Below are 47,070 nucleotides of genomic sequence, written 5' to 3' on the forward strand. Positions count from 1 at the left end.
ATCCATGCCACCCTTGAGCTCGAACGCGATCATCGCGCCGGGCTGGGCCATCTGCCGGTTTGCCAGCGCGTGCTGATCAAAAGACGCCAGACCGGGGAAATAGACCTCGCCCACCGCCGGATGCGCGGCCAGCCATTCGGCCACCACCTGGGCCGAGGCGCAATGCCGGTCCATCCGCAGCGCCAGCGTTTTCAGCCCGCGCAGGATCAGCATCGCGTTGAACGGGGCCATCACGGCGCCGGTCATGTCCTTCATGCCGTAAAGGCGAATCTCCGCGATCTGCTCGGCACCGCCCACCACAAGGCCCGCCACCACATCGCCATGGCCGCCCAGATATTTGGTGGCCGAATGCAGCACGATATCGGCGCCCATCTCGATGGGCCGGGTCAGGTAAGGGGTGGCATAGGTGTTGTCGACCACGACCGAGGCACTGGCGCCATGGGCAATCTCGTTTACCGCCGCGATATCGACCAGCCGCATGTTCGGGTTGGCGGGCGTCTCGAAGTAGACCACGCGGGTCTTGTCGCTGATCGCGGTTTTCAGGTTCTCGGGGTCGGTCAGGTCCACATGGGTGATGGTCACCCCCCATTTCGCCAACCCGTGCCGCATGTAAGAGAAGGTGCAGCCATAGAGCGTCTTGTCCACGATCACCTCATCCCCCGGCGACAACAGCGTCCACAGAACGGCGGTGATCGCGCCCATGCCTGAGGACAGCGCCAGCCCGGCCTCGGCCCCTTCGAGCGTGGCGATACGCTGTTCCAGCAGGTCGAGCGTCGGGTTCGAGATGCGCGAATAGATATGCCCCTGACGCTCGCCCGCGAACATCTCGCCCCCGGCCTCGGCGGTCTCGAAGGCAAAGGTCGAGGTCAGATGCAAGGGCGGCGTCAGCGCGCCCTCGTGGTCCAGCGGGTCATAGGCGTGGTGGATGGCGCGGCTGGCAAAGCCCTTGGCATGGGTCATGGCGGGATCTCCTGATCTGGTTTTGCGGTCAGGATAGCCAAGCCAAACAGCGATGAGATTGCTATTTCTGCCAATCTGATATTCAATATTGGCAGTTTCTGCCAAGAAAGACGAAAATGGATAGCAAAGATCGCCAGATCATCCGCGCCCTGCAACAGGACGGACGCATGACCAACCAGGACCTGGCCGAAAAGGTGAGTCTCTCGCCCTCGCCCTGCCTGCGCCGCCTGCGCAATCTTGAAAAGAGCGGCGCCATCCGGGGTTTTGCCGTCGATGTGGACCCGGCCGCCTATGGACTGCCGATCACCGTCTTTGTCCGCATCCGGCTGGAACGCCACAATCAGGAGGACGTGCAGCGGTTCGAAACCCGCGTGCGCCAGATCGACGAAGTGCTGGAATGCCACATCATGACCGGCGCGATGGATTACCAGCTGCGGGTGGTGGTGTCGGGGCTGGATGCTTACGAACAGTTCATCCGCACCCGCATCCACCCCATCGGCGGCATCGCCTCGATCGACACCAGCTTTGTCTACAGCACGGTGAAGAAAACCGCCGTGTTCCCGCGTCTAGGTTAGACCCGGGATATCGTACATGATACGGCGCCGAAAAGGGGCCTCCTCACTTTCGTTTCCTGCCCCTCAGCACCCTTTCCAGACCGGATCGCGCTTCTCGGCAAAGGCGCGGGCGCCCTCCAGCTGGTCCTCGGACGAATAGAGCACATCCACCGTGCGCAACTGCCGTTTGGTGATCTTGTTCATCGTGTCCTGGAACTTGGCATCCTCGGCCTCGCGCACGATCTCCTTGATCGCGGCATAGACCAGCGGCGGGCCACTGGCCAGCAGGCGCGCCAGTTCCCAGGCGCGGTCCATCAGCTGCGCGCAGGGCACGATCTCGTTCACCAGGCCCCAGCGATGCGCCTCCTCGGCGTCGAACCAGCGCCCGGTCAGCAACAGCTCCATCGCGATGTGATAGGGGATGCGCTTGGGCAGCTTCACGCTGGCCGCATCGGCCACCGTGCCCGAGCGAATCTCGGGCAGCGCGAACGTGGCGTGATCGGCGGCGATGATCATATCCGCCGACAGCGCCAGTTCCAGCCCGCCGCCGCAGGCGATGCCGTTGACGGCGGCAATCACCGGCTTGTTCATGTCGCGCAGCTCCTGCAAGCCGCCGAAACCGCCGACGCCATAATCTCCATCCACCGCATCGCCATCGGCCGCCGCCTTCAGGTCCCAGCCGGGGCAAAAGAACTTCTCGCCGCCGCCGGTCAGAATCGCCACCCGCAATTCGGGGTCGTCGCGGAACTCGCGGAACACCTCGCCCATGATCCGGCTGGTGGCCAGGTCGATCGCATTGGCCTTCGGCCGGTCCAGCGTCACCTCGAAAATGGCGCCGTCACGGCGCGTCTTGATGGGGGTCATCGGTCAGCCCTTTCTGATCAGTGCATCTACCGCCACCGCCCGGTCCGGCGTGGCAAGGAGCGGGTTGATCTCAACCTCGCCCAGTGTTTCGGCATGGGCAAGCACATAGTCCTGCACCGCCGCGGCAGCCTCCAGGATCGCATCCATATTGGCCCCCGGCTTGCCGCGATAGCCCGCCAGCAGGGGCGCGATGCGCAGCTGCTCCAGCCCGGCGCGGATAGCCTCGGGCGCGGCAGGCACCAGCAGCGACACGGTATCCCGCATCAACTCGGTCAGCACCCCGCCCGCGCCCAGCGTCAGCACGAAGCCATGCGCCGGGTCGCGGACGACGCCCACCAGCAACTCGGCCACAGTGTCGCTCACCATCTCCTCGACCAGCACCTCGGGTGTGCCGATCTCGGATGCAACACGCGCGACATCCGCCGCCGCCACGCCCAGCCGTACCGCGCCATGGTCCGATTTATGCGCCAACCCGACGCCTTTGACCGCAAAGGGCCCGCGCATCCCCTCCACTGCCTGCGCTATCCCGTCAGCGCGCGCGGTCCGGTTGCGCGGCACCGCCAGCCCATGCGCCGCCAGCGCCGCCTTGGCCGCACCCTCGTCCAGCAACCGCTCCGCCGCGCCCAGCCCCGGCAGGCACAGCGGCACCGGATCGGGCGCGCGCAGGCTGGCCGCCGCCTCGGCCGCCGCCAGCGCCTCGCGCAGGCCCATCAGGGGCACCACGCCGCCCGCCATCAGCTCGGCCGCCACATCAGGCGGCATCAGTTCCGGCAGCGTTGCCACCACGGCAAAGGGCGCCCCGGTCTCGGCCCGCACCCGCAGCGCCGCCTGGGTGGCGCAGGCCCAGTCGCTGGCATCGGTCACCGGATAATCGACAATCGAAACGGTCAAGGCGATGCCCTCACCGGTCATCCCGGACCAGGCCGCCGCCATCGCATCGGTGTCGCGCCAGATATAGGTGTGGTAATCCAGCGGATTGCTCAGCGCCACCATCGGCCCCAGCGCCGCGCGCAAGCGCACCCGCTGGTCCCCGCTCAGCGGTGGAAAGCGCAGCCCGCCGCCCTCGGCCATATCGGCGATCAGGCTCGCCTCGCCCCCCGAACAGCTGATCGAGGCAATGCCCCGCCCGGCAAGCGGCCCGCAGCAATGCAACAGTTTCAGCGTCTCCAGCAGGTCGGGCAGCGCCCGCAGGCGCGGGATGCCCAGACGGTCCAGCAGCGCCTGCGCCCCCGCATCGCTGCCCGCCAGGGACGCCGTATGCGACACCGTCGCCTGCCGCGCCTGTTCCGAGGCCCCGACCTTCAGCGCCACCAGCGGCACGCCCCGCGCATCGGCCTTGGCCGCCAGCGCCTCCCAGTCGCGCAGATCGCCGAACCCCTCGATATGCAGGCCGATGGCGGTCACCCGGGGGTCGTCCAGCAACCCCATGGCAATCCGCGCCTGACCGGTCTGCGCCATGTTCCCGCAGGTCACCACATAGGCGATGGGCAGGCCGCGCTGCTGCATGGTCAGGTTGATCGCGATGTTCGAACTTTGAGTCAGGATGGCCACGCCGCGTTCGACCCGGCTGCACCCGTGCTGATCGGGCCAGAGCAGCGCCCCGTCCAGCGCATTGACGAAGCCATAGCAATTGGGGCCCAGGATCGGCATGTCACCCGCCGCCGCCACCAGCGCGGCCTGCAGGTCGCTCCCGGTCTCGTCCTCGGCCAAAGCCTCGGAAAACCCGCTGGCGAAACAGACCGCCCCGCCCGCCCCCATGGCCGATAGCAGCGCCACCGCCTCGACGGTGGCATGCCGGTTGATGCCGATAAAGGCCGCATCGGGCGCGCCCGGCAGATCCTCCAGCCGGGCAAAGGCCGGATATCCCTCGACCTCCGCCGCCTTGGGATGCACCGGCCAGATGGCACCGCCGTAACCCATGCGCCGGCATTGCACGATCACCTGACGACACCAGGCGCCGCCCCCGATCACCGCGATCGAGCGCGGCTGGAACATGCGCGACAAGCCCTTGCTCATGACAGGCCCCCTGCCCTTTCACTTCGCCGAAAATACTCCCGCCGGAGGCGTCGCGCTTCAGCGCGAACCCGACCGCGCGCCATCACGCACCCAGCGGACGCAGCAGGTCGCGGCTGATGATATGGCGCTGGATCTCGCTGGTGCCGTCCCAGATCCGCTCGACCCGCGCATCGCGCCAGAACCGCTCGATCGGGAAATCGTCCATCAGCCCCATGCCACCAAAAATCTGCAGCGTGGCGTCGGTGACCCGCGCCAGCATCTCGCTGGCATAGACCTTGGCGCTGGCAATCTCGCGATTGGCCGGCAGGCCCTGGTCCAGACGCCAGGCGGCGGCCAGGGTCAGCCAGTCGGCGGCGTCGATCTCGGTGATCATGTCGGCGATCTGAAAGCTGACGCCCTGGAACTTGCCGATAGCCTGCCCGAACTGTTCCCGCTCTGCCGCATAGTTCAGCGCATAGTCGAACACCCGCCGCGCGCGACCCACGCTCATGGTGGCCACGGTGATCCGGGTGGCATAGAGCCATTCGTTCATCACCGCGAACCCGCCATCGACCTCGCCCAGAACCTGCGCATCCGGCAGGCGGCAATCGTCGAATTCCAGCACCATGTTCTTGTAGCCCCGGTGGCTGACCGAGCGGTATCCATCGCGGATGGTGAAACCGGGCGTGCCCCGGTCGACCAGAAACGCCGTGATACGCTTCTTTGGTCCCTTGGGTGTCATGTCCTCGCCGGTCGCGATGAAGACGATGATGAAATCGGCATGATCGGCGCCCGAGATGAAATGCTTGGTCCCGTTCACGACCCAATCGCCGCCATCGCGCACGGCCGAACATTTCATCCCCCGCACATCCGACCCGGCGCCGGGTTCGGTCATCGCCAGCGCATCCATCCGCTCGCCGCGGACTGCGGGCAACAGATAGCGCTCGCGCTGCTCGCCCTCGCAGGCCATCAGGATGTTCTGCGGCCGCCCGAAGAAATGGTTGAGCGCCATCGAACCCCGCCCCAATTCCCGCTCGACCAGCGCGAATTCCAGATGCGACAGGCCCGCGCCACCCACCTCCTCGGGAAAGTTGCAGGCATAAAAGCCCAGCTCGATCGTCTTGCGCTTGATCTCGTCGGCGATCTCCTTGGGCACCTCGCCCGTGCGCTCCACCAAATCCTCGTGCGGATAGATCTCCTTCTCCACAAAGCTGCGAACGGTAGAGACGATCATCTCCTGCTCTTCGCTCAATCCGAAATGCATGGCACGGGCTCCTGTTGCGGTTTGAAACAGGAAATCCCGGCTTGCGCGCCGCTATCGTGCAGGGTTAGTCATTCATCATGCAAGATCGGACAAATACTTCGGTACAGACTCAGGTTTACGATGTGCTGTTGTTCGACAATTTCTCGAACCACTGCCTGGCCAACACGGTCGAACCGATGCGCGCCGCCAACATGCTGTCGCGCCAGCCGCTCTATGCCTGGCGGTTCCTGACCCCGGACGGGGCAGCGGTGCACAGCTCCTCGGGCCTGCAGGTGGCGCCGCATGACCGGCTGGATGCGGGCCGGGGCGCGATGCTGCTGGTGATGCCCTCCTATGGGTTTCGCGACCTCGAGGGCTGGGCCACCCAGCGCGCGCTGCGGGCGGCGGCGCGGCGCTATCCGGTGCTGGCCGGGCTCGATACCGGCAGCTGGCTGCTGGCGCGGGCCGGGCTGCTGGACGGGCACCGGGCCACCATCCACTGGGAGGAGCTGACCCGCTTTGCCGAGACCTTTCCCCAGGTCGAGACCCTGCGCGAACGCTTCGTTCTGGACGGGCCGCGCATCACCTGTTCCGGGGCGATGGCGGCCTTTGACCTGATCCTGCACCTGATCGGGCGCGACCACGGCCAGTTGCTGGCGCTGGAGGTGGCGCAGCTGTTCATGACGCGGGATTCGGCGCGTTCCCATGCCGCCCCCGCCGGGGGCGGCACCCGGCAGGTGAACCGGGCGGTGATGGTGATGCAGGACACGCTGGAACAGCCCCTGCCCATCGCCGAGATCGCCCGGCGCGCGGGCTGTACGCAAAAGACGCTGGAAACCCGGATGCGCGCGGCCTTCGACGCGACGCCGCAGACCGTCTATCGCCGGCTGCGCCTGAACCTGGCGCACAAGCTGGTGACCGAGACCGACCTGCCGGTCTCCGAGATCGCGACCCGCTGCGGCTATGACAATGCCAGCGCCCTGACCCGCGCCTTTCGCGCCCGCTTCGGTCAGGCTCCCAGAGGTTTGCGCGCAAACGGCTGAGGGGGGGCCGGAAAACGACACGTTTTCCGGGCCGTTTTCCGGATCGGAAAACGGCTCACACCGCGGCCGTCCAGACCCGGTAACGGCCTTGTCCCGTGACCTCGCGCACCAATCCCCGGCGCGCGAACAGGTCGAGGTTGCGTTGAACCGCCGCGCGCGAGGCGCCGGTCTGGGCCTCGGCCAGCGGCGCGGTCACCATCGGCCAGGCGGTCAGCACCTCGATCAGCGCGGGCGGCGTCCGCCCGCTCAGATCGCCTGTCTTCTCGATTGCCCGCACGCTCCAGGCCGCCACCCGATCCAGATGCAACAGCGCCGCCGTCACCGCCTGCGCCGCCCCGCGCAACCAGACGGTCAGCTTCTGCTCCGCCGGACCTGCACCGCGCAACGCGCCCGGCCCCGACAGCGCCAGCGGCAGGAACAGCGCCCCACCGCGCCCCATCGCGGCGCCATGGCGCGCCGCCATCACCGCCGCTTCGAGCCCGACCGACGGCCCCTGTCCCAGCATGATCCAGCAATGAAACAGCATTGCCGCCCGCGTCGCCGGATGCAGCGCCGCCGCCTGCGCCATCACGTCGCCCAGATCGGCCACGGCCTCGGGCACCGTGTCGCCCTCGGCGCCAGCGCGGTCCAGAAACCCGGCCAGCCCCTCGGCCCAGCCGCCCGCGTCTGGCGCGGGGCCTCCGCTCAACCTGCGCACCGCCCAGCCGGCGCGGGCCAGCGCCTGCGCATCCTCACCCGTCGCACCCAGCCGCAACCCGGTCCACAGCGCCAGCCGCTCGGCCCCGATGCGGTCGCCTGCCCACCATCCCAGATCGGCCACTTCGAGCAACGCCAGCCGATGCACCCACTGGCGCGGCCCGGCGCGCAGCCGCTCGTCCAGCGCCCCGAATCCCAGCGCAAGATCGGCCAGATCACCCGACAGCGCATCCTGCGCCGCACGCCACTCGACCGGATCGAACAGGGGTCTGGGCGCGGCACGCGGCGTGGGAAACAGCGGCTCGGTCTCCGCTTCACCCGGCTCCTGCGCAGGCAGGAACCACAGGTCGTCCTCCTCGACCGGGTCGCCGTCATAGGGGCCGGGGATCCCCTCGGCCGCGTCATATGGGTCGGGCTTGCGTGTCATGCCCAGATCATAGCGCCGCGCGATACGCCCGCAAAGCGGTGCTCATCCGCGCCGGGCCTTCTGCCCGGCGACGTTCTGCGCCACCATCGCCTTGTAAAGCGCCCGGATCCGCCGGGTCACCGGCCCCGCGCCATCGCCCGCGCCGATCACCCGCCCGTCGATTTCGGCCACCGGGGTCTGGGCGCCAAAGGTACCGGTCAAAAACGCCTCGTCCGCGCCATAGGCCTCGTAAAGCGAGAAGTTCTTTTCGAACACCGGGATGCCCGCCTCGCGGCACAGCGTGATCACATTGGCCCGCGTTACCCCGTTCATGCAGTAATCCCCGGTCGAGGTCCAAACCTCGCCCCGCCGCACGATGAAGAAGTTGCAGGCATTGGTGGTGTTCACGAACCCATGCGGGTCCAGCATCAGCGCCTCGTCCGCGCCCGCCTGCTCGGCCTGCAAACAGGCGATCACGCAGTTCAGCTTGGAATGGCTGTTGAACTTGGGGTCCTGGCTGTGCGGCAGCCCGCGCACCTGCGGCACCGAGGCAAGCCGGATCCCCGCCCCCTGCACCCGCTCGGAGGGCACCGAATGTTCGACGATCGCCACGATGGTCGGCCCCCATTTCGACAGGCCCGGATGCTGGAACGGTTTCGCCTTGCGCCCGCGCGTGATCATCAGCCGGCAATGGGCATCGCCAGTCATGCCATTGGCCGCCGCCGTGCGGTCCAGGATGGCGCGGATCTCCTCAGGCGTCTTGCCGATCTCCAGTGCCACCGCCTTGCACGAGTTGAAGAGGCGATCCATATGCGCGTCGAAAAACGCCCATTCCCCGTCATAGAGCCGCATCCCCTCCCACATGCCGTCGCCCAGCATGAAGCCGCTGTCATAGACCGAGACCTTGGCCTGGTCCCGGTGCACCAGTTCGCCATCCACATAGATCAGGATATCGCTGTTGCGTGCGTCGGCCTCGGCATCATGGGTGGTGCGGGCGGCCGTGTCTGGTTGGGGGGTCGTCATCTGATGGTCCTGACTGCTGTATCCGGCCCCGACCCTAGGCGCAGCACGCATCGTTGGAAAGCGTCAGTTGCCCGCAGGCCGATGATGCACCGGTACAAAACACCCGACGTGATCAGGGCCGCGCGGTCACGGCATCCGAAGGTGGAGATGCACCGGATCATCTGACGCGGGCCTCAGAACGACAAACAGGTTGGCGAAGGCGCTCTGATCAATGCTCACGTCGTCAGACAGACCAAGCTTCGCCAGAATGCGCGGAATGGTCTCGGCATGGCCGACGATCAAGACGGTATCCGCCTCGTGATCGAATTCCAGAACGTCCAGCAGGCCGGCAATATCCTCTCTGGGCAATGCGGTCGCCTCAAGACCGAGCGCATCCGCAATGATCCCGCCGGTCTGTCGGGTCCGAAGCGCGTCCGAGGTGATGATCGCATCCAGCCCCGCATGGCGCAGCATCTCAGCCCAATCCGAGGCGCGCTGCCGTCCCTCTGGTGTCAGCGCGGGATCGGCCCCGGACAATTCCTTTTCCGCATGTCTGATCAGATAGACGGCTTCCTGAGCAGCGGCGGGCAGTCCCGTCAGGGCAAGCAGCAGAGCAACCAGGAACATGCGCATGGATCGGTCCCCCTCGGTTTTCCATCGTCGAGCCTATGCCCAAGCATAGGCCCCAGGGGTCATGCGACGCCACCCCTCGCCCGACGCCGGGGGACATGATCACAGGGACGCCGCCGAGCGCGACGCCTGATCATAAAGCCCCGAGACGCTGCGCAGCACCCGTGCGACATGGCTGATCTCGTCATAGTCGCGGTCGGTCGCCTCGGCCGCGTCCAGCAAACAGGCCTTGCGCACGTCGCGATAAGCCTCGCAGACCTGCCGCCCCTGATCGGTGGTGGAATAGAACATCTCTTTGCCCACCTTGCGGCCGGTCACCAGATCCGCCTTGGCCAGTTTCTTGAGCGCGTAATTGACGGTGTGATTGTCCTCGACATTCAGCATGAAGGCGATGTCGGACAGCCGCTTCTCCTTGCCGCGGTGGTTGACATTGTGCAGCACAAGAATGTCGAGCGGGTTGAAATCCTTGTACCCCACCGCCTTCATGCAATGGGTCATCCAGCGCGAGAACGCGTTATAGGTCATCGTCATCGCGTATTCGAGTTCGCTGAACTGCCAGCCCTGGTCGGTCCCCGCCAGGTGATCGGACGAGACGATGGGGGTCGAGGGCGGCTTTGCGGGGCCGGAGGGCTGGGATTTCTGGCTCAAGGTCAGGGTCCAATCGGCTTGAAAACATCCGTCTCAGCCTACGAAACCCTGACAATATCCACAAGAAACGGCGTCAAGATTACAGCAAATCGGCGCCATTCTCGGCGGCGGCACCGGATTGGCAAAACCTGCCGTATCCCCGACCGCATCGCCATACCGTTGGTTATGACGCAACCCGGTTTCTTCTTTCGATACATGACACCTCTGCTTCTTGCGCTCAAAATTATTACTTTTTGCACACTACTTGGAGAGGCGTGGATCTGATCCATTATACTTGATAACTTTCTATTATCATGTCTCTTGGCAGACAGGCCGGAATCTGCCACCCTCGCCCCCATGAAACCCGCGATACCGCAGCCTTTGACGCCCCCTTCCCTCGCCGACAGCGACCGAAAGGCACTCAACGATCTCTACGTGCGCGGCACGCCGGAAAACACGCTGCGCGCTTACGAGCGGGACCTGCTCTATCTCACCGCCTGGAAACAGCTCAGCTTTGGCGCGCCTCTTGTCTGGCCCGAACAGCATGAATGCGCGCTGCGCTTCATCCTCGATCACAGCCGCGACCTGAGCGACGCGACCGGCCCCACCCGAGAAGTGGCGGAGGCGCTGATCGCGCGCGGCCTGCGCCGCTCGCTGACCTGTCCGGCCCCCGCGACGCTGAACCGGCGCATCGCCTCGTGGCAGGCCTTTCACCGGATGAAGAACCTCGACAGCCCGTTTGACAGCCCGCTGCTGAAACAGGCCCGCGCCAAGGCCCGGCGCGCGGCGGCACGGCCCGCTGCGCCCAAGTCGCGCAACCCGATCACCCGGCCGGTTCTGGAACAGTTGCTCGCCACCTGCCGGGGCTCGCGTCGTGACTGCCGGGACCGCGCGCTGTTGATGCTGGGCTGGGCCAGTGGCGGCCGCCGCCGCTCCGAGATCACCGCCATCCGGGTCGAGGATGTCTCGCTCAAGGATTTCGCCAGCGAGGGTATCGTCTGGTTGTCGCTGGTCGAAACCAAAACCACCCGGCGTGGCGCAACGCCCCGGCTGGTGCTCAAGGGCCGCGCCGCGCAGGCGCTGGTGCACTGGCTCGAGGTTTCGGGCATCACCGACGGCCCGCTGTTCCGCCCGGTGTCGAAATCCGACCGCGTGCTGCCCCGTCGCCTGACCCCCGACGCCGTCTATCAAATCCTGCGCCACCGGTTACAGCTCGCCGGGCTGCCACCGGACTTTGCCACGCCACACGGCTTGCGCTCGGGTTTTCTGACCCAGGCGGCGCTGGACGGTGCGCCGATCCAGGCGGCGATGCGGCTCAGCCTGCACCGCTCGGTAGCACAGGCGCAGCGCTATTACGACGATGTGGAGATTGTCGAAAACCCCGCAACCGATCTGCTGGGGTAAGGCGGTCTTACCCGTGGGTAAGACCGCGAACCGTCAGTCCTCTTGCAGACTGTCGATCAGTTTGGCCACCGCCTGTTCCAGCTTTTGCCGATCGATGCGGGTGAAATCCAGATTGTACCGCAGGTCGATCCGACCGTTCGAGGCCGAGCATTTCGCGATCCCGCTCGGGCGGCTGATCTGAAAGGTGGTCTTGGCCCGGCGGGTCTTGTCGCCGCTGGGCGCGGACGCAGGTGTCTGCGGTTCCGGCGCCCCTGCCCCGTCGGCAAAGCCGCGCAGGATCGCCACCTCGTCCGCCGCGCTCCGCCCCGGCAGCGCCAGCAAGGCAGAACTGACCGCCCGGACCAACCCCGGATCGCCATCCAGCTTACGCTTGAGATCGACACCCACATTGCGCGGGATTTCGTTCGGGTGCTCCAGCGACTTGCCAAGCATCATCAGCAGGCTGGCAAAGGCGCGGATATAGCTGCGCTTGGTGTAGCTGGCGGATTTGAACAGGACCGACACCGCCTTGTCCACATCGGCGCAATCATTGGTCGGGTCCTCGGCATAGGCCCGCGCCAGCGCGCCCATTTCGGCAAACGAGATATCCTTGCGGATCAGGTTTTCATCCACCATCCGGCGGTATTGATCATCCGTCGGCGCAACCGCCAGGATGCCCGCCGGGATGCGCGCGAACCGTTCATCCCCGGTTTCCTCGTAGAGCGCACGATAGGCCGACAGGCGCCGCATGCCCTGCACCAGCTCGTACCCGCCATCGGCGCGCTTCTCGACCCGGATCGGGTTCGACAACCCGATTTCGCGGATCGAGGTTTTCAGCTCGTCCAGCTCCGGGTCCGGTCCAGTGGCGCGGTCGCGGGTCAGCCGCTCGGCATGGACCGCGTCAAGCGGCACCAGGTCGGTGATCAGCCCCTCTTTCTTCAGCCGCACCAGCTCATGCGCCAGCTGGTCGTTTTCGGCGCGGATACGGTCCTCGGTCTCTTGCCGGTCGCGCAGTGCATCGGCGTTTTCCGAGATCGCAGTCGCCATCGGGCCGCGGCGGTGTTTGTCCAGCACCTTGTCGGGCACCTTGCCGACCGGGATGTCCTCCATCGCCGGCATGTCGATATCGAAGATTCTGCGCTTGCGGGTCATGCGTCATCCTCCAGCTTGGACCAGGCCGACAACATCACCTCGCGGAACTCGCGATAGGCGTTGTCGAAAGTGCCGCGCGCGCGGCGCCAGGTTTCCCGCGTCATCTCGCGGTAATCCATCTCGTAGACCGAATTGAGGAAGCGGCCGGATTGTTCCACCGCCCGCGTCATCTCGACCGGATGCTCGGTGACGTGATGGCCGAACACCTTGCGGAACGCCTCGTACATCGCCTGATGAAGGGCATTGCCCGGTTCATAGCGGGTGAGGATAAAGCGAATCTCGGCAAAGGTCTTGGGCAGGCCGATCTTACCCGTGGGTAAGACGCCATCGAACCCGTGCGACAGATCCTCCAACGCCTCGGCCAGCTGCCCGATGAACGAGGTTGTCGAGTCATATTCCCAATATCCGGGCCCCGAGGGGATATAGAGCATGTCGGCGGCAAACACCGCATTCATCGACTGGTATCCGATGGCTGGTGGGCAATCGAACAGGATCAGGTCATAGGCGTCATCGGGAATCTGATCGAGATAGCGCGACACGGCGGCAAAGAAGGACCATTCCGGATTCAGGTGCCGGTATTGCGCGCTGGCGAATTCGACAAAGGCGGCGTTGGCGCAAGAGGGGATCGCGTCGATCGTTGACCAGGAGCTGGGCTTGATGAAATCGCCCACCCGCAGATCGCCCAGACCCATGCCGGTGATCGAGGCAGGCAGTTGGCGGCGGGGCAGGGCGGTGCCGCTTTCGGCGGCGGCGGCGCGGTTGTTCATCCGCTCGGTCTCGCGGATCAGGTCGCGCGCCATGATGCCCCAGACAGTGTAATCCTCGGCGACGTCGGTCAGACCCATGGAGTGGCTCAGCGTCGCCTGCGGGTCGAAATCAACCACCAGCACACGATAGCCATCCAGTGCGGCGGCATGGGCCAGATGCAGGGCGACTGTGGACTTACCCGCACCGCCCTTGAAATTGGCCACCGCCGCGCGGATCGCGCGTTTGCCCGCCGGGCGCGGCGGCATCAGAGACTTGCGGTTAATCTTGAGCCGGCGGCGCAGCTCGTTCACCTCTTCCAGGCTGAACCAGCGCTGGCGGCCATCGGGTTCCACCTCGCCGCCGGGCAGGGTGGGATCGGCGACCAGCTTGCCGCGAAAGGTCGACTGGTTGACGTTGAAGATCAACTCGCTCACCTCCCAGCTGGAAAAGCGGCGCAAGGTCTTCTCCATCTCGGGGCTGAAGGTCTGCTGCCGGATCCAGCCTTGCAGCTTCAGCGACTGGTTGCGCAGGTGACTCAGGTCTTCGTGTGTGTACATGCCTCGGGCTTCCTTTTCTCAGGACGCTAATTTTCTATGGTTACCCATTTACGCTGTATTTGCATTTATGGCAAAAGGAAATATCATGAGGATGCGACCTTACCCACGGGTAAGAAAGCCCTTGAAAACAGGGGCCTTCCGATTCGGGTCCAGGGCCGCCAGAGCGTCGCGATTCGACCGAGTGTCTCCGGCAGCGCTCCGCAAGATATGGGGTCACATGGGCGCCGGAATACCCCTAATAGGGGGACAAAAGGGGCCGATAAGGGGACAGACAGAATGTCCCCCCTCACCAGTACTTCACCCTTTTTCTTTCTTTGAAAAGGGGAAGGGGAGGGGGCCTTGGGCCAAGCCGCTTGACAGAATCGAAGCTTTGGACGCTAATTGCCCCAAGATCGGGAAAAGCGTTGAGAAGATGCCGGACCGACACCCAAGGGACAACAGATCCCATCGTCGAGGCAGACGGGCAGAGAGTTGGATGATGCAGATCGCAAAACCGGTCGGGCGCAATGCGTCGGCCCTGAAATACGATATTCTTTCGGCGCTGGCGGTGCATGCCCTGGCTGGCGACAAGCATCGGCAGCGGCTGATCCTGCGGCTTTCGGCGCTGATCACCACCCGCTACAACTGGCAGCGCAACGAGCTGTCCATGGGCCGTGACGAGATCGCGCGGCTGTGGTCGGTGGACGCACGTACCGTGAAACGCGAGATGGCCCGGCTGCGGACACTGGGCTGGGTCACGGTGAAACGTCCGGGCGTGCGGGGTCGGGTCAGTGTCTATGAGCTGGACCTGAAACAGATGCTGCTGGACACACGCGACAGCTGGGCGGTGATCGGGTCGGATTTCGAGGCGCGATTGGATGAAGCCCCGCAAACCGAAACCGCGGGCAATGTGGTGCCCCTGCATGTACCGCCCCCGCGGGCCGAGGCCAGCGACGATCCGGTCTGGGCGCAGGTGCAGGCGGCGCTTCATGGGCGCGACCCGGAACTGTGGTCAAGCTGGTTCCAACACCTGAGCGAGGTGGAACGCGGCAACGGGCGTGCGGTGCTGATGGCGCCCAGCCGGTTCATGGCCGATTACATCGCCGCAAAATGGAGCGGGCGATTGCTGGCTGTCTATTCCCGCCTCGACCCCTCGATCCGGTCAATCCGGATCGAGGCGGCGGGGTAGGGGGCCTTAGCGTTTGCGCAGCGCGTCCTGAAGCGCGGCACCCAACGCGCCGGTATTGCCACCGCCCTTGGGCCCTGATTGCATCGGCCCGCGCGGGTTCCGGTCCTTGGGGCCGCCAGAGCGCGCCGGTTTCTCCTGCCGGGCCGAGGCACCGCCATCCTTGCGCATCGTCAGGCCGATCCGCTTGCGGGGTACATCAATCTCGGTGACCGTGACCTTGACCAGCTGGCCTGTCTTGACCACCTCATGCGGGTCCTTGACGAACCGGTCGGCCAACTGGCTGACATGCACCAGCCCGTCCTGATGCACCCCGATATCGACAAAGGCGCCAAAGGCCGCGACGTTGGTCACGGTGCCTTCCAGCACCATGCCGAGGCGCAGGTCGGTGATATCCTCGACCCCGTCGGCAAAAGAGGCGGTCACGAAACTGGGGCGCGGGTCGCGGCCGGGTTTCTCCAGCTCGGCCAGGATATCACGCACGGTGGGCAGGCCGAATGTATCGGTCACGAACTGTTCCGTCCGCAGGCCTTTCAAAGCGCCCTCATGCCCCATGATCTGGCGGATATCGCGGCCGCAGGCGCTGACGATGCGGCGGGCGACCTCATAGGCCTCGGGGTGCACGGCGCTGGCGTCGAGCGGCTCCTTGCCGTCGCGTATGCGCAGGAAGCCTGCGCATTGCTCGAACGCGCGGGGGCCAAGGCGGGCCACCTTGAGCAGGTCGCGCCGCGCGGCAAAGGCGCCGTTCACGTCGCGATGGGCGACGATCGCCTCGGCCAGACCAGGTCCCAGCCCCGAGACATGCGCCAGCAGCGGCGCCGAGGCGGTGTTGAGGTCGACGCCGACCGCGTTCACCACATCCTCGATCACTGCCTCCAGCATCTGGCCCAGCCGGTGCTGGTCGACATCGTGCTGATATTGGCCGACGCCAATGCTCTTGGGCTCGATCTTGACCAGTTCGGCCAGCGGATCCTGCAGTCGCCGGGCGATCGACACCGCGCCGCGCAAGGAGACGTCCAGCCCCGGGAATTCGCGTGCCGCCAGTTCCGAGGCGGAATAGACCGAGGCGCCGGCCTCGCTCACCACCACCTTGGTGGGGGCCTTCACCGATTTCGGCAGCAGCTTCAGCGTGTCGGCCACCATGCGCTCGGTCTCGCGGCTGGCGGTGCCGTTGCCGATGGCGATCAGTTCGATGCCGTGCTGGGCGATCATCCGCGCGATGCTGGCTTGCGCGCCGCGCAGGTCGTTCTTGGGCTGGAACGGATAGAGCGTGTCGGTCGCAACCAGCTTGCCCGTGGCATCGACCACCGCCGCCTTGACCCCGGTGCGGATACCGGGATCAAGCCCCAGAGTGGGCCGCTCCCCGGCCGGGGCTGCAAAGAGCAAGTCCTTGAGATTGCGGGCAAAGACCTGGATCGCCTCTTCCTGCGCGCGGGCGCGCAGATCGCCCATCAGGTCGACCATCATCGACAGCGACAGTTTCACCCTCCAGGTCCAGCCGGCCACCTTGCGCAGCCATTCGTCACCGGGGCCAGAGCCACGGGTTTCCAGCCGCGCGGCCACCATGGTTTCGGCCCGCGCCGCGCCCTCGGCATCGGGGGCGATATCCAGCGTCACGACGCCCTCTTTCTGGGCGCGCAGCATGGCCAGCGCCCGGTGCGACGGTGTGGTGGCCCATTTCTCGGAATGGGCGAAATAGTCGGAGAACTTGGCGCCCGCCTGTTCCTGCCCCTCGATCACCTTGGCGCTCAGCATCGCCTCGCGGTGCAGAAAGGCGCGCAGATCGCCCAGCAGGGTGGCATCCTCGGTCAGGCGCTCGGCCAGAATGTCGCGGGCGCCGTTCAGCGCGTCCTTGGGGGTGGGCACCGCTTCGGAGAGATAGGTCTCGGCCAGCGTCTCGGGCTCGGCGCGACGGTCGGCCAGAATGGCCTCGACCAGCGGTTCCAGCCCGTTTTCGCGGGCGATCATCGCCTTGGTGCGGCGCTTGGGCTTGTAGGGCAGATAGATGTCTTCAAGCTGCGCCTTGGTCTCGGCCCGTGCGATGGAGAGCGACAGCGCGTCGGTCAGCTTGCCCTGATCGCGGATCGAGCCCAGGATCGTCTCGCGCCGCGCCTCAAGCTCGCGCAGATAGGTCAGCCGGTCGGCCAGCGTGCGCAATTGGGTATCGTCCAGCCCCCCGGTCGCCTCTTTGCGGTAGCGGGCGACAAAGGGCACGGTGGCGCCTTCGTCCAGCAGCTTGACCGCGGCATCCACCTGGTCTGGGCGGGCATTGATTTCGGCGGCGATGGTGCGGGCGATACGGTCCAAGAAAAACTCTCCCAGATAGGTTGGAGATCCTATCTAGCCAGCGGGGCAGGGGAGGGGAAGGGGGAGGGCGGGTCGATGCGCTGCCCAATGTGGGGAGTGGGGTATCCAATGATCGGGCCGTGCAAATGCGGAGAATGTCGGTGTTGAGCCCTCTCTACCGGATGCTGCGCTGCCGATGATCGGTTGCAACGCGAAGGGAGCGGCCGTTGCAATGTCGCTGGTATTGGTTGCTGTCCTCGACTTAATCGGCCTAATGGTGAGCACCAGTATGTTGTGCACTGCTGACATGTTCGTCACGGGTTGTACATTCGGCTCGCCTTATGCTTTCGATCAAAAGGAATATTTGATGTTGTTGATTGTGGCACTTGGCCTGATTGTTGCCGGTTTCTTTTTCCCGCCTGCGTGGCTGCTCCTGATCGGCGGGCTGATCTATTTCGTGGCATCTCACAAACGCCGCCGGGACAAGGCTGTTGAAAACCGGGTCAAACGGATGGTGTCAAAAGGGCTGGATCAAGCGCTGTCAAGCGATCTGTTTTTTGAGGCGGCGCGATCCTACGCAGTGTCCAAGGGCGCGAAGGCCCCTGAGAAGGACGCAGCTTCAACCCATATGCTGGTGGACGGCGAGACGTATTTCGTTGTCTTTACCCGCTCAGCGCAAGGGGGCACGATGATTTCGGTTAGGCCCAAGGATGAGGTTCGTACCGAGGTGATGAGGCATGTAACGCCAAAAAGACCTCAACGGCAGCAAGCCAAGAAAAACAGTTCCGTTCCGGGCGAAACTACGGCAGGTGATGCTGGGATTTTGACCTTCGAAGTGGGCGGTTTGACGTTCGAAGGCGACCCGCACAGCGAAGAAATGATGAGTAAGATCGGCTTCAAGATCATACGCGAAGTGGATAGCCGCCTGAAAGTGGATCAGCAGTCCTATCAATATGTGATCGAAGAGGCGGAGTGGGTCGCGGGCAGAAATGAATTTTGTCAGGAATTGTTGGAAGAAACCGGACTGTTGGAGGTCGAATATACCGGTGCTCGGGAATGGGGTGAAGCCCTGTCTGATCCGCGGGTGGCATTGCAATACATGGAAGAAGAGGTTTGGCCGGACCTTTGGTTACATATGGGGGAGACCAGAGCGGAGTGCATTCGCGCGGTGATTTTTGGAGCTATTTTGGAGCAAAACCGCAAAGGGATTGAGGCCGTGCGCGGGCAACACGCGGTTTCAGCCAGAAAAATCCTGTCTGAGAACGGTGATCTGGAGGCTGCGGGCAAGTGGCAGCAAGTGATTGACGCAGTACTGGAGCGTCGGCGTTAACTTCCTGACGTGGGAAAACGATGATGATAGAGAGGACCGGGTCGTTGACGGCTACAATCTCAGGCACAACCGGTACTGGGGCCGCTTTGGGCTGGAAGCGGGCGTTAGTCCACGAATGACGGACGGCAGCATTGTCCGGATACTGTTGAAAAACTCTGCTTGAGCGATGCTTTGGCTGCTGATTCAATTCTCTTGATTTGCAGGAGAGTTGCTGATGATGGGACCGGGGCAAGTTGCGCAGGGTGCGCTGTTCTACGAGTTCAGTATTGAGGATCACGTTCCGACGGATCATCTTTTGCGCGCGATCGACCGGTTTGTAGACCTTGTTGACATGCGCCGACATCTCGCGCCGTTCTACAGTTCAACAGGCAGGCCCTCGGTTGATCCCGAGCTGATGATCCGAATGCTGATTGTGGGCTATGCCTTCGGTATCCGGTCAGAGCGGCGGCTGTGTGAAGAGGTGCATCTGAATCTGGCGTATCGCTGGTTCTGTCGCCTCGATCTGGCCGATCCGGTGCCCGATCATTCCACCTTTTCCAAGAACCGACATGGACGTTTCCGGGACAGCAACCTCTTCCGGCATCTGTTCGAGCAGGTGCTGGCGCGCTGCATTGCCGAGGGACTGGTCGGCGGCGAGAGCTTTGGAGCAGATGCTTCGCTCATCAAGGCTGATGCCAGCCGCTATACGAAGGTGGACTTCTCAGAATGGTCTGCAGCAGACGCTGCAAACCGGGCGACGCAGGAATACCTTGATACGCATCGATGATGCGGCCTTCGGCGCTGCGACACCGGTAAAGCCGAAGGCGATCTCGCCCGCCGACCCGGCCGCGCGGTTGACTGGAGCCAATGGCGACAGGCCCTTCTTTGCCTACAGCACCAACTACCTGGTCGATCTGGACCATGCGATCATCGTCGATGTCGAAGCGACTGCGCCGATACGTCAGGCGGAAGTGGGTGCCGTGCGAGACATGCTGGTGAGAACCCAAGACCGTTTCGACCTGCACCCATGGCTGCTGGCCGCAGACACGGCCTATGGTGCGGCGGAGATGCTTGGCTGGCTTGTGAAAGAGCAAGGTATCGAACCCCACATCCCGGTCTTCGACAAGTCCGAGCGCAAGGACGGCGCGTTTCCTGCCACCGACTTCACCTACGATCCGGACACCGATGCTTACAAATGTCCCGGCGGGAAGGAGCTGAAGCCGTACTGGCGGAACATCTCAAAGGGGCGCCCGGCGTTCGGCAAGGATGGCTTCAAGAAATACTACGCCCGGAAACAGGAATGCGCGGCGTGTCCGCTGAAGCCCCGATGCACGCCCAACCAGGCGACCCGGAAAATCGCCCGATCCAGGCATGAAGACGCCCGCCAAAAAGCACGGGATATCGCGAAGACCGATGCCTATGTCGTCTCCAGCTACGCCAGAAAGAAGGTAGAGATGCTCTTCGCCCACCTCAAACGCATCATCGGCCTCGACCGCCTCCGCCTTAGAGGACCAAACGGCGCCAAGGATGAGTTCCACCTCGCAGCAACAGTCCAGAACCTCCGCAAACTTGCAAAGCTCAGACCAATCTCGGCGTGAAGAGCCGAGCAGGAAGACTTCAGCCGCTATTTTCGCCGCGCTTACACATCGACTTTTTCAACAGCATCTCCAAGTTGCGGACATCGCCCGGATATGGCGAAACCTCCGCTGACCGGCAGAAACTGCCGATGAGGTTGACGCGGTAAAGGCTCTGAGGCCGGGCACTGGCCTTCAACCTACATAAAATGTAGGTTTCAGCCATGTACACGATTGGAACCCTTGCCCGCAGAACTGGCACCAAGGTGCAGACCATCCGCTATTACGAGCAGATCGGGTTGATGCCCGAGGCCGGGCGCACGGCGGGCGGGCAGCGCCGCTATGACGAAGCCGCGCTGGACCGGCTGGCCTTTATCCGCCACGGGCGGCAGCTGGGCTTTGGCCTGGATGCGATCCGCGAGCTTCTGGCGCTGAACGACCAGCCGGGGCAAAGCTGCTCGGCCTCGGAGTCCATCGCCCGGCGGCAGTTGGCGCAGGTGCAACAGCGGCTGGCCCGGCTGCGCGCGCTGGAGACCGAATTGCAGCGGATGATCGACAGCTGCGACGGCCATCGCGGTAGCGATTGCCGCGTGCTCGAAGTGTTGCGCGACCATGCCGAATGCCTGACCGATCACGGCTCGGAAGCCCCGGTTCAGTCGTAGCGGCGCCGGGTCCTGGCCCCCTCGCTGGTGATCGCGCAGAGCGATAGCGTATGGTCCATGTTGCGCATCCGGTGGCGCAGCATCTGCCGGGACAGCCGCGCCAGATCCGCCGCATGGTCGGGGTCGCCCGCCACGTTGCGGAACTCGCCCTCACCTTGATGGTCGAACAGCATCGGCGGCAGGTCGGCGGCAAATTCGACAAGGGTAAAGCGCGCATCGCGCAGGATCGCCACCGCGCCCGCGCTGGGGCCAAAACCGAATTCCCGTTGCCAGAGCGTCGGGGTCAGCGGGTCCGAGATATCCAGCTCGGAAAAGGAATACCGCCGCCAGTCGGAGGGCGCCTCGCCCGTCAGGAAGGGCCTGAGCGAGCGGCCATCGACCGAGTTCGGAACCTCCTGCCCGACCCAGTCGAGAATGGTGGGCATCAGGTCGATCGACTCGGTCGCGGCATCGACCACATGGCCCGCCTTGCAGCCCGGCGCGCGGATGATCAGCGGCGTGTGATAGGCGGCGTCATAGACCGTCATCTTGCCCCAGCTGTGGCGGTCGCCCAGCATCTCGCCATGATCGGCAGTGACCACGATCAGGGTGTTGTCATATTGCCCGGTGTCCTTCAGATGCGCGATCACCCGACCGATATGGGTGTCGACCTCGGTCGCAAGGCCCAGATAGATCGCGCGCAGGGTCTGGATGGTCTCGTCGGTGGGGTCCAGATCCGGGAAGCCCAGCACGAAACTGGCCGGGCTGGAATAGCGGGTAGCGGGGCCGAAGAAGGGGTGTTCACCTGCCTCGTCGTCGCGCCCCGGCAGCCGCGCGGGCAGGGGCAACTTGGCGGGATCGTACATCGTGTTATAGGGCGCGGGCGCCACCAGCGGCGGATGCGGCCGGATATAGGTAAGATGCGCGAACCAGTTCTGCCCGGCCCAGGCGGGCATGTTGGCCAGGAACTGATCGGTCAGAAAGGCGGTATCGCTGTCCTCGGCCCGATACATCGCCGGGCCGTTCAGACGCGGGGTGCCGTCGGCATCCGCGCGGGGCACATAGACCTTCGCATAATCGTCGAAGGCATAACCGCGGTTCTTCAGATGCGATTGCCAGGGATAGGACATCTCCAGCCGCATCTCGGTCACCTCGTGAAAGCCGTTCATCGGGAATTCATAGGTCCTGAGCGCCGGGTCGTTGGCGTCATAGGCGCGCGGGTCCTGCGAGGTGTCGGTATAGCCAAAGAGCAGCGGCAAATAGCCCGCCTTGCGCATCTCGGTCGCGATATTGGGCGTGTCGTGGCGCAGCGGGGTGCCGTTGCGGACCGAGCGGTGATTCATCGCGTATTGCCCGGTCAGGATCGAGGCGCGCGAGGGGCCACAGGGGTTGGTTACCGAATAGTGACGGCGAAAGCTGACCGCATCCTCGGCCAGCGCGCGCAGATGCGGCAAGTCAACGTGACCCGCCAGCGCGCCCCACAGGCAATCGGCCCGCAACTGGTCGATGATGATGAAAAGAACGTTGCCCTGCCTGCTCATGGTGCGACCCGCCGGTTTCCGTTGGCCAATGGGTAGCCAGTTGGCTCTTCCCTGTCCAGCCGGGGCGTCTGGCGCCCCGGATCAGTCTATTACGGCGGTGGCCTCGATCTCGACCAGGGCGTCATCCTCGACCAGTCCGGCGACCACCACCATTGCCATGGCCGGGAAATGACGCCCCATCACTTTGCGATAGCTGGCGCCGATCTCGGCCTGACGGGCCATGTATTCCTTCTTGTCGATCACGTACCAGGTCAGCCGGGTGATATGCTCGGCCCGGCCGCCAGCGGCCTCGACCACATCGAGGATGTTGCGCAGCGCCTGTTCCATCTGGCCGATGAAATCATGACTTTCGAACTGCTGCTGCGCGTTCCAGCCGATCTGACCGCCGACATAGAGATGCCCGTCGCGGGTCAGCATGCCGTTGGCATAGCCCTTGGCGGGGGCCCAGCCCTCGGGTTGGATGATCTTGTGGGTCATGTCTGGCCTCCGTTTACTGAATGTCCGTGCGCAAGCGGAAGCGCTGGATCTTGCCGGTCTGAGTCTTGGGCAGCGCGTCGATGAACCGGACGCTGCGGGGGTATTTATAGGGGGCGATGGTCGCCTTGACGTGGTCCTGCAAGGTCTTGACCATGAGCGCGTCGCCGGTATGGCCCGGCGCCAGCACCACATGGGCCTCGACGATATGGCCGCGCGCCTCGTCCGGGGCGCCGATGACGCCGCATTCGGCCACCGCCGGATGTGACAGCAGCGCCGCCTCGACCTCGGGCCCGGCGATGTTGTAGCCGGAACTGACGATCATGTCGTCGCTGCGGGCGGCGAAATGCAGATAGCCATCCGCATCCATCACGAAACTGTCGCCGGTCACGTTCCAGCCGTTCTGCACATATCCCGCCTGCCGGTCATCGGCCAGATAGCGGCAGCCGGTCGGGCCGCGCACCGCCAGCCGCCCCACCTCGCCGCGCGGGGCCTCGTTGCCTGCCTCGTCAAGGATGCGCACCTGATACCCCGTCACAGGCTTGCCGGTGCAGGCGGGGCGGTGATCGTCGAACCGGTTCGAGATGAAGATATGCAGCATCTCGGTGGCGCCGATCCCGTCGAGCATCGGCTTGCCGGTCTTGGCGATCCATTCGTCATAAACCGGGGCGGGCAGGGTCTCGCCCGCCGACACCGCCGCCCGAAGCGAGCTGAGATCGGCGCCCTCGTCCATCGCCTTGAGCATGAAGCGATAGGCGGTGGGCGCGGTGAAACAGACGGTGGCGCGGTATTGCTGGATGATCTCGACCATGTTGGGCGGGCTTGCCTGTTCCAGCAGGGTCGCGGCGGCGCCAAAGCGCAGCGGAAACACCGCCAGACCACCCAGCCCAAAGGTAAAGGCCAGCGGCGGCGAGCCGATGAACACATCCTCGGGCGTCACCCCCAGAACCTCGCGCGCGTAGCCATCGGCGATGATCAGCAGGTCGCGGTGGAAATGCATCGTCGCCTTGGGGTCGCCCGTGGTGCCCGAGGTGAACCCCAACAGCGCCACATCGTCCCGCCCGGTCGCGACCGCCTGGAACCGCACCGGTTTTTGCAGCGCCAGCCGGTCCAGCTCGGCATCGTGGTTCGAGGTGCCGTCAAAGCCCACCACCGTCCGCAGGTGTTTCGAGGTCTTGGCGCAGGTGACCAGCTCCTCCATCAGCCGCGTGTCGCACAGGGCATGGGTGATCCCGGCCTTATCGATGATCTTGGCCAGCTCGCCCGCGCGCAGCATCGGCATGGTGTTGACCACCACCGCGCCCGCCTTGGTCGCGGCCAGCCAGCAGGCCACCATGGCCGGGTTGTTGGCCGATCGGATCAGCACCCGGTTGCCCGGTTTCACGCCGAGATCCTCGACCAGCACATGGGCCAGCCGGTTGGTCCAGTCGCTGAGTTCCTTGTAGGTGCGCCGCCGGCCATTGCCGATCAGCGCGGTATGGTCGCCAAACCCCTTGTCGACCATGGCATCGGTCAGCTCGACCCCGACATTCAGGTGCTCGGGATAGTCGAACCCGTCAAGCAGGAAATCGGGCCATTGCTCGGGCGGCGGCAGGTTGTCCCGGGTGAACGTGTCGATATGTGCGCTAGGTCCCAGCATGGCTCAGTGTCCTCCCTGAAATGTACTCATCACCTGACGGGCGATCACCACCCGCTGCACGTCGCTGGCGCCCTCGTAGATGCGCAGGGCGCGGATATCGCGATACAGCTCCTCGACCTTTTCGCCGCGCCGTACCCCGTCGCCGCCGAACAGCTGTACCGCCTTGTCGATCACCTGTTGGGCGTGGTCGGTGGAATAGAGTTTGGCCATCGCCGCCTCGCGGCTGACGCGCGGGGCGCCCATGTCCTTGGCCCAGGCGGCGCGATAGGTGAGCAACGCGCTGGCATCCACATCCAGCGCCATGTCGGCGATATGGCCCTGCACCATCTGCAGATCGAACAGCGGCGCGCCCTGCACCTGCCGTGTGGTGACGCGCGCCAATGCCTCGTCCAGCGCGCGGCGGGCAAATCCCAGCGCCGCCGCCGCCACGGTCGAGCGGAACACATCGAGCACCGCCATCGCCACCTTGAACCCTTCTCCGGGGGCACCCAAGAGCGCCGATTTCGGCACCCGCACATCGGTGAAGCGCAGCCGCGCCAGCGGGTGCGGCGCCATCACCTCCAGCCGCTCGACCACCTCGAACCCCGGCAGGCCCGCGGGCAGGACAAAGGCGCTGAGCCCGCGCGCGCCGGGCGCCTCGCCGGTGCGGGCAAAGAGCGTATAGACATCGGCGATGCCGCCGTTCGAAATCCAGGTCTTTTCGCCGTTCAGCACGTAATCGTCACCATCGGCGGTGGCGGTCATGGTGGAATTGGCCACGTCCGAACCCGATTGCGGTTCGGTCAGCGCAAAGGCCGCGATCGCCTGACCGCTGCGCGTGAGCGGTAGCCATTCGGCCTGTTGCGCGGGGGTGCCAAAGAGCGAGATCGCCCCGGTGCCCAGCCCCTGCATGGCAAAGGCGAAATCGGCCAGCCCGTCATGGCGCGCGAGGATCTCGCGGCTCAGGCAGAGGGTCCGCACGTCCAGCCGCTCGCCCGTCGCCGCACCGGTGGCCTGCAACCAGCCACCCGAGCCGAGATCCGCCACCAGCTTGCGGCAGGCCGCGTCAATGTTGCCGTGATCCACATGCAGGCGCGCGCACCAGCCCTCCATCGCCTCGGCGCGGGCGCGGTGGGTCTCGTCGAAAAACGGCCAGGTCAGGAAGCTGCGGTCTGCCATCTCATTCCTCCCAGGGGCTTCATTCCGCCCCAAATACTCAATTGCGCCGACCTCAATCGCCCATAAAGACGGGTTTTTCCTTGGCGACAAAGGCGCGGTAGGCGCGTTCGAAATCGCCGGTTTGCATGCAGATCGCCTGTGCCTGCGCCTCGGCCTCGATCGCCTGTTCGATGGACATCGACCATTCCTGCACCAGCATGGTCTTGGTGATCATATGGCCGAAATTCGGGCCTGCCGCGATCTGCTGGGCCAGTTTGCGGGCCTCATCCTCCAGCGCGTCCGCTGCCACCAGCCGGTTGTGAAAACCCCAGGCGGCGCCCTCGTCAGCGCTCATCGCGCGGCCGGTGTAAAGCAGTTCCGCCGCGCGGCCCTGGCCTATGATCCGGGGCAGGATGGCACAGGCGCCCATGTCGCAGCCAGCAAGCCCAACGCGGGTGAACAGAAAGGCCACCCTGGCCTCGGGCGTGGCGATGCGCAGGTCAGATGCCATGGCGATGATCGCGCCCGCGCCCACGCAGATGCCGTCGATGGCGGCGATCACCGGCTTGCCGCAATTGACCATCGCCTTGACCAGATCGCCGGTCATGCGAGTGAATTGCAGCAGCTCCTTCATGTTCATCCGGGTCAGCGGCCCGATGATGTCATGCACATCGCCGCCCGAGCTGAAATTGCCGCCGTTCGAGGCAAAGACCACCGCCTTGATGTCGTCATTGTAATGCAGGTCGCGGAACCAGTCACGCAGCTCGGCATAGCTGTCAAAGGTCAGCGGGTTCTTGCGCTCGGGCCGGTCCAGCGCAATGCGCGCGATGCCGTCCTCGATAGTGCACAGGAAATGGGTGGTGTCGGCGGCGGTCATGATTTTCCCTCTGTCAGAATGCGGTCCAGCGTCGCGGTGATCGCACGCGCCTCGTCAGCGTCGAGCGCGCCCAGCAGATCGTCGACCCAGGCCTCGTGGCGGGCGGCCTGGCGGGCAAATTCCTCTTCGCCCTTGCGGGTCAGGCGAACCCGGTTGGCGCGGCGGTCGCCCGGTACCGGCTCGCGCAGCACATGGCCGTCCTCGACCAGCCGTTCGATGATGCCGGTGACATTGCCGTTCGACACCTTCAGGAGGCCCGACAGCTCGCTCATCTTCAGCCCGCCCGCGTTGCGGGCAAGCGCGCTCATCACGTCAAACCGCGGCAGGGTCGAGGCGAACTCGGTGCGCAGGTTCTCGCGCAGGCCCGATTCCACCGTACGCGTGGTTTTGAGCAGTTTCAGCCAGAGGCGCAGCCGCGCCTTGCTCTCCGGCCCGGCATCGGGGCGGGGGTTGGGTGCGCTCATATCTCTCCTCCCGACAGGGCAAGGGCATGGCCGTTCACCGACCGGGCCGCCTGGGAACACAGCCAGAGAACCGCGCCCGCCACCTCGTCCACCTGGATGAACCGGTCTTGCGGATTGCCCTTGCGCAGCGACTTTGCCGCAGCTTCCGCGCTCAGGCCGGTCTTGTCCACGATATTGGCGATAGAGCGGTCCAGCATCGGGGTCTCGATGAAGCCGGGGCAGATAGCATTGGCCGTGATGCCGGTGCGGCCAAGTTCTACCGCCAGTGCCCGGATCAGGCCCACCACCCCGTGTTTGGCGGCGCAATAGCCCGCCACATAAGGATAGCCCTTGAGCCCGGCGGTCGAGGCGATGGCGATCAGCCGGCCCTCGCCCGCGTTTTCCATATCCGAGAGACCGGCCTGAAAGCTGTTGAACACGCCCTTGAGGTTCACATCCAGCATCTGCTGAAACCCTTCGGCGGTCATCTTCCTGAACGGCGTGCTGTCGGCGGCGCCCGCATTGGCGACCACCACACCCACCGGTCCGTTCAGATCGCGCGCCTGCCGAAAGGCGGCGCGCACCGCCTGCGGATCGGTTACGTCGCAGGTCACCCAGCCGATGAACTTGTGCTGTTTGGCGACCTCGCGCAGCGGTCCCTCGCGGCGGCCCAAGACGGTGACCCTGGCACCGGCGTGGGCCAGCGCCTCGGCAATCGCCGCACCGGTGCCGGTGCCGCCGCCTGTGACCACCGCATGGGTGCCTTCCAGCATCATGCGCGGATCTCCGTCTCGGCGTCACGGTCGGCCAGACGCCAGGCCTGATCCCGGCCCGCCAGATAGGGCAGCGGCCAGTCGGCGTGACGATCACCGATGCGGGCGGCCTCGTGCAGGGTCCAGTAGGGGTTGGCCAGATGCGGGCGACCGACGCAGATCAGATCGGCCCGGCCCGCCATCAGGATCGAGTTGGCATGGTCGGCCTCATAGATATTGCCCACCGCCATGGTGGCGATGCCGGTCTCGTTGCGGATGCGATCCGAGAACGGGGTCTGGAACATGCGGCCATAGACCGGCTTGGCCTCGATCGAGGTCTGGCCGGCCGAGACGTCGATGATATCGGCGCCCGTCGCGTGGAACATCGCGGCGATCTTGACTGCCTCCTCGGGCGTGACACCGGCCTCGTCCACCCAGTCATTGGCCGAGATCCGCACCGACATCGGCTTGTCCTCGGGCCATGCGGCCCGCATCGCGGTGAACACTTCCAGCGGGTAGCGCATGCGGTTTTCCAGCGACCCGCCATAGTCGTCGCCGCGCGAGTTCGACATCGGCGAGATGAAGGACGAGATCAGATAGCCGTGTGCCGCGTGCAGCTCGATCATGTCGAAACCTGCCCGCTCGGCCATTTGCGCGGCCTGGACGAACTGATCGCGCACCGCGTCCATATCCGCACGCGTCATTTCACGCGGCGTGGCATTGTTGGCGGACCACGGGATGGGCGAGGCAGAGATCAGGTCCCAGTTTTCCGCCTTCAGCGGCGCGTCCATCGTCTCCCAACCCAGCTGGGTCGAGCCCTTGCGGCCCGAATGGCCGATCTGGCAGCAGATCTTCGCGCTCGTCTCGCCATGCACGAAATCGGTCAGCCGTTTCCACGCGGCCTCATGCTCGGGGGCATAGAGGCCGGGACAACCGGGGGTGATGCGACCCGTGGGGCTGACACAGGTCATCTCGGTATAGACCAGGCCCGCACCGCCCTTGGCGCGCTCGCCGTAATGGATCAGGTGCCAGTCGGTCGGGCAGCCATCGACCGCCTTGTATTGCGCCATGGGCGAGACCACGATGCGGTTTTTCAGCTCCATGTCGCGCAGGCGGAAGGGGGCGAACATCGGCGCGCGCACGGGTTCGGCCGCAGCGCCCGCGCGGGTCTGGAACCACTGTTCGGCCGAGCGCAGCCAGTCGGCATCGCGCAGGCGCAGGTTCTCGTGGCTGATCCGCTGGCTGCGGGTCAGCAGCGAATAGTTGAACTGCACCGGGTCCATGTCCAGATACCGTTCCACCTGTTCGAACCATTCCAGCGAGTTGCGTGCCGCCGATTGCAGGCGCAGCACCTCGAGCCGGCGTTCCTCCTGATAGCGCTCGAATGCGCTTTCCATCGTCGGTTCGGAATGCAGATAGGTGGCCAGCGAAATGGCGCTGTCAAAGGCCAGGCGCGAGCCCGATCCGATCGAAAAATGCGCGGTGGCCGCCGCGTCGCCCATCAACACCACGTTTTCATGGTGCCATTTCTCGCACAGAACGCGGGGGAAGTTGATCCAGACCGCCGAGCCGCGCAGATGGCTGGCATTGGACATGAGCTTGTGGCCGCCCAGATGCGCGGCAAAGATGCGCTCGCAGGTGGCGACGCTCTCTTCCTTGGACATATGCTCGAATCCCCAGGCGTCCCAGGTCTCCTGGCTGCACTCCACGATCACCGTCGCGGTGTCCTCGTCGAACTGATAGGCATGCACCCACATCCAGCCATGTTCGGTCTTTTCAAAGATGAAGGTGAAGGCGTCGTCGAATTTCTGATGGGTGCCGAGCCAGATGAACTTGCACTGGCGGGTGTCGATATCGGGTTTGAAATGCGCGGCCAGATCGCTGCGCACGCGAGAGTTCAGCCCGTCGCAGGCCACCACCAGATCGTATTCCGCCTGATATTCGGCGATGGGCCGCGCCTCGGTCTGGAATTGCAGATCGACGCCCAGCTCGCGGGCGCGGTCCTGAAGCAGGAGCAGCATCGCCTTGCGCCCGATCCCGGCAAAACCGTGCCCGCCCGAGACCGTGCGCACCCCGTCATGCACCACCGCGATATCGTCCCAATAGGCAAAGTTCGAGCGGATCGTCTCGGCGCTCTTGGGGTCGTTGGCGGCCAGGTTCTCCAGCGCGTCATCGCTCAGCACCACGCCCCAGCCGAACGTGTCGTCGCCCTTGTTGCGTTCGATCACCGTGACCTGATGCGAAGGGTCGCGCAGCTTCATCGAAATGGCGAAATACAGCCCCGCCGGACCGCCACCCAGACATGCGATACGCATTGCATCCTCCCTCGCAAGATACGCTGATTAAGGATGAGGATACGGGGATTCGGATATATTTCAAGCCTAAACCTTTAAGCTTGAAATATATCGGGGCGACGATTACCCTGTCCGCAAGACAGGAGGATCTGCGATGATCGACTGGGATGATGCATTCGACAATTCCAGCTATGTGCCGGGGTCGGACGGGCTGGCCGCCGCCTGGGGCGCGGCAGCGACGGCGTGGCGCGACAGTCGGGGCGGGACACTTGACATCTCTTATGGTCCGGGCGCGCGCAACCGGTTGGACCTGTTCCGCCCCGAAGGCGTGGCCAAGGGTCTCGTGGTGTTCGTGCATGGCGGCTATTGGCACAAGCTCGACAAGAGCTTCTGGTCGCATTTCGCCGCCGGACCGCTCAGCCGGGGCTGGGCGCTGGCGGTGCCCTCCTACACGCTGGCACCCGAGGCGCGTCTGGGCCAGATAGTTGAGGAAGTGCGCGCGTCGATCGAAGAGGCGGCGCGTCACGTCGCGGGACCGGTGCGGCTGGCGGGCCATTCCGCCGGGGGTCATCTGGTGGCCCGCATGGCCTGCGCCGACGGGCCGTTGCCCGACCGGCTGGACCGGGTGATCAGCATCAGCGGTATCCACGATCTGCGCCCGCTGCTGGGCACCCGGATGAACGAGGTTCTGCACCTGGACGCGGCCGAGGCCGAGGCCGAAAGCCCCGCGCAGCTGTCGCGGCGCGCGGGCCTGTCGGTCACCTGTTGGGTCGGCGCCAATGAGCGGCCCGAACTGGTGCGCCAGACGCGCCTTCTCTCCGAGGCCTGGGACGTGCCCAATGTGTTCGATCCGGGCCATGACCATTTCTCTGTTGTTGCCGAACTGGGCCGGCCCGGCTCGGCCCTGCTGACCGAGCTTCTCAAGGATTGACCCGATGTCCCAGGCCTATGACCCCAGCCAGGATGGCGCCAAGATGTCCTATGCCAAGGACATGAGCTATGGCGACTATCTGCATATGGATGCGCTGCTGGCGACCCATCATCCGCAATCGGATGCCCATGACGAGATGCTGTTCATCATCCAGCACCAGACCAGCGAATTGTGGATGCGGCTGGTGCTGCACGAACTCAGGGCGGCGCGCAATCTGCTGCTGGCGGGCGGAGATTTCCGGCCTGCCTTCAAGATGCTGACGCGGGTGGCGCGCATCTTCGACCAGCTCAACTCCGCCTGGGACGTGCTGCGCACGATGACGCCCAGCGACTATACGACATTTCGCAATGCGCTTGGCAATTCCTCGGGCTTCCAGTCGCATCAGTACCGGCTGATCGAATACATGCTGGGCAATCGCAATACCGCGATGATGAAGGTGCATGAGCATCGCCCCGAGCTTCATGCGATGCTGGCGGCGGAACTGGAGCAACCCTCGCTGTATCACGTGGCGTTGCGGGCGCTGGCGGCGAAGACGGGGGCCAGTTTCGCGCCCGAGGTCTACCGGATGGACAACCCGCACACCGCCGATGCGGCGGTGCAGGCGGCCTGGCGGCAGATCTACGAGGATCCGGCGAAATACTGGGACCTTTACGAGCTGGGCGAGAAGCTGGTCGATCTCGAGGACTATTTCCGCCGTTGGCGGTTCAACCATGTCACCACGGTGGAACGGGTGATCGGGTTCAAGCGGGGAACCGGTGGGACCTCTGGTGTTCAATACTTGCGCCGCATGCTCGAGGTTGAGCTGTTCCCTGAGCTTTGGCATCTGCGCGGCGACCTTTAGGCCGGGCACCCGAAGAAAATTCGACGAATTTTCTTCTCGCCGGTCGCGGTGCGACCGGCGTCTCGCCTGTCCGCGACACGCAACCCCTGAAAATTTGGTCGCTCTCGTCATGGACGGGGCGGGGCGGCTGGTCTAACGTCCCCCTCGGACCCAATGGCCCGGACCAACAGCCACGAGGTAAGTTCATGCAATATCACAGCCCCGAAAGCTTTGCCCAAGCCGCAAGGCTGGCCGCCGAAGCCGAGGGTGTCACCCGGTTTCTCGCCGGGGGGACCGATGTTCTGGTGCAGTTGCGCGCCGATATCGTCACCCCCGACACGCTGATCGACATCAAGAAGATTCCTGGCACCCAAGACATCACCCGCAACGGGGATGGCAGCTGGACGCTGGGTGCGGCTGTTCCCGGCGCCGAGCTGGGCGAGCACGCGGGGCTGGTCGACGACTGGCCCGGCGTGGTCGAGGCGATGAACCTGGTGGGATCCACCCAGGTGCAGGGTCGCGCGACGCTGACCGGCAATCTGTGCAACGGTTCGCCGGCCGCCGACTCCGTGCCCGCCATGGTCGCGGCCTCCATGACCGCGACCGTGACCGGCCCCGATGGCGAACGCGTCGTCGCGGTCGAGGATATTCCGACCGGTCCGGGCCGCACCTCGCTGGCCAAGGGCGAACTGATCTCAGCCCTGCATATCCCGGCACGCGGTGAAAACGCGGGCGATGCCTATCTGCGCTTCATCCCGCGCAGCGAGATGGATATCGCCGTGGTGGGCTGTGCCGTCAACCTGCGCCTGGACGGGGACACCATCACCGAGGCGCGCGTCTCGCTGGGTGCCGTGGCGCCGACCGTTCTGCTGGTCGGGGACGCTGCTGCCGCGATCATTGGCTCCACGCTGGATGACGTCGCGCTGGATCGTCTGGCGGCCGCCGCCTCGGCCGCCTGCAAGCCGATCGACGACAAGCGCGGCACCATCGCGTTCCGTACCGAGGTTGCCGGCGTGCTGGCCAAGCGTGTCGCGCGCATCGCCTATGCCCGGGCCAAGGGCGAAATCATCAAGGGGCATCACGGATGAGCAAGATCCACGTATCCACCACCGTCAACGGCGATGCGGTCGAGTATCTGTGCGACCCGCGCGAAACCCTGCTGGACTGTCTGCGCGACAAGCTCAGCCTGACCGGCGCCAAGGAAGGCTGCGGCACGGGCGATTGCGGCGCCTGTTCGGTGACGCTTGACGGGCGGCTGGTCTGCTCCTGCCTGGTGCTGGGGGTCGAGGCCGAGGGCAAGGAGATCGGCACGGTCGAAGGCATCGCCGAGGGCGATGTGCTGCATCCGCTGCAACAGAAGTTCATCGACTATGCCGCGCTGCAATGCGGCATCTGCACCCCCGGCATCCTGGTCGCGGCCAAGGCGCTGCTGGAGCAGAACCCCGACCCGACCGAGGAAGAGGTGCGGTTCTGGCTGGCTGGCAACCTGTGCCGCTGCACCGGCTATGACAAGATCATCCGCGCCGTGATGGACACGGCCCGCGACATGAGGGAGGCGGTATAATGGCGCTCGACGATCGCAAATCCGACGGTTTCACCTTTGTCGGCACCCGTCCGAACCGGCCCGACGGGTTGGACAAGGTCACCGGCCGCGCCCGGTTCGGCGCTGATGCGTCGGCCCCCGGCATGCTGCATGGCGCCATCCTGCGCAGCCCGCACGCCCATGCCCGCATCCTGCGCATCGACACGTCCAAGGCAGAGGCGCTGAAGGATGTGAAGGCCGTGGTCACCCGTGCCGATTTCTCGGACAAGGTGGAGTTTGCGCCGGGGCTGGAGGGTGATTTCTGGAGCATCCTCGAAAACGTCATGGCAGGCGACAAGGCGCTCTATGACGGGCATGCGGTGGCCGCGGTTGCGGCGACTTCGGCGCTGGCTGCCCGCGATGCGCTCAAGCTGATCGAGGTGGACTACGAGGTCCTGCCCCATGTTACGGATGTGGACAAGGCGATGCTGATGGACGCCCCGGTGATCCGTCAGGGGGCCGCGGACTATTCCGTGCCCGAGGGGATGCATCCCAACGTGGTGCGCAAACATGAAAGCGGCCATGGCGATGTCGAGGCGGGTTTTGCCGAGGCCGATCTGGTGATCGAGGATCACTTTACCACCGAGGCGACCCACCAGGGCTATATCGAACCGCATGCCTGCCTGGCCACGCTGGGGGCCGATGGCAAGGGCGAGCTGTGGTGCTGCACCCAGGGACACTGGATCGTGCAGAAAACCTGTGCCGCGCTTCTGGGGATCGAGACCGCCAACCTGCGTGTGACCGCCTCGGAAATCGGGGGCGGTTTTGGCGGCAAGACCACCGTGTTCATCGAGCCGGTGGCGCTGGCACTGTCGCGCAAGGCCAACAAGCCGGTGAAACTGGTGATGAGCCGGTCCGAGGTGTTCCGCGCCACCGGACCGACCGCCTCGGCCTCGATGGATATCAAGATCGGCATGAAGAAGGACGGCACGCTGACCGCGGCCCAGGGCACGTTCCGCCTGCAGGGCGGCGCCTTTCCCGGTGGTCCGGCGGACTTCACCGCCATGTGCGCCTTTGCCCCCTATAACCTGCCGCATGTGCGCCAGGTGGGCTATGACGTGATGACCAACCGGCCCAAACAGGCCGCCTATCGCGCGCCCGGCTCGCCCATGGCGGCCTTTGCGGTGGAATCGGTGATCGACGAGCTGTGCAATCAACTGGGACTCGACCCGATCGAGGTGCGGCTCAAGAATGCCTCGCGCGAGGGGACCAAGGCGAGCTATGGGCCCAGGTTCCAGCGCATCGGCCTGGTCGAAACGCTGGAGGCGGCCAAGGCGCATCCCCATTACACCGCGCCGCTGAAACCGGGGCAGGGGCGGGGGATTTCCTGCGGGTTCTGGTTCAACCATGGTGGCGAGACCTCGGTCTCTCTGGCGCTGAGCGAAGATGGCTCGGCCCAGGTCATGGTGGGCACGCCCGATATCGGCGGCAGCCGCGCCTCGATGGCGCTGATGGCGGCCGAGGTGCTGGGCATCCCCTACGAGAACATCCGGGTGACCATCGCAGACACCGCCACGCTGGGCTATAACGACGTGAGCCATGGCAGCCGGGTGACCTATGCCAGCGGGCTGGCCACCATCAAGGCGGCGCGCCACGCGGTCGAGAAACTGTGTGAGCGGGCGGCGAAGAAATGGGGCATCCCGGTGGATGCGGTGAAATGGGAAAACGGCTGCGCGGTGCCTTCGGGGCCGAATGCGGGCGAATTCGACCCGCTGCCGCTGGCCGATATCACCGCCGATATGGGGCGCACGGGCGGGCCGATCTCGGGCCATTTCGAGGCGACACCCGAAGGCGCGGGCGTCAGCTTTGCCACCCATATCGTGGATGCCGAGGTGGACCCCGAGACCGGCAAGACCAAGGTCGTGCGCTATACGGTGGTGCAGGATGCGGGCAAGGCGATCCATCCCACCTATGTGGAGGGGCAGTTTCAGGGCGGAGCCGCGCAGGGCATCGGCTGGGCGCTGAACGAGGAATACATCTATGGCGCCGATGGGCGGCTGCAGAACAGCGTCTTCCTCGACTATCGCATTCCGGTGGCCAGCGACCTGCCGATGATCGACACGGTGATCGTCGAGGTGCCCAATCCGGGCCATCCGTTCGGGGTGCGCGGGGTGGGCGAAACCTCGATCTGTCCGCCGCTGGCGGCCATTGCCAACGCGGTCTCGGCCGCCGCCGGCGCGCGGATGCGGCAATTGCCGATGTCGCCGCCGCGTATCCTGGCGGCGCTCAAGGCGGATGGTTGAGGTCCATCTCTGGTCCGGCCTGCGGTCGCTGGCCGGGGGCTGCGAGGTTGTCTCGGTCGAGGCCCGCGATACCGGCGAGATGCTGCGCGCCCTGGTGCGCGCGCATCCCGAATTGCAGGCGCCCATCGACGCGGGCGTCTCGGTTGCCATCGACGGGCGGGTGATCGCCTCGGGCCTGACCGAACCGATCCCGGACGGGGCCGAGGTCTATTTGATGCAGCGCTTGCGGGGCGGGTAGGCTCCCGCCCCCATCGGCGCCCCTTGCGGGACGCCTGCGGGCGTTGGGCCGGGCGCCGCTGCGCGGCGGATCTTTTGCGAGGCGCTGCCTCGCGCTCCGGAGTATTTGCGGCGGAATGAAGGAGTGGGCGCCTGCTCTTTCCTCTTGCTGAAAATATCCCGGGGGAGTCACCGAAGGTGACGGGGGCAGCGCCCCCAGCTAAGGGTCAACCCCGCGGGTCGTCGATATCCTGGGCGAACCGGCGCGGCATCAGGCCGGATTGGAACCATGTGACCATCGAGTAGATGGAATAGACCGGCAGACCTGTGCGCCTTCGCAGATCGGCGGCATAGGGCACCATATTGGTGCATTCGAGAACGATGGCGCCCGCATCGGGTTGCTGCGCCAGGATCTGATCGGCCGCATCCAGCATGTCCTGACGGCAGGCGGCGAAGTCGATCTGAGGTGCGTCACCCAGGATGTCGCGGGTAAAGGCACGCCCGCCATCCGTGCCGAAGACCGGCGTATCCGCAGGCACGCCGGCGGCGGACAGATGGGCGGGGCTCAGGGTCGCTTTGGAGATGGTCAGGATCACCGCTTTTCTGCCCGGCGGCAGAAGGGCCTGTACCATCGGCACCTGCATCAGCGAGGAAGTTGCCACCGGCACGCCGAGGGCCGCGCGCAACTCGTCCTGAACCAGCGCGAGAAAGCCGCAATTGGTGGTGATCCCGTCCGCGCCGGTGGCCACCAGATCGCGACCCGCCTCGACAAAGGCGTCGAGTAGTACGCGGGGATCGCCTCGCACCACCTTGTCGGGCGAGGCGCCGCGCACCACCCTGTACTGCACCGGAAAGGGCCAGGTCAGCGCATTGCCCATATCGCCGGGAATGCGGGGAAAGCGGGTTTCCAGCATCAGGATGCCGACCGTGGCACCAAAGACCGTCTTGCCGCCGGATTGTAGGGACATGTTTGCCTCAGAGTTCGGGAACATAGAGTTGGGCATAGGCATCGCGCACCGCCTGGGTCGCCCCTTCGCGGCGGCGTTCGATATGGGCGCGCATCTCGGCCATGGCGCCCTCGGCATCATGGCGGGCCACCGCGTCGAGGATGCGTTGATGCGCCGAAACCATGGTCTGGCCCTGCGGCCCCAGCGATTGCAGGCGGCGCAGGTCGATCAGGCGCAGATAGCGGATGCGGTCGTTGAGATTGTCGAGCATGCGCGCCAATTCGCCATTGCCCGACAGCGCGCAAAGCCGTGTGTGAAACCATTCATCCATGCTGAGCAGCGTTTCGGTATCGGCGCGCGCGGTATAGTCGGGCGCGATATCCTCGAGGTCCTGCATCAGGATGGCGATCTCGCGCTCGTCGCCGCGCAGGGCGGCGAGCCGCGCTGCCTCGACCTCGACCGCGACGCGGGCCTCGTAGAGATCCATCACCAGTTCCGGCGAAAGCGAGCGGCAGAAGAAACCGCGCCCCGAACGGAAGGTCAGGAAACCTTCGGCCACCAGCCGGTTCAGCGCTTCGCGGATCGGGGTGCGCGAGGCGTCGAGCTGGGTTGCCAGCGCGCTTTCGTTGATGCGGGCGTCGGGCTTGAAGGCGAAATCCGCCGCCATGCGGCGGAGCGCCTCGTAAAGCCGGTCAACATTGCTTTCTGATTTGGTCATTCGGCGCCTCGATTTAGGGGGAACAATATCGCGGGGTTGACTTGTGCGCAAGATGTGATGCAGAGCTGTATACAATTCTGAACGCAAATTCTGTGAGGGCGAGTCGCATGGACAACCGGATGAATGGCGCCGAGGCGATGGTACGCATGCTCGAGGCGCAGGGGGTGCGGCATATCTTTGGCCTGTGTGGCGATACCACCTTGCCGTTTTATGATGCGATGCTGCGGCTCGATCACCAGATCACCCATGTGCTGACCCGTGACGAGCGCTGTGCCACCTATATGGCCGATGGCTATTCTCGCGTTACGGGGCGCGTCGGTGTGGCCGAGGGGCCGTCGGGCGGCGGTGCCACCTATATCCTGCCGGGGCTGATCGAGGCCTCGGAAAGCTCATATGCGGTGTTGGGGATCACCACCGATATCTCGGTCGCTTCTTACGGAAAATACCCGCTGACCGAGGTGGACCAAAAGGCGCTGATGGCGCCCCTGACCAAGTGGAACACGGTGATCAGCCGCGCCGATCACATCCCTCGCATGGTGCGGGCAGCGTTTCGCGCGATGACCACCGGGCGCTCGGGCGCGGCGCATATCGGCCTGCCCTATGATGTGCAATACGACCCGGTCGATGCCGCCGATATCTGGGCCGATCCGGCAACCGCCGGCTATCCCGCCTATCCGCAGGCGCCTGCGCCCGGCGCGGCCGAAGCGGCGGTTGAGGCGATCCTGTCGGCGAAAGACCCGCTTATCGTTTGTGGCGGCGGTGTGGTGATCGCGCAAGCCTGGGAGGAGCTGGACCGGCTTGCTACCCGGCTCGACATTCCGGTGGCCACCTCGATCTCGGGGCAGGGGTCGCTGGCCGAGACCCATCCCAACTGTCTGGGCGTGGTGGGGTCGAACGGTGGCACCGACGAGACATGGGAGATGATGGAGGCAGCCGATCTGGTGGTGTTCATGGGCTGTCGGGCGGGGTCCACCACAACGGCGCGGTGGGAGGCACCGAAACCCGGCACCCGGATCGTGCATTTCGACAATGACCCGATGGTGATGAACGCCAATTACCGGACCGAGGTCGCGGTGGTGGGCGATCTGCGGCTGGCCCTGGCCGAGGTGAACGCGGTGCTGGACGCCCGGGTGCAGGGCGCCGATACCTTTGGCGGCGCGGAGGCGATTGCCGAAAAGAAACGCCGCAAGTTCGAGGCATTCGAGGTGCTGGCGCGGTCGGAACAGGCGCCGATCCGGCCAGAGCGGGTGATCCGCGCGCTGATGAACACGCTGCCCGAGGATGCGACCGTGGTGTCCGATCCCGGCACCAGCTGCCCCTATTTCTCGGCCTATTACCAATTGCCGCGTCCGGGGCGGCATTTCATCACCAACCGCGCGCATGGGGCACTGGGGTATTCGCTGTCGGCCTCTTTGGGTGCCTGGTACGGGCGGCCCGCGTCCAAGACCGTGGCGTTGATGGGTGACGGGTCTTTCGGGTTCACGGTGGGTGAGCTGGAGACCGTCTGCCGGTCGCGGGCGCCGATCACCTATGTGGTGTTCTCGAACGCGACATACGGCTGGATCAAGGCCAGCCAGTTCGCCGACAAGGACGCGCGCTATTACAACGTCGATTTCAACCGCACCGACAACGCGGCCATCGCGGCGGCCTATGGGGTGAAATCCTGGCGGGTCGAGGACCCGGCCGATCTGGAGCGGGTGCTGGGTGAGGCGATTGCCCATGACGGGCCGACACTGGTCGACGTGATCACCCAGCCGCTGGAGGAAAGCAATGCCCCCGTCCGCCGCTGGATGGGGTAAGGCGGACGAGGGCAGGGCAGGCGGTTCGGGAGGGCCGCCTGGAGCGGGCCGCGTGCTTGGGCGGTCACGCGGCGCGCTCTGGTCTGGTGCGCGTGTCGGTCTCTACCCGATCTGGCGGGCGCTGCCCGAGACGCGGACGCCTTGGCCGGGGGTGTCGCCGATCTCGACCCTGAGCAGCGAGCGGGCGCCCATATCCTCGCCCTGCACGATGTCGATCGTGCCGCCATGCGGCCAGCCGATGTCGCGCAGATACCCCGCCAGCGCGGCGGCGGCGGCACCGGTTGCCGGATCCTCCAGCACACCGCCGATGGCAAAGGCGTTGCGGCTGTGGAACCGCTGCGGGGTTTCGACCCAGAGCAGATTGATGGTGGTGAACCCGTTCAGCCGCATATAGGCGGCGCCCCGGTTCAGATCGTACTCCATCGTTGCCAGCCGGGTGCGGTCGCGTAAGGCAAGCACAAGGTGATCGTTGCCCGCATTGGCCACGGCGGCGGGCAGGGTCGGGTCCAGGTCGCTTTCGTCGAGACCAAAGAGCGCCAAGGCGGCCTCCAGAACTTCCAGGTCCACCGCGCCGCTGCGGGTGGGGGGAGAGATCAGCGCCGCCTGGACACGGTCGCCATGACGCTGCCCCTCGACCGAGATACCAGCATCGTTGAGCTGCAGGGCATAGGTGCCCGCGCCAAACCGACCGGCGAGCGTCGCCCCCAATGCGATGGTGGCATGGCCGCAGAATGCGACCTCGCCCACCGGCGCGAAATAGCGCACCCGCCAGCCCGCGCCCTCTGGCGCGGCAAAGGCGGTCTCGGAATAGCCGACCTCGGCCGCGATGCGCTGCATCTCTTCCTCGGCGGGCATCTGGTCGGCGATCACCACGCCGGCGGGGTTGCCGCCCAGGGCACCGTCGGAAAAGGCGGCGATCCGGTCCACATGTGCTGTCATATCAAATCCTCCTGTGGGAGAGGGTCCCGCCAGAGCGGGACCCTGGTCCTTAGTTAATGCGTGCCAGAAAGTCTTTCATCTCGGCGGCGATTTCGGTCCCGTATTCCTCAAGCGCGAAATGCCCGGTATCGAGGATGTGGAACTCCAGATCGGTCAGATCGTCCTTGTAGGGATGCGCGCCCGCCTCGGGAAAGATCACGTCGTTCTTGCCCCACATCAGCAGCGCGGGCGGCTGATGTTCGCGAAACAGCGCCTGCCATTTCGGGTATTCGGCGAGGTTGGTGCCGTAATCGAGGAACATCTCCAACTGCACCTCCTGATTGCCCGGACGGTCGAGCAGGTATTGCACGTGCCAGAAATTGTCCGGGCTGATCGCGTCGGGGTTCTGGGTGCCGTGGGTGAACTGCCACTTGGTGGCATCCAGCGTCAGAAAGGCGCGCAGCGCATCGCCATTGGCGACCGAGGGGTCGGCCCAATAGGCTTTCATCGGGTCCCAGAACTCGCGCAGGCCCTCTTCATAGGCATTGCCGTTCTGGATGATGAAACCGGTGACCCGCTCGGGGTTTTCGGCGAACATGCGATAGCCCACCGGTGCGCCGTAATCCATCAGATAAACGGCATAGTCATCTACGCCCTTGGCATCCAGGAGCTGGGTCATCAGTTGCGCGGTGCCGGCAAAGCTGTAGTCATATTCCGCCGCATCCGGCATCTCCGAGGCGCCGAAACCGGGATAATCGGGCGCGATCACGTGATACTCGGCGGCCAGTTCCGGGATCAGGTTGCGGAACATATGCGACGAGGTCGGAAACCCGTGCAGAAGCAGCACGGTCGGATTGGTCGGGTCGCCCGCCTCGCGATACGCGATCTTGAGCCCCTCCAGCGTCTCGGCGCGGAAATGCGTCTGGGCGGGCTCGGCGGCAAGCAGGCTGGAGGGCAGGATGTAGAACCCCAGCGTCATGACCCCGGCGGAAAACAGCGATCCGGCGGTGATGGTGGCAGCGGTATTGAGCAATGTGCGAAGCATGTCGAAAGCTCCCTTTGACAATGAGTTGGGTTTTGGTCTTGGGACTTGAAGAGGTGGGGCCGGTCTGTCCGGCCTAATCCTGCTCGGACAACTGTTGTTTCAGCCGTTCGTTTTCCGCCCTGAGCTGCGCCAGCTCGGCGCCAAGCGCATTCAGATGCGGGGCCAGTTCGGCCTCGGTATAGCGGGGGGTGATGTGCTGGGGGCAGTTCCAGTCCAGCCCCTCGACCGAGATGATGGCGGCGCGTTCAGCCGGGTGGGTCTGCTCCTCGGGCAGCAGGCTGGCGGCGGCCTCGGGCCCTTCGGTGAATTTCATCCGGCCGAGGATCTTCAGACGCCGTTGGTTGGCGTAATCCATCAGGATCAGCGCCACCCGGCTGTTGCCGTCCAGATTGCCGCGCGAGATATACTGCCGGTTGCCCGACAGGTCCGCATAGCCGATCGTGCGCGGCCCCAGCACCCGCAGGAACCCGGCGGGCCCGCCGCGATACTGCACATAGGGCCAGCCGATTTCCGACACCGTGGCCTGATAGAACCCGTCCCGCGCCTCGATAAAGGCCTGTTCGGCAGGCCCGATCTCATGCCCCTGCTGCGGGCCGCCCTCGATGAATTTGGCATAGCTGCGGGCGGAGCCGAGCCGTTCCTGATGGGCACGCACGGCGGGGGTGAAGGTCAGCTGGGAAAAGGCGCGGGGCATCGTTCTATCTCCGTTCAGAGGCCAAGTTCGGTCAGGCCGGGATGGTCGTCGGGGCGGGGCCCGAGAGGCCAGTGAAACAGACGCTCATCCTCGGTGATGGGCAGGTCGTTCAGCGAGGTGTGGCGGGCCGACATGCGGCCATCCTCGTCGAATTCCCAGTTCTCGTTTCCGTAGGAGCGGAACCAGTTGCCGCTGTCGTCGTGCCATTCATAGGCATAGCGCACCGCGATGCGGTTGCCGGACCAGGCCCACAGCTCCTTGATCAGGCGATAGTCCAGCTCTTTGTCCCATTTGCGGGTCAAAAAGGCGTGGATGTCGTCATGTCCGGTGACGAATTCGGTCCGGTTGCGCCAGCGGCTGTCGTCGGAATAGGCGGGCGTCACCACGTCGGCGCTGCGGCTGTTCCAGCCATTTTCGGCCAGGCGCACTTTTTCAGCGGCGGTTTCGGCGGTGAAGGGGGGCAGTGGGGGGCGTGTCATTGGGGGTATCCCGTGTCAGGCGATGGAAGCGGCCAGAATTGCCAGCGTCAGAAGCAGGGGAACATGTCTTGTCGGGAAAAGGGCATAGCGGCGTCGCATGGCGTTAATCCTTAGGTGTACCGATCTGTTAACGTGCTCTCAAGGTGTACTGATCGGTAAACTTTTGCAAGTCCTTTTGTGCAGATTTTTTCGTGGCAGGAGGCGTGGCGGAAAAACTTCATTTCGTGACAAATGGTTACCCCCGATGATTTGCACATCGCGACCGGCGCGTTTATGTACCGATCAGTAACCTAAGGACGAATCATGCGGCCGAACAAGAAAGACGAACTGGTGCGAAAGGCGTTGACGGTGTTCTACCGGGACGGGTTTCACGCCACAGGCATGGACAAGCTGGTGGCCGAGACCGGGGTGTCGAAGACCTCGATCTATAAACACTTCCGCACCAAGGAAGAGTTGATCGTCGCGGTGCTGAAACTGCGCGACGAGAATTTTCGGGCCTGGTTCGAAACACGGGTGAATGAACTGGCCGATTCGCCTGCCGACAAATTCCTGGCCGCTTTTGATGCTCTGGGAGAGTGGTTCGAGGAAGACAGCTATCGCGGCTGCATGTTCATCAATGCGGGCGCCGAGTATCAGTGCAAGGACGACCCGATCCGGATGGAGGCCGCGCATCACAAGCAGGTGCTGCTGGATTACTTCACCGATCTGGCCCGGCAGGCCGGGGCCCGAGACCCCGAGGCGCTGGGATGCCAGATCCTGCTGCTGAAAGAGGGCGCGATCGTCATGTCCTCGCTGATGGGCACGACCAAACCGGCCTGCGATGCCAAGGACACGGCGCGCATCCTGCTGGACCACGCGCTGAAAGGTTAGGGCGCGGGCAAGCCGCGCCCCAGGGTGTCAGGCGAGGGCGCGACCCTCGGCCACATGTTTCCTGAGGATCTCGGGCGGGGCGAACCGGTTTCCGTATTTGCCGGCCAGTTCCTCGCACCGGGCCAGGAACCGGGCCGGGCCATAGGTGTTGACGTATTGGATATAGCCGCCGGTATGAACCGGCGCGCCGATCCCCAGGATCGAGCCGATATTGCCATCCTCGACCGTGCGCAGCACGCCCTCCTCCAGACAGCGCAGGCTTTCCAGCACGGCGCGGAACAGGATGCGGTCCTTGATATCGGCGTCGGGGATATCGGCCCCCTCCTTGCGCCATGCGGCCAGCCCCGGCCAGATCGTCTTGCCCTGACTGTCATAGTCATAGAACCCCTTGCCGGTGGCGCGGCCATGGCGGCCGTGCTGGCTGATCATCTCGGCCAACATGGCGCGGGCGGCGGGGTTCTGTTCCTTGTCAGGGTCCAAGAGGCCCATTTCCACCTGGGTGTTGTAGATGTCGGTGACCAGCTTGATCTGCACCTCGTCGAGCAGCGACAACATGCCGGTGGGCATGCCGGTGAGGCGCGACAGGTTGTCGACGCGCACCGGATCATGCCCCTCGGCCACCAGTTCCACCGCCTCGATGATCTTGGTGCCGATGGTGCGCGAGGTATAGAACCCGGTGCTGTCACCCACGATGATCGGGGTCTTGCGGATCTGGCGGGCAAAGTCGAAGGCGCGCGCCAGCGTCTCGTCCGAGGTCTTCTCTCCCGCGATGATCTCCAAGAGCGGCATCTTGTCGACGGGCGAGAAGAAATGCAGGCCAACGAAATTCTCAGGCCGCGTGGCGCCCGTGGCCAGCCGGGTGATCGGCAGGGTCGAGGTGTTCGAGCCCCAGATTCCGTTTTCAGCGAGCAGCGCCTCATGCTCTGCCAGAACCGCATCCTTGATGTCGATCTTTTCGAACACCGCCTCGATGATCAGGTCGCAACCTTTCAGGTCGTCGGCCTTGTCGGTCGGGGTGATCAAGGCCAGCACCGCCTCGCGCTCCTCGGCGCTCATCCGGCCCTGTTTGACGCGTTTGTCCAACAGACCGGCCGTATAGGCCTTGCCGCGTTCAGCGGCCTCCATCGTCTGGTCCTTGAGCACCACCGGCAACCCCGCCGTGGCGGCGGAAAAGGCGATGCCCTGACCCATCATGCCCGCGCCCAGGATGCCGAGGCGCTGCACCTTGGAGGGCGGCACGCCCTTGGGCCGGCTGGCACCGCCATTGACCTTGTTCATGCCGAAAAACAGCGTCTCGATCATGTTCTTGGTGCTGGCCAGCGGGGTCAGCGACACGAAACGGCGGCTTTCATAGCGGGTGGCGGTGTCGAAATCGACCTTGCCCGCCGCCTCGGTCATGATGTCGAGAATGCGCGCGGGCGCGGGCATCAGCCCGCGCGTCTTCTTGTAGAGCATCGCGGCGGCGCCTGCGATGCGGGTCATGTTATGCGGCGCGGTCGATGGCCCGCCGGGGATCTTGTAGCCCTTGGTGTCCCAGGGTTGGGTCACCGCCGCCGCATCGCCCTGCACCGACAGGATGTATTCCTTGGCGCGGGTCAGAAGTTGGTCGGCGGGCACCACCTGATGGATCAGCCCGGCCTTGAGCGCCTTGTCGGGCGAGACCTGCCGCCCTTCGAGCAGGAAGGGCATCGCGCCTTCCAGCCCCAGCATCCAAGTCAGGCGCACGACGCCACCGCCGCCGGGCAGCAGGCCCAGTGTGACCTCGGGCAGGCCGATCTTTGTTTTCGGATTGTCGGCGGCGATACGGTGGTTGCAGGCCAGGCAAATCTCGAACCCGCCACCCAGTGCGGCGCCATTGATCGCAGCGACATGGGGCACGGGCTGTTTCTCCATCCGGCGCATCACGGCCTTGGTCGCCTCGACCGATTGAAACAGCGCCTCGACCCCGTCAGGCTCGATGCTTTTCAGCATCTTCAGATCGCCCCCGGCAAAGAACGTGTCCTTGGCCGAGGTCCAGATCACGCCTTTCAGCTCCGGTTCCGCTTCAAGCCTGTCCATGGTCGCGGCAAAGAGCGGCCAGAACTCGGCATTCATCGCATTGACCGGCCCGTCCATGTCCATGGTCACGGTGACGATGCCGTCGGCATCCTTTGCATAGTGAAAATCACCCATTCTGCCGCTCCCTTACAGACGTTCGATCAGGGTCGAGATGCCCATGCCGCCACCGACACAGAGCGAAATCATCGCCCGCTTGGCATTGCGGCGCTCCAACTCGTCCAGCACGGTCGAGACCAGCATGCCCCCGGTGGCGCCCAGCGGATGGCCCATGGCGATGGCGCCGCCGTTCACATTGGTGATCTCATGGTCGATATCCAGGTCCTTCATGTAACGCAGCGCGACCGAGGCAAAGGCCTCGTTGATTTCCCAGATGTCGATGTCCGAAACCTTCAGCCCCGCCTTGGCGAGACATTTCTTGGCCGCCGGGCCGGGACCCGCGAGCATGATCACCGGATCGGTAGCGATGACCGTGGCCGAAACGATGCGCGCGCGTGGCTCCAGCCCCAGATCGCGTCCCGCCTTTTCCGAGCCGATCAGCACGGCGGACGACCCATCGACGATACCCGAACTGTTGCCCGGCGTATGCACATGGTTGATCCGCGCCACCTGGGGATACTTGGCCAGCGCCATGTCATCATAGCCAAAGGCGCCCATGCCCGCGAACGAGGGGTTGAGCGCGCCCAGCTTCTGCATGTCGGTGTCGGGCTTGATGAAATCGTCCTGCTCCAGGATGGTCAGGCCGTTTTCATCACGCACCGGCACCACAGAGCGGTCGAACCAGCCGCTGTCGCGCGCATGCGCGGCGCGGCGCTGGCTTTCCATGGCAAAGGCGTCCACATCCTCGCGGCTGTAGCCGTCGATGGTGGCGATCAGGTCGGCGCCGATCCCTTGCGGGGCCGAGTTCTGGTCGATCACGAAATCGGGGTCGGTGAACATCGCGCCACCCTGGCTGAGCATGGGGATGCGGCTCATCGATTCGATGCCGCCTGCGACCACCAGCTCCTCCTGATCCGATCCCACCTTGGCGGCGGCCATGTTCACCGCCTCAAGCCCCGAGGCGCAGAAGCGGTCAAGCTGAACACCCGGCACCGCCTCGTCCCAATGGGCCGCCTGCACGGCGGCCTTGGCGACGCAGGCGCCCTGATCGCCGACCGGCGCGGTGCAGCCCAAGATCACATCGCCCACGCGCGCGGTGTCCATGTCGTGCCGAGCCTGCATTTCGCGCAAAAGACCGGCGGCCAACTGGATCGGCTTCACTTCGTAAAGCGCGCCGCTGGCCTTGCCGCGCGACCGGGGCGTGCGCAGCGCGTCATAGATATAGGCGGATGTTGCCATGACCGTTCCTCCTGAAGGTTTGGCAACAGCCTAGGGGCGGGTGCCGGGCGAAAACAATGATCTGGCCGTGCAGAGAAATAGACATTAAGTGACAGGGATGACGGTCACGATCCCGGCGACGATTGTTGCCAACATTCTCGAAGGCGCGGTGGCGCGTGGTGCCGATCCGGCAGCCGTTCTCGCGCGGGCGGGGCTGCCGGGGATTGTCGGCGCGCTGGAGGCGCCGGATTTCGTACGTCTGGTGCGTGCGGTGACACTGGCACTGGATGATGAACTGGCCGGATTGCAGGACCGGGCTCAGCGGGTGGGGACGCATGCGATCATGGCTGCCCATGTCAGCCATGCGGATACTCTGGGTGCGGCTTATGGCCGGGCGACCGGGTTCATGGACCTTATGGACAATTCCTTTCGTTTCTCACTGCGT

Annotated in this window: 42 protein-coding genes and 1 pseudogene; 16 read left to right on the forward strand and 27 right to left on the reverse strand. The window is 64.9% G+C overall.

Annotated elements, in window-relative coordinates:
• Positions 1-960, reverse strand: a 960-nt coding sequence (locus AC2FNY_RS19605; RefSeq protein WP_496803492.1) for an aminotransferase class I/II-fold pyridoxal phosphate-dependent enzyme, incomplete at its 3' end; no start/stop codon positions are given.
• 116 nt (positions 961-1,076) lie between these two features.
• On the opposite strand from AC2FNY_RS19605, the gene AC2FNY_RS19610 reads away from it, so the two are divergent.
• Entirely contained in the window at positions 1,077-1,535 is a 459-nt protein-coding gene (locus tag AC2FNY_RS19610) for an Lrp/AsnC family transcriptional regulator (RefSeq protein ID WP_234140617.1), read from the forward strand.
• Between the two features lie 63 nt (positions 1,536-1,598).
• On the opposite strand, the gene AC2FNY_RS19615 is transcribed toward AC2FNY_RS19610, so the two are convergent.
• The 3 genes from AC2FNY_RS19615 to AC2FNY_RS19625 all read right to left on the reverse strand — a co-directional run bounded on the left by AC2FNY_RS19615 (position 1,599) and on the right by AC2FNY_RS19625 (position 5,637).
• Entirely contained in the window at positions 1,599-2,378 is a 780-nt protein-coding gene (locus tag AC2FNY_RS19615) for a carnitinyl-CoA dehydratase (protein WP_496803493.1), read from the reverse strand.
• A 3-nt stretch (positions 2,379-2,381) separates the two neighbouring features.
• A complete protein-coding gene (locus tag AC2FNY_RS19620; protein WP_496803494.1) occupies positions 2,382-4,394 on the reverse strand; it encodes an acetate--CoA ligase family protein in 2,013 nt (670 codons plus the stop codon).
• Between the two features lie 82 nt (positions 4,395-4,476).
• Complete coding sequence (locus AC2FNY_RS19625; RefSeq protein ID WP_234143687.1) at positions 4,477-5,637, reverse strand: acyl-CoA dehydrogenase family protein; 1,161 nt, start codon at positions 5,635-5,637, stop codon at positions 4,477-4,479.
• 77 nt (positions 5,638-5,714) lie between these two features.
• On the opposite strand from AC2FNY_RS19625, the gene AC2FNY_RS19630 reads away from it, so the two are divergent.
• Positions 5,715-6,659, forward strand: a complete 945-nt coding sequence (locus tag AC2FNY_RS19630) for a GlxA family transcriptional regulator (protein ID WP_234168406.1) — start codon at positions 5,715-5,717, stop codon at positions 6,657-6,659.
• 55 nt (positions 6,660-6,714) lie between these two features.
• Here AC2FNY_RS19630 and AC2FNY_RS19635 read toward each other — a convergent pair whose 3' ends face one another.
• The 4 genes from AC2FNY_RS19635 to AC2FNY_RS19650 form a co-directional block, all read right to left on the reverse strand.
• On the reverse strand, positions 6,715-7,782 hold the full coding sequence (locus tag AC2FNY_RS19635) for a helix-turn-helix domain-containing protein (protein ID WP_234168407.1): 1,068 nt from the start codon (positions 7,780-7,782) through the stop codon (positions 6,715-6,717).
• A gap of 42 nt (positions 7,783-7,824) precedes the next feature.
• Positions 7,825-8,784 carry an aminotransferase class IV gene (locus AC2FNY_RS19640; protein WP_496803495.1) on the reverse strand — a complete coding sequence of 320 codons (960 nt, stop codon included), beginning with the start codon at positions 8,782-8,784 and terminating at the stop codon, positions 7,825-7,827.
• Positions 8,785-8,910: 126 nt separating this feature from the next.
• Positions 8,911-9,396, reverse strand: coding sequence for a SixA phosphatase family protein (locus AC2FNY_RS19645; protein ID WP_496803496.1), 486 nt, complete (start codon positions 9,394-9,396; stop codon positions 8,911-8,913).
• A gap of 99 nt (positions 9,397-9,495) precedes the next feature.
• Complete coding sequence (locus AC2FNY_RS19650) at positions 9,496-10,041, reverse strand: winged helix DNA-binding protein (RefSeq protein WP_234168410.1); 546 nt, start codon at positions 10,039-10,041, stop codon at positions 9,496-9,498.
• Positions 10,042-10,401: 360 nt separating this feature from the next.
• Here AC2FNY_RS19650 and AC2FNY_RS19655 point away from each other — a divergent pair, with 360 nt between their 5' ends.
• On the forward strand, positions 10,402-11,424 hold the full coding sequence (locus AC2FNY_RS19655; protein ID WP_496803497.1) for a tyrosine-type recombinase/integrase: 1,023 nt from the start codon (positions 10,402-10,404) through the stop codon (positions 11,422-11,424).
• A gap of 33 nt (positions 11,425-11,457) precedes the next feature.
• Here AC2FNY_RS19655 and AC2FNY_RS19660 read toward each other — a convergent pair whose 3' ends face one another.
• A complete protein-coding gene (locus AC2FNY_RS19660; protein ID WP_496803498.1) occupies positions 11,458-12,555 on the reverse strand; it encodes a ParB/RepB/Spo0J family partition protein in 1,098 nt (365 codons plus the stop codon).
• On the reverse strand, positions 12,552-13,859 hold the full coding sequence (locus tag AC2FNY_RS19665; RefSeq protein WP_164132093.1) for an AAA family ATPase: 1,308 nt from the start codon (positions 13,857-13,859) through the stop codon (positions 12,552-12,554). Before AC2FNY_RS19665 ends, AC2FNY_RS19660 begins: the two co-directional genes overlap by 4 nt.
• 475 nt (positions 13,860-14,334) lie before the next feature.
• Here AC2FNY_RS19665 and AC2FNY_RS19670 point away from each other — a divergent pair, with 475 nt between their 5' ends.
• A complete protein-coding gene (locus tag AC2FNY_RS19670) occupies positions 14,335-15,027 on the forward strand; it encodes a DnaA N-terminal domain-containing protein (protein WP_496803499.1) in 693 nt (230 codons plus the stop codon).
• Positions 15,028-15,033: 6 nt separating this feature from the next.
• Here AC2FNY_RS19670 and AC2FNY_RS19675 read toward each other — a convergent pair whose 3' ends face one another.
• Positions 15,034-17,331, reverse strand: coding sequence for a Tex family protein (locus tag AC2FNY_RS19675; protein WP_496803500.1), 2,298 nt, complete (start codon positions 17,329-17,331; stop codon positions 15,034-15,036).
• Positions 17,332-17,542: 211 nt separating this feature from the next.
• On the opposite strand from AC2FNY_RS19675, the gene AC2FNY_RS19680 reads away from it, so the two are divergent.
• The 3 genes and pseudogenes from AC2FNY_RS19680 to AC2FNY_RS19690 all read left to right on the forward strand — a co-directional run bounded on the left by AC2FNY_RS19680 (position 17,543) and on the right by AC2FNY_RS19690 (position 20,855).
• Positions 17,543-18,640 (forward strand): hypothetical protein, encoded by a 1,098-nt coding sequence (locus AC2FNY_RS19680; protein WP_496803501.1) that lies wholly within the window; start codon positions 17,543-17,545, stop codon positions 18,638-18,640.
• A gap of 214 nt (positions 18,641-18,854) precedes the next feature.
• Positions 18,855-20,217, forward strand: a pseudogene (locus AC2FNY_RS19685) (transposase).
• Positions 20,218-20,417: 200 nt separating this feature from the next.
• Positions 20,418-20,855, forward strand: coding sequence for a MerR family transcriptional regulator (locus AC2FNY_RS19690; RefSeq protein WP_234168071.1), 438 nt, complete (start codon positions 20,418-20,420; stop codon positions 20,853-20,855).
• Here the strand turns inward: AC2FNY_RS19690 and AC2FNY_RS19695 are convergent.
• The 8 genes from AC2FNY_RS19695 to AC2FNY_RS19730 all read right to left on the reverse strand — a co-directional run bounded on the left by AC2FNY_RS19695 (position 20,846) and on the right by AC2FNY_RS19730 (position 30,012).
• Positions 20,846-22,375, reverse strand: coding sequence for an alkaline phosphatase family protein (locus tag AC2FNY_RS19695; protein WP_496803502.1), 1,530 nt, complete (start codon positions 22,373-22,375; stop codon positions 20,846-20,848). The two genes, AC2FNY_RS19690 and AC2FNY_RS19695, sit on opposite strands and share 10 nt — an antisense overlap.
• An 81-nt stretch (positions 22,376-22,456) precedes the next feature.
• Positions 22,457-22,852: a RidA family protein gene (locus AC2FNY_RS19700; protein WP_496803503.1), complete on the reverse strand. Its 396-nt coding sequence runs from the start codon at positions 22,850-22,852 to the stop codon at positions 22,457-22,459.
• A 13-nt stretch (positions 22,853-22,865) separates the two neighbouring features.
• Entirely contained in the window at positions 22,866-24,488 is a 1,623-nt protein-coding gene (locus tag AC2FNY_RS19705; RefSeq protein ID WP_496803504.1) for an AMP-binding protein, read from the reverse strand.
• Between the two features lie 3 nt (positions 24,489-24,491).
• Positions 24,492-25,646: an acyl-CoA dehydrogenase family protein gene (locus tag AC2FNY_RS19710; RefSeq protein ID WP_496803505.1), complete on the reverse strand. Its 1,155-nt coding sequence runs from the start codon at positions 25,644-25,646 to the stop codon at positions 24,492-24,494.
• A gap of 52 nt (positions 25,647-25,698) precedes the next feature.
• Positions 25,699-26,502: an enoyl-CoA hydratase family protein gene (locus tag AC2FNY_RS19715; protein ID WP_496803506.1), complete on the reverse strand. Its 804-nt coding sequence runs from the start codon at positions 26,500-26,502 to the stop codon at positions 25,699-25,701.
• Positions 26,499-26,966, reverse strand: a complete 468-nt coding sequence (locus AC2FNY_RS19720) for a MarR family winged helix-turn-helix transcriptional regulator (RefSeq protein ID WP_496803507.1) — start codon at positions 26,964-26,966, stop codon at positions 26,499-26,501. The genes AC2FNY_RS19715 and AC2FNY_RS19720 overlap by 4 nt, the downstream gene beginning before the upstream one ends.
• Positions 26,963-27,721 (reverse strand): SDR family NAD(P)-dependent oxidoreductase, encoded by a 759-nt coding sequence (locus AC2FNY_RS19725; protein WP_496803508.1) that lies wholly within the window; start codon positions 27,719-27,721, stop codon positions 26,963-26,965. Before AC2FNY_RS19725 ends, AC2FNY_RS19720 begins: the two co-directional genes overlap by 4 nt.
• The gene (locus tag AC2FNY_RS19730; RefSeq protein ID WP_496803509.1) at positions 27,718-30,012 is read right to left on the reverse strand and encodes a bifunctional salicylyl-CoA 5-hydroxylase/oxidoreductase; all 2,295 of its coding nucleotides are present in this window, start codon (positions 30,010-30,012) and stop codon (positions 27,718-27,720) included. The genes AC2FNY_RS19725 and AC2FNY_RS19730 overlap by 4 nt, the downstream gene beginning before the upstream one ends.
• 133 nt (positions 30,013-30,145) lie before the next feature.
• Between AC2FNY_RS19730 and AC2FNY_RS19735 the strand changes: the two genes are divergently transcribed.
• The 6 genes from AC2FNY_RS19735 to AC2FNY_RS19760 all read left to right on the forward strand — a co-directional run bounded on the left by AC2FNY_RS19735 (position 30,146) and on the right by AC2FNY_RS19760 (position 35,805).
• On the forward strand, positions 30,146-30,922 hold the full coding sequence (locus tag AC2FNY_RS19735; protein ID WP_496803510.1) for a hormone-sensitive lipase: 777 nt from the start codon (positions 30,146-30,148) through the stop codon (positions 30,920-30,922).
• Between the two features lie 4 nt (positions 30,923-30,926).
• A complete protein-coding gene (locus tag AC2FNY_RS19740; protein WP_496803511.1) occupies positions 30,927-31,763 on the forward strand; it encodes a tryptophan 2,3-dioxygenase in 837 nt (278 codons plus the stop codon).
• A gap of 185 nt (positions 31,764-31,948) precedes the next feature.
• Entirely contained in the window at positions 31,949-32,830 is an 882-nt protein-coding gene (locus AC2FNY_RS19745; RefSeq protein WP_496803512.1) for an FAD binding domain-containing protein, read from the forward strand.
• The gene (locus tag AC2FNY_RS19750; RefSeq protein WP_011242190.1) at positions 32,827-33,306 is read left to right on the forward strand and encodes a (2Fe-2S)-binding protein; all 480 of its coding nucleotides are present in this window, start codon (positions 32,827-32,829) and stop codon (positions 33,304-33,306) included. Before AC2FNY_RS19745 ends, AC2FNY_RS19750 begins: the two co-directional genes overlap by 4 nt.
• Positions 33,306-35,567: a xanthine dehydrogenase family protein molybdopterin-binding subunit gene (locus AC2FNY_RS19755; protein ID WP_496803513.1), complete on the forward strand. Its 2,262-nt coding sequence runs from the start codon at positions 33,306-33,308 to the stop codon at positions 35,565-35,567. The genes AC2FNY_RS19750 and AC2FNY_RS19755 overlap by 1 nt, the downstream gene beginning before the upstream one ends.
• The gene (locus AC2FNY_RS19760; protein WP_234140314.1) at positions 35,560-35,805 is read left to right on the forward strand and encodes a MoaD/ThiS family protein; all 246 of its coding nucleotides are present in this window, start codon (positions 35,560-35,562) and stop codon (positions 35,803-35,805) included. Before AC2FNY_RS19755 ends, AC2FNY_RS19760 begins: the two co-directional genes overlap by 8 nt.
• Positions 35,806-36,010: 205 nt before the next feature.
• Here AC2FNY_RS19760 and AC2FNY_RS19765 read toward each other — a convergent pair whose 3' ends face one another.
• Both AC2FNY_RS19765 and AC2FNY_RS19770 read right to left on the reverse strand, forming a co-directional pair.
• Positions 36,011-36,751, reverse strand: a complete 741-nt coding sequence (locus AC2FNY_RS19765; RefSeq protein ID WP_234168082.1) for an aspartate/glutamate racemase family protein — start codon at positions 36,749-36,751, stop codon at positions 36,011-36,013.
• A gap of 7 nt (positions 36,752-36,758) precedes the next feature.
• A complete protein-coding gene (locus AC2FNY_RS19770; protein WP_234140310.1) occupies positions 36,759-37,448 on the reverse strand; it encodes a GntR family transcriptional regulator in 690 nt (229 codons plus the stop codon).
• A 107-nt stretch (positions 37,449-37,555) separates the two neighbouring features.
• Between AC2FNY_RS19770 and AC2FNY_RS19775 the strand changes: the two genes are divergently transcribed.
• Positions 37,556-39,247, forward strand: coding sequence for a thiamine pyrophosphate-binding protein (locus AC2FNY_RS19775; RefSeq protein WP_496803514.1), 1,692 nt, complete (start codon positions 37,556-37,558; stop codon positions 39,245-39,247).
• Positions 39,248-39,349: 102 nt separating this feature from the next.
• Here AC2FNY_RS19775 and AC2FNY_RS19780 read toward each other — a convergent pair whose 3' ends face one another.
• The 4 genes from AC2FNY_RS19780 to AC2FNY_RS19795 form a co-directional block, all read right to left on the reverse strand.
• The gene (locus AC2FNY_RS19780; protein WP_496803515.1) at positions 39,350-40,186 is read right to left on the reverse strand and encodes a PhzF family phenazine biosynthesis protein; all 837 of its coding nucleotides are present in this window, start codon (positions 40,184-40,186) and stop codon (positions 39,350-39,352) included.
• A gap of 49 nt (positions 40,187-40,235) precedes the next feature.
• On the reverse strand, positions 40,236-41,210 hold the full coding sequence (locus AC2FNY_RS19785; RefSeq protein WP_496803516.1) for an alpha/beta fold hydrolase: 975 nt from the start codon (positions 41,208-41,210) through the stop codon (positions 40,236-40,238).
• A 73-nt stretch (positions 41,211-41,283) separates the two neighbouring features.
• Positions 41,284-41,904 carry a pyridoxamine 5'-phosphate oxidase family protein gene (locus tag AC2FNY_RS19790; RefSeq protein ID WP_496803517.1) on the reverse strand — a complete coding sequence of 207 codons (621 nt, stop codon included), beginning with the start codon at positions 41,902-41,904 and terminating at the stop codon, positions 41,284-41,286.
• 14 nt (positions 41,905-41,918) lie between these two features.
• The gene (locus AC2FNY_RS19795; RefSeq protein ID WP_496803518.1) at positions 41,919-42,383 is read right to left on the reverse strand and encodes a nuclear transport factor 2 family protein; all 465 of its coding nucleotides are present in this window, start codon (positions 42,381-42,383) and stop codon (positions 41,919-41,921) included.
• Between the two features lie 303 nt (positions 42,384-42,686).
• On the opposite strand from AC2FNY_RS19795, the gene AC2FNY_RS19800 reads away from it, so the two are divergent.
• The gene (locus AC2FNY_RS19800) at positions 42,687-43,253 is read left to right on the forward strand and encodes a TetR/AcrR family transcriptional regulator (RefSeq protein WP_496803519.1); all 567 of its coding nucleotides are present in this window, start codon (positions 42,687-42,689) and stop codon (positions 43,251-43,253) included.
• A 27-nt stretch (positions 43,254-43,280) separates the two neighbouring features.
• On the opposite strand, the gene AC2FNY_RS19805 is transcribed toward AC2FNY_RS19800, so the two are convergent.
• The gene (locus tag AC2FNY_RS19805; protein ID WP_496803520.1) at positions 43,281-45,425 is read right to left on the reverse strand and encodes a 3-hydroxyacyl-CoA dehydrogenase NAD-binding domain-containing protein; all 2,145 of its coding nucleotides are present in this window, start codon (positions 45,423-45,425) and stop codon (positions 43,281-43,283) included.
• A 12-nt stretch (positions 45,426-45,437) separates the two neighbouring features.
• Positions 45,438-46,646, reverse strand: coding sequence for an acetyl-CoA C-acetyltransferase (locus AC2FNY_RS19810; protein ID WP_496803521.1), 1,209 nt, complete (start codon positions 46,644-46,646; stop codon positions 45,438-45,440).
• Between the two features lie 97 nt (positions 46,647-46,743).
• On the opposite strand from AC2FNY_RS19810, the gene AC2FNY_RS19815 reads away from it, so the two are divergent.
• The coding region (locus AC2FNY_RS19815; RefSeq protein ID WP_496803522.1) for an AraC family transcriptional regulator ligand-binding domain-containing protein at positions 46,744-47,070 on the forward strand (327 nt) is incomplete at its 3' end.

It is taken from the genome of Ruegeria sp. BHSC223, assembly GCF_059613025.1.

What these genes read in the sequence shown, in the direction of transcription:
- AC2FNY_RS19690 (WP_234168071.1), top strand. Translation starts at nt 20,418, where the DNA reads ATGTACACGATTGGAACCCTTGCCCGCAGAACTGGCACCAAGGTGCAG.
- AC2FNY_RS19630 (WP_234168406.1), top strand. Translation starts at nt 5,715, where the DNA reads ATGCAAGATCGGACAAATACTTCGGTACAGACTCAGGTTTACGATGTG.
- AC2FNY_RS19670 (WP_496803499.1), top strand. Translation starts at nt 14,335, where the DNA reads ATGATGCAGATCGCAAAACCGGTCGGGCGCAATGCGTCGGCCCTGAAA.
- AC2FNY_RS19810 (WP_496803521.1), bottom strand. Translation starts at nt 46,646, where the DNA reads ATGGCAACATCCGCCTATATCTATGACGCGCTGCGCACGCCCCGGTCG.
- AC2FNY_RS19800 (WP_496803519.1), top strand. Translation starts at nt 42,687, where the DNA reads ATGCGGCCGAACAAGAAAGACGAACTGGTGCGAAAGGCGTTGACGGTG.
- AC2FNY_RS19610 (WP_234140617.1), top strand. Translation starts at nt 1,077, where the DNA reads ATGGATAGCAAAGATCGCCAGATCATCCGCGCCCTGCAACAGGACGGA.
- AC2FNY_RS19620 (WP_496803494.1), bottom strand. Translation starts at nt 4,394, where the DNA reads ATGAGCAAGGGCTTGTCGCGCATGTTCCAGCCGCGCTCGATCGCGGTG.
- AC2FNY_RS19720 (WP_496803507.1), bottom strand. Translation starts at nt 26,966, where the DNA reads ATGAGCGCACCCAACCCCCGCCCCGATGCCGGGCCGGAGAGCAAGGCG.
- AC2FNY_RS19755 (WP_496803513.1), top strand. Translation starts at nt 33,306, where the DNA reads ATGGCGCTCGACGATCGCAAATCCGACGGTTTCACCTTTGTCGGCACC.
- AC2FNY_RS19725 (WP_496803508.1), bottom strand. Translation starts at nt 27,721, where the DNA reads ATGATGCTGGAAGGCACCCATGCGGTGGTCACAGGCGGCGGCACCGGC.
- AC2FNY_RS19740 (WP_496803511.1), top strand. Translation starts at nt 30,927, where the DNA reads ATGTCCCAGGCCTATGACCCCAGCCAGGATGGCGCCAAGATGTCCTAT.
- AC2FNY_RS19775 (WP_496803514.1), top strand. Translation starts at nt 37,556, where the DNA reads ATGGACAACCGGATGAATGGCGCCGAGGCGATGGTACGCATGCTCGAG.
- AC2FNY_RS19710 (WP_496803505.1), bottom strand. Translation starts at nt 25,646, where the DNA reads ATGGCAGACCGCAGCTTCCTGACCTGGCCGTTTTTCGACGAGACCCAC.
- AC2FNY_RS19640 (WP_496803495.1), bottom strand. Translation starts at nt 8,784, where the DNA reads ATGACGACCCCCCAACCAGACACGGCCGCCCGCACCACCCATGATGCC.
- AC2FNY_RS19780 (WP_496803515.1), bottom strand. Translation starts at nt 40,186, where the DNA reads ATGACAGCACATGTGGACCGGATCGCCGCCTTTTCCGACGGTGCCCTG.
- AC2FNY_RS19805 (WP_496803520.1), bottom strand. Translation starts at nt 45,425, where the DNA reads ATGGGTGATTTTCACTATGCAAAGGATGCCGACGGCATCGTCACCGTG.
- AC2FNY_RS19715 (WP_496803506.1), bottom strand. Translation starts at nt 26,502, where the DNA reads ATGACCGCCGCCGACACCACCCATTTCCTGTGCACTATCGAGGACGGC.
- AC2FNY_RS19750 (WP_011242190.1), top strand. Translation starts at nt 32,827, where the DNA reads ATGAGCAAGATCCACGTATCCACCACCGTCAACGGCGATGCGGTCGAG.
- AC2FNY_RS19645 (WP_496803496.1), bottom strand. Translation starts at nt 9,396, where the DNA reads ATGCGCATGTTCCTGGTTGCTCTGCTGCTTGCCCTGACGGGACTGCCC.
- AC2FNY_RS19695 (WP_496803502.1), bottom strand. Translation starts at nt 22,375, where the DNA reads ATGAGCAGGCAGGGCAACGTTCTTTTCATCATCATCGACCAGTTGCGG.
- AC2FNY_RS19635 (WP_234168407.1), bottom strand. Translation starts at nt 7,782, where the DNA reads ATGACACGCAAGCCCGACCCATATGACGCGGCCGAGGGGATCCCCGGC.
- AC2FNY_RS19705 (WP_496803504.1), bottom strand. Translation starts at nt 24,488, where the DNA reads ATGCTGGGACCTAGCGCACATATCGACACGTTCACCCGGGACAACCTG.
- AC2FNY_RS19660 (WP_496803498.1), bottom strand. Translation starts at nt 12,555, where the DNA reads ATGACCCGCAAGCGCAGAATCTTCGATATCGACATGCCGGCGATGGAG.
- AC2FNY_RS19745 (WP_496803512.1), top strand. Translation starts at nt 31,949, where the DNA reads ATGCAATATCACAGCCCCGAAAGCTTTGCCCAAGCCGCAAGGCTGGCC.
- AC2FNY_RS19735 (WP_496803510.1), top strand. Translation starts at nt 30,146, where the DNA reads ATGATCGACTGGGATGATGCATTCGACAATTCCAGCTATGTGCCGGGG.
- AC2FNY_RS19625 (WP_234143687.1), bottom strand. Translation starts at nt 5,637, where the DNA reads ATGCATTTCGGATTGAGCGAAGAGCAGGAGATGATCGTCTCTACCGTT.
- AC2FNY_RS19795 (WP_496803518.1), bottom strand. Translation starts at nt 42,383, where the DNA reads ATGACACGCCCCCCACTGCCCCCCTTCACCGCCGAAACCGCCGCTGAA.
- AC2FNY_RS19760 (WP_234140314.1), top strand. Translation starts at nt 35,560, where the DNA reads ATGGTTGAGGTCCATCTCTGGTCCGGCCTGCGGTCGCTGGCCGGGGGC.
- AC2FNY_RS19700 (WP_496803503.1), bottom strand. Translation starts at nt 22,852, where the DNA reads ATGACCCACAAGATCATCCAACCCGAGGGCTGGGCCCCCGCCAAGGGC.
- AC2FNY_RS19765 (WP_234168082.1), bottom strand. Translation starts at nt 36,751, where the DNA reads ATGTCCCTACAATCCGGCGGCAAGACGGTCTTTGGTGCCACGGTCGGC.
- AC2FNY_RS19790 (WP_496803517.1), bottom strand. Translation starts at nt 41,904, where the DNA reads ATGCCCCGCGCCTTTTCCCAGCTGACCTTCACCCCCGCCGTGCGTGCC.
- AC2FNY_RS19615 (WP_496803493.1), bottom strand. Translation starts at nt 2,378, where the DNA reads ATGACCCCCATCAAGACGCGCCGTGACGGCGCCATTTTCGAGGTGACG.
- AC2FNY_RS19665 (WP_164132093.1), bottom strand. Translation starts at nt 13,859, where the DNA reads ATGTACACACACGAAGACCTGAGTCACCTGCGCAACCAGTCGCTGAAG.
- AC2FNY_RS19770 (WP_234140310.1), bottom strand. Translation starts at nt 37,448, where the DNA reads ATGACCAAATCAGAAAGCAATGTTGACCGGCTTTACGAGGCGCTCCGC.
- AC2FNY_RS19730 (WP_496803509.1), bottom strand. Translation starts at nt 30,012, where the DNA reads ATGCGTATCGCATGTCTGGGTGGCGGTCCGGCGGGGCTGTATTTCGCC.
- AC2FNY_RS19680 (WP_496803501.1), top strand. Translation starts at nt 17,543, where the DNA reads ATGTCGCTGGTATTGGTTGCTGTCCTCGACTTAATCGGCCTAATGGTG.
- AC2FNY_RS19785 (WP_496803516.1), bottom strand. Translation starts at nt 41,210, where the DNA reads ATGCTTCGCACATTGCTCAATACCGCTGCCACCATCACCGCCGGATCG.